The sequence below is a fragment of the Marivita geojedonensis genome, assembly GCF_002115805.1.
GTDB lineage: Bacteria > Pseudomonadota > Alphaproteobacteria > Rhodobacterales > Rhodobacteraceae > Marivita > Marivita geojedonensis.
This window is the reverse complement of sequence record NZ_JFKC01000016.1, coordinates 1-56,687: the sequence shown is the minus strand read 5'-3', so window position 1 is coordinate 56,687 and position 56,687 is coordinate 1. Positions and strand designations below refer to the sequence as shown.

The 56,687-nt window shown below is 59.8% G+C and carries 52 protein-coding genes and 3 tRNA genes (1 of these 55 running past the window's edge); 25 read left to right on the top strand and 30 right to left on the bottom strand.

The window, feature by feature from the left end; all coding sequences use genetic code 11:
- Positions 1-219, top strand: partial view of a hypothetical protein gene (locus tag MGEO_RS14665; protein ID WP_085639328.1) — the end only. The gene continues 747 nt to the left of window position 1, outside the view; 219 of the gene's 966 nt are visible here — the last part of the coding sequence; its start codon lies beyond the left edge, outside the window; it ends in the stop codon at positions 217-219.
- Positions 220-231: 12 nt separating this feature from the next.
- On the opposite strand, the gene MGEO_RS14660 is transcribed toward MGEO_RS14665, so the two are convergent.
- Positions 232-308, bottom strand: a tRNA-Ile gene (locus MGEO_RS14660).
- A gap of 114 nt (positions 309-422) precedes the next feature.
- Between MGEO_RS14660 and purM the strand changes: the two genes are divergently transcribed.
- The 3 genes from purM to rnd all read left to right on the top strand — a co-directional run bounded on the left by purM (position 423) and on the right by rnd (position 3,309).
- On the top strand, positions 423-1,469 hold the full coding sequence (purM, locus tag MGEO_RS14655) for a phosphoribosylformylglycinamidine cyclo-ligase (RefSeq protein WP_085639325.1): 1,047 nt from the start codon (positions 423-425) through the stop codon (positions 1,467-1,469).
- Complete coding sequence (gene purN, locus MGEO_RS14650; RefSeq protein ID WP_085639322.1) at positions 1,466-2,059, top strand: phosphoribosylglycinamide formyltransferase; 594 nt, start codon at positions 1,466-1,468, stop codon at positions 2,057-2,059. The genes purM and purN overlap by 4 nt, the downstream gene beginning before the upstream one ends.
- Before the next feature lie 92 nt (positions 2,060-2,151).
- The gene (gene rnd / locus MGEO_RS14645) at positions 2,152-3,309 is read left to right on the top strand and encodes a ribonuclease D (RefSeq protein WP_085639318.1); all 1,158 of its coding nucleotides are present in this window, start codon (positions 2,152-2,154) and stop codon (positions 3,307-3,309) included.
- Positions 3,310-3,312: 3 nt separating this feature from the next.
- On the opposite strand, the gene MGEO_RS14640 is transcribed toward rnd, so the two are convergent.
- On the bottom strand, positions 3,313-3,819 hold the full coding sequence (locus MGEO_RS14640; RefSeq protein ID WP_085639315.1) for a hypothetical protein: 507 nt from the start codon (positions 3,817-3,819) through the stop codon (positions 3,313-3,315).
- 135 nt (positions 3,820-3,954) lie between these two features.
- Here MGEO_RS14640 and MGEO_RS14635 point away from each other — a divergent pair, with 135 nt between their 5' ends.
- Complete coding sequence (locus MGEO_RS14635) at positions 3,955-4,368, top strand: SufE family protein (RefSeq protein ID WP_085639312.1); 414 nt, start codon at positions 3,955-3,957, stop codon at positions 4,366-4,368.
- Positions 4,369-4,497: 129 nt separating this feature from the next.
- On the opposite strand, the gene trpE is transcribed toward MGEO_RS14635, so the two are convergent.
- The 7 genes from trpE to fabI all read right to left on the bottom strand — a co-directional run bounded on the left by trpE (position 4,498) and on the right by fabI (position 11,773).
- Positions 4,498-6,012 (bottom strand): anthranilate synthase component I, encoded by a 1,515-nt coding sequence (gene trpE / locus MGEO_RS14630; RefSeq protein ID WP_085639309.1) that lies wholly within the window; start codon positions 6,010-6,012, stop codon positions 4,498-4,500.
- Between the two features lie 5 nt (positions 6,013-6,017).
- A complete protein-coding gene (locus tag MGEO_RS14625; protein WP_085639306.1) occupies positions 6,018-7,862 on the bottom strand; it encodes a peptidyl-prolyl cis-trans isomerase in 1,845 nt (614 codons plus the stop codon).
- Positions 7,863-7,904: 42 nt separating this feature from the next.
- Positions 7,905-9,101 carry an aminotransferase gene (locus tag MGEO_RS14620; protein WP_085639303.1) on the bottom strand — a complete coding sequence of 399 codons (1,197 nt, stop codon included), beginning with the start codon at positions 9,099-9,101 and terminating at the stop codon, positions 7,905-7,907.
- Between the two features lie 116 nt (positions 9,102-9,217).
- Complete coding sequence (gene gpt, locus MGEO_RS14615; protein WP_085639300.1) at positions 9,218-9,721, bottom strand: xanthine phosphoribosyltransferase; 504 nt, start codon at positions 9,719-9,721, stop codon at positions 9,218-9,220.
- Between the two features lie 21 nt (positions 9,722-9,742).
- The gene (locus MGEO_RS14610) at positions 9,743-10,354 is read right to left on the bottom strand and encodes a LysE family translocator (RefSeq protein ID WP_085639297.1); all 612 of its coding nucleotides are present in this window, start codon (positions 10,352-10,354) and stop codon (positions 9,743-9,745) included.
- Between the two features lie 3 nt (positions 10,355-10,357).
- Positions 10,358-10,960 (bottom strand): LysE family translocator, encoded by a 603-nt coding sequence (locus tag MGEO_RS14605; protein WP_085639294.1) that lies wholly within the window; start codon positions 10,958-10,960, stop codon positions 10,358-10,360.
- A 6-nt stretch (positions 10,961-10,966) separates the two neighbouring features.
- Complete coding sequence (fabI, locus tag MGEO_RS14600) at positions 10,967-11,773, bottom strand: enoyl-ACP reductase FabI (protein ID WP_085639291.1); 807 nt, start codon at positions 11,771-11,773, stop codon at positions 10,967-10,969.
- A gap of 166 nt (positions 11,774-11,939) precedes the next feature.
- Here fabI and pdxH point away from each other — a divergent pair, with 166 nt between their 5' ends.
- The 5 genes from pdxH (at position 11,940) to MGEO_RS14575 (ending at position 17,985) form a co-directional block, all read left to right on the top strand.
- Positions 11,940-12,545, top strand: a complete 606-nt coding sequence (gene pdxH / locus MGEO_RS14595) for a pyridoxamine 5'-phosphate oxidase (protein WP_085639288.1) — start codon at positions 11,940-11,942, stop codon at positions 12,543-12,545.
- Between the two features lie 103 nt (positions 12,546-12,648).
- A complete protein-coding gene (locus MGEO_RS14590; RefSeq protein WP_085639285.1) occupies positions 12,649-13,188 on the top strand; it encodes a cold-shock protein in 540 nt (179 codons plus the stop codon).
- A 62-nt stretch (positions 13,189-13,250) separates the two neighbouring features.
- The gene (locus tag MGEO_RS14585) at positions 13,251-13,643 is read left to right on the top strand and encodes a DUF192 domain-containing protein (protein ID WP_408607522.1); all 393 of its coding nucleotides are present in this window, start codon (positions 13,251-13,253) and stop codon (positions 13,641-13,643) included.
- Positions 13,644-13,702: 59 nt separating this feature from the next.
- Positions 13,703-13,779, top strand: a tRNA-Pro gene (locus MGEO_RS14580).
- A 543-nt stretch (positions 13,780-14,322) separates the two neighbouring features.
- Complete coding sequence (locus MGEO_RS14575; RefSeq protein WP_085639278.1) at positions 14,323-17,985, top strand: vitamin B12-dependent ribonucleotide reductase; 3,663 nt, start codon at positions 14,323-14,325, stop codon at positions 17,983-17,985.
- Positions 17,986-18,214: 229 nt separating this feature from the next.
- On the opposite strand, the gene MGEO_RS14570 is transcribed toward MGEO_RS14575, so the two are convergent.
- Positions 18,215-21,415 carry a 2Fe-2S iron-sulfur cluster-binding protein gene (locus MGEO_RS14570; RefSeq protein ID WP_085639275.1) on the bottom strand — a complete coding sequence of 1,067 codons (3,201 nt, stop codon included), beginning with the start codon at positions 21,413-21,415 and terminating at the stop codon, positions 18,215-18,217.
- A 56-nt stretch (positions 21,416-21,471) separates the two neighbouring features.
- Complete coding sequence (locus tag MGEO_RS14565) at positions 21,472-22,137, bottom strand: helix-turn-helix transcriptional regulator (protein ID WP_085639272.1); 666 nt, start codon at positions 22,135-22,137, stop codon at positions 21,472-21,474.
- Between the two features lie 174 nt (positions 22,138-22,311).
- Here MGEO_RS14565 and MGEO_RS14560 point away from each other — a divergent pair, with 174 nt between their 5' ends.
- The 4 genes from MGEO_RS14560 to MGEO_RS14545 are packed head-to-tail and all read left to right on the top strand — an operon-like array spanning position 22,312 to position 24,783.
- Complete coding sequence (locus tag MGEO_RS14560; protein WP_085639269.1) at positions 22,312-22,536, top strand: twin-arginine translocase TatA/TatE family subunit; 225 nt, start codon at positions 22,312-22,314, stop codon at positions 22,534-22,536.
- 6 nt (positions 22,537-22,542) lie between these two features.
- A complete protein-coding gene (tatB, locus tag MGEO_RS14555) occupies positions 22,543-22,995 on the top strand; it encodes a Sec-independent protein translocase protein TatB (protein WP_085639266.1) in 453 nt (150 codons plus the stop codon).
- A 1-nt stretch (position 22,996) separates the two neighbouring features.
- Positions 22,997-23,950 carry a twin-arginine translocase subunit TatC gene (gene tatC / locus MGEO_RS14550; RefSeq protein ID WP_085639264.1) on the top strand — a complete coding sequence of 318 codons (954 nt, stop codon included), beginning with the start codon at positions 22,997-22,999 and terminating at the stop codon, positions 23,948-23,950.
- 8 nt (positions 23,951-23,958) lie between these two features.
- Positions 23,959-24,783, top strand: coding sequence for an ATP-binding protein (locus tag MGEO_RS14545; RefSeq protein WP_408607523.1), 825 nt, complete (start codon positions 23,959-23,961; stop codon positions 24,781-24,783).
- 220 nt (positions 24,784-25,003) lie between these two features.
- Here the strand turns inward: MGEO_RS14545 and MGEO_RS14540 are convergent, their stop codons facing one another.
- Genes MGEO_RS14540 through MGEO_RS14525 form a run of 4 tightly spaced genes read right to left on the bottom strand, consistent with a single transcriptional unit; the run spans position 25,004 to position 28,003 of the window.
- Positions 25,004-26,086, bottom strand: coding sequence for a methyltetrahydrofolate cobalamin methyltransferase (locus MGEO_RS14540; RefSeq protein ID WP_085639258.1), 1,083 nt, complete (start codon positions 26,084-26,086; stop codon positions 25,004-25,006).
- Positions 26,083-26,742, bottom strand: a complete 660-nt coding sequence (locus tag MGEO_RS14535; protein ID WP_085639255.1) for an HAD family hydrolase — start codon at positions 26,740-26,742, stop codon at positions 26,083-26,085. The genes MGEO_RS14540 and MGEO_RS14535 overlap by 4 nt, the downstream gene beginning before the upstream one ends.
- A gap of 10 nt (positions 26,743-26,752) precedes the next feature.
- Positions 26,753-27,679, bottom strand: a complete 927-nt coding sequence (locus tag MGEO_RS14530; RefSeq protein ID WP_085639252.1) for a methylenetetrahydrofolate reductase — start codon at positions 27,677-27,679, stop codon at positions 26,753-26,755.
- A 27-nt stretch (positions 27,680-27,706) separates the two neighbouring features.
- Positions 27,707-28,003: a virulence factor gene (locus MGEO_RS14525; protein WP_085639249.1), complete on the bottom strand. Its 297-nt coding sequence runs from the start codon at positions 28,001-28,003 to the stop codon at positions 27,707-27,709.
- A gap of 264 nt (positions 28,004-28,267) precedes the next feature.
- Here MGEO_RS14525 and MGEO_RS14520 point away from each other — a divergent pair, with 264 nt between their 5' ends.
- The gene (locus MGEO_RS14520; protein ID WP_085639246.1) at positions 28,268-29,380 is read left to right on the top strand and encodes a Ppx/GppA phosphatase family protein; all 1,113 of its coding nucleotides are present in this window, start codon (positions 28,268-28,270) and stop codon (positions 29,378-29,380) included.
- On the opposite strand, the gene aroQ is transcribed toward MGEO_RS14520, so the two are convergent.
- The gene (gene aroQ, locus MGEO_RS14515) at positions 29,377-29,814 is read right to left on the bottom strand and encodes a type II 3-dehydroquinate dehydratase (RefSeq protein WP_085639243.1); all 438 of its coding nucleotides are present in this window, start codon (positions 29,812-29,814) and stop codon (positions 29,377-29,379) included. The genes MGEO_RS14520 and aroQ overlap by 4 nt on opposite strands.
- Positions 29,815-29,930: 116 nt before the next feature.
- On the opposite strand from aroQ, the gene MGEO_RS14510 reads away from it, so the two are divergent.
- On the top strand, positions 29,931-30,437 hold the full coding sequence (locus tag MGEO_RS14510) for a papain-like cysteine protease family protein (protein WP_158091025.1): 507 nt from the start codon (positions 29,931-29,933) through the stop codon (positions 30,435-30,437).
- 151 nt (positions 30,438-30,588) lie between these two features.
- Here MGEO_RS14510 and MGEO_RS14505 read toward each other — a convergent pair.
- Together MGEO_RS14505 and MGEO_RS14500 are read right to left on the bottom strand one after the other, a co-directional pair.
- Positions 30,589-30,663, bottom strand: a tRNA-Asn gene (locus MGEO_RS14505).
- A 70-nt stretch (positions 30,664-30,733) separates the two neighbouring features.
- Positions 30,734-31,642 carry an MBL fold metallo-hydrolase gene (locus MGEO_RS14500; RefSeq protein ID WP_085639409.1) on the bottom strand — a complete coding sequence of 303 codons (909 nt, stop codon included), beginning with the start codon at positions 31,640-31,642 and terminating at the stop codon, positions 30,734-30,736.
- Between the two features lie 92 nt (positions 31,643-31,734).
- Here MGEO_RS14500 and MGEO_RS14495 point away from each other — a divergent pair, with 92 nt between their 5' ends.
- The gene (locus MGEO_RS14495) at positions 31,735-33,033 is read left to right on the top strand and encodes an ATP-binding protein (protein WP_085639238.1); all 1,299 of its coding nucleotides are present in this window, start codon (positions 31,735-31,737) and stop codon (positions 33,031-33,033) included.
- A gap of 148 nt (positions 33,034-33,181) precedes the next feature.
- Positions 33,182-33,625 (top strand): acyl-CoA thioesterase, encoded by a 444-nt coding sequence (locus tag MGEO_RS14490; RefSeq protein WP_143746278.1) that lies wholly within the window; start codon positions 33,182-33,184, stop codon positions 33,623-33,625.
- Positions 33,626-33,628: 3 nt separating this feature from the next.
- On the opposite strand, the gene MGEO_RS14485 is transcribed toward MGEO_RS14490, so the two are convergent.
- From MGEO_RS14485 to MGEO_RS14450, 8 genes are all read right to left on the bottom strand, one after another.
- Positions 33,629-35,839, bottom strand: a complete 2,211-nt coding sequence (locus tag MGEO_RS14485; RefSeq protein WP_085639232.1) for a PAS domain-containing hybrid sensor histidine kinase/response regulator — start codon at positions 35,837-35,839, stop codon at positions 33,629-33,631.
- Between the two features lies 1 nt (position 35,840).
- Positions 35,841-37,028, bottom strand: coding sequence for an FIST N-terminal domain-containing protein (locus MGEO_RS14480; protein ID WP_085639229.1), 1,188 nt, complete (start codon positions 37,026-37,028; stop codon positions 35,841-35,843).
- Between the two features lie 42 nt (positions 37,029-37,070).
- The gene (locus MGEO_RS14475; protein WP_085639226.1) at positions 37,071-37,754 is read right to left on the bottom strand and encodes a response regulator; all 684 of its coding nucleotides are present in this window, start codon (positions 37,752-37,754) and stop codon (positions 37,071-37,073) included.
- Positions 37,755-37,873: 119 nt separating this feature from the next.
- Positions 37,874-39,163 (bottom strand): branched-chain amino acid ABC transporter permease, encoded by a 1,290-nt coding sequence (locus tag MGEO_RS14470; RefSeq protein ID WP_085639224.1) that lies wholly within the window; start codon positions 39,161-39,163, stop codon positions 37,874-37,876.
- Positions 39,160-40,170 (bottom strand): branched-chain amino acid ABC transporter permease, encoded by a 1,011-nt coding sequence (locus MGEO_RS14465; RefSeq protein WP_085639221.1) that lies wholly within the window; start codon positions 40,168-40,170, stop codon positions 39,160-39,162. Before MGEO_RS14465 ends, MGEO_RS14470 begins: the two co-directional genes overlap by 4 nt.
- A gap of 88 nt (positions 40,171-40,258) precedes the next feature.
- Entirely contained in the window at positions 40,259-41,089 is an 831-nt protein-coding gene (locus MGEO_RS14460; RefSeq protein ID WP_085639218.1) for an ABC transporter ATP-binding protein, read from the bottom strand.
- Positions 41,086-41,865, bottom strand: coding sequence for an ABC transporter ATP-binding protein (locus tag MGEO_RS14455; RefSeq protein ID WP_085639215.1), 780 nt, complete (start codon positions 41,863-41,865; stop codon positions 41,086-41,088). Before MGEO_RS14455 ends, MGEO_RS14460 begins: the two co-directional genes overlap by 4 nt.
- A 94-nt stretch (positions 41,866-41,959) precedes the next feature.
- Positions 41,960-43,156, bottom strand: a complete 1,197-nt coding sequence (locus MGEO_RS14450; RefSeq protein WP_085639212.1) for an ABC transporter substrate-binding protein — start codon at positions 43,154-43,156, stop codon at positions 41,960-41,962.
- A gap of 271 nt (positions 43,157-43,427) precedes the next feature.
- On the opposite strand from MGEO_RS14450, the gene MGEO_RS14445 reads away from it, so the two are divergent.
- Positions 43,428-44,552, top strand: coding sequence for a PQQ-dependent sugar dehydrogenase (locus tag MGEO_RS14445; protein ID WP_085639209.1), 1,125 nt, complete (start codon positions 43,428-43,430; stop codon positions 44,550-44,552).
- Between the two features lie 36 nt (positions 44,553-44,588).
- On the opposite strand, the gene MGEO_RS14440 is transcribed toward MGEO_RS14445, so the two are convergent.
- Both MGEO_RS14440 and MGEO_RS14435 read right to left on the bottom strand, forming a co-directional pair.
- Positions 44,589-45,146 (bottom strand): type III secretion system effector protein, encoded by a 558-nt coding sequence (locus tag MGEO_RS14440; protein WP_106299208.1) that lies wholly within the window; start codon positions 45,144-45,146, stop codon positions 44,589-44,591.
- A 136-nt stretch (positions 45,147-45,282) separates the two neighbouring features.
- A complete protein-coding gene (locus MGEO_RS14435) occupies positions 45,283-46,173 on the bottom strand; it encodes a cation diffusion facilitator family transporter (protein ID WP_085639203.1) in 891 nt (296 codons plus the stop codon).
- A 187-nt stretch (positions 46,174-46,360) separates the two neighbouring features.
- Between MGEO_RS14435 and MGEO_RS14430 the strand changes: the two genes are divergently transcribed.
- Entirely contained in the window at positions 46,361-46,780 is a 420-nt protein-coding gene (locus tag MGEO_RS14430) for a hypothetical protein (protein WP_085639200.1), read from the top strand.
- A 6-nt stretch (positions 46,781-46,786) separates the two neighbouring features.
- Here MGEO_RS14430 and MGEO_RS14425 read toward each other — a convergent pair whose 3' ends face one another.
- Complete coding sequence (locus tag MGEO_RS14425; protein ID WP_085639406.1) at positions 46,787-47,791, bottom strand: GlxA family transcriptional regulator; 1,005 nt, start codon at positions 47,789-47,791, stop codon at positions 46,787-46,789.
- A 168-nt stretch (positions 47,792-47,959) separates the two neighbouring features.
- On the opposite strand from MGEO_RS14425, the gene MGEO_RS14420 reads away from it, so the two are divergent.
- The gene (locus MGEO_RS14420; RefSeq protein WP_085639197.1) at positions 47,960-49,330 is read left to right on the top strand and encodes a class II 3-deoxy-7-phosphoheptulonate synthase; all 1,371 of its coding nucleotides are present in this window, start codon (positions 47,960-47,962) and stop codon (positions 49,328-49,330) included.
- 71 nt (positions 49,331-49,401) lie between these two features.
- Here the strand turns inward: MGEO_RS14420 and MGEO_RS14415 are convergent, their stop codons facing one another.
- Positions 49,402-49,977, bottom strand: a complete 576-nt coding sequence (locus MGEO_RS14415) for a PAS domain-containing protein (RefSeq protein ID WP_085639194.1) — start codon at positions 49,975-49,977, stop codon at positions 49,402-49,404.
- Between the two features lie 501 nt (positions 49,978-50,478).
- Here MGEO_RS14415 and MGEO_RS14410 point away from each other — a divergent pair.
- The 4 genes from MGEO_RS14410 to MGEO_RS14395 all read left to right on the top strand — a co-directional run bounded on the left by MGEO_RS14410 (position 50,479) and on the right by MGEO_RS14395 (position 56,345).
- Complete coding sequence (locus MGEO_RS14410; RefSeq protein ID WP_085639191.1) at positions 50,479-50,964, top strand: YbjQ family protein; 486 nt, start codon at positions 50,479-50,481, stop codon at positions 50,962-50,964.
- A gap of 508 nt (positions 50,965-51,472) precedes the next feature.
- Positions 51,473-51,973, top strand: a complete 501-nt coding sequence (locus tag MGEO_RS14405) for a hypothetical protein (RefSeq protein ID WP_146132414.1) — start codon at positions 51,473-51,475, stop codon at positions 51,971-51,973.
- A gap of 130 nt (positions 51,974-52,103) precedes the next feature.
- Positions 52,104-53,504, top strand: coding sequence for a hypothetical protein (locus MGEO_RS14400; RefSeq protein WP_085639185.1), 1,401 nt, complete (start codon positions 52,104-52,106; stop codon positions 53,502-53,504).
- A gap of 87 nt (positions 53,505-53,591) precedes the next feature.
- Positions 53,592-56,345 carry a DEAD/DEAH box helicase gene (locus tag MGEO_RS14395; protein ID WP_085639182.1) on the top strand — a complete coding sequence of 918 codons (2,754 nt, stop codon included), beginning with the start codon at positions 53,592-53,594 and terminating at the stop codon, positions 56,343-56,345.
- Positions 56,346-56,687 lie beyond the last annotated feature (342 nt).

Sequence of the window (56,687 nt, the reverse complement as noted above, 5' to 3'; positions counted from 1 at the left end):
GCCTTGGATCTCGCACGTGGTCGTCCGACCCTTGGTGCGGCTGTGTTTGGTTTGCGCAATCACAACGGGGCAGCAGGATGGACGATTTACTATCAAGCCTCGGTCGGCGTGCTGCCTGAGTTTTCCAAGAAAAAGGGACTGATCTTCAAAAAGACCGTAACCCGCGTCGGACAACGTGACGAGGCGGTTGTTGGTGGAGTCCGAAAGCTTTTTCCGTAATTTCAGCGGAAATGGTAGGCCCGGCAGGACTTGAACCCGCAACCAAAGCGTTATGAGCGCTCTGCTCTAACCAATTGAGCTACAGGCCCGCCATGTGTGTTTCAGTACCAGACAACCGGGGCGCGTCAAGAGGCGCGGCACAGGGATGATGGACTCGTGTTCCTGCCTGCGTTAAGGCACGCGCGACCTTCGGAGGGTGCAGCATGACAGACGGCAAGAACAGCATCACCTACGCGGATGCGGGTGTGGATATCGACGCGGGAAATGCGCTGGTGGAGCGGATCAAACCGGCTGCCAAGCGTACGGCGCGGCCCGGTGTGATGTCGGGGCTGGGCGGCTTTGGCGCGCTGTTCGATCTCAAGGGAGCAGGCTTTACCGATCCGGTGCTGGTGGCGGCGACCGATGGCGTGGGCACCAAACTACGGATTGCGATTGATACGGGCTATGTGGATGGCGTGGGCATCGATCTTGTGGCGATGTGTGTGAACGATCTGGTCTGTCAGGGCGCAGAGCCACTGTTTTTCCTCGATTATTTTGCGACAGGCAAGCTCGATACCGAGACGGCGGCGCGGGTGATCGAAGGCATCGCGGAAGGCTGCGCGCGGTCTGGCTGCGCCTTGATCGGCGGTGAAACGGCAGAGATGCCGGGCATGTACCCGGCGGGCGATTTTGACCTTGCAGGCTTTGCCGTGGGCGCGATGGAGCGGGGAACGGACCTGCCAGCGGGCGTGGCCGAAGGTGACGTGCTGCTGGGCCTTGCCTCGGATGGCGTACATTCCAACGGCTACAGTCTCGTGCGGAAGCTGGTCGAGGTGTCCGGCCTTGGCTGGGACGCGGATTGTCCTTGGGCCGAGGGATCACTGGGAGCGGCACTTCTGACGCCGACACGGCTTTACGTGACACAGGCGTTGGCGGCCGTGAAATCGGGCGGCGTTCATGCGCTGGCGCATATCACCGGCGGCGGCCTGACCGAGAACCTGCCGCGCGTGCTGCCCGAAGGCATGGGCGCAGAGATTGACCTTGCGGCGTGGGATCTTCCTCCGGTGTTCAAATGGTTGGCGGCCACCGGCGGAATGGCTGAGGCGGAGCTGCTCAAGACCTTCAACTGCGGTATCGGCATGATCGTTGTCGTGGCGGCAGACCGCGCCGACGCGCTGAGAGCGGTTCTGGAAGAGGCGGGTGAGACCGTGTCGCGGATCGGCTCCGTCACCGGCACACCGGGAGTGGCCTACAAGGGCAGCCTGCTTTGACGAAACGCGTGGCGATCCTGATTTCAGGCGGCGGCTCCAACATGGTGTCGCTGGTCGAAGACATGACCGGCGATCACCCCGCGCGGCCTGTGCTGGTGTTGTCCAATCGCGCCGATGCGGGTGGTCTGGACAAGGCCAAAGCACGCGGCATCCCTACGGCGGTCGTGGATCATCGGCCCTTTGGATCGGACCGCCCGGCCTTTGAGGACGCGCTGACACATGTTCTCGAACAGGCGCATCCGGACATCATCTGCCTCGCCGGGTTCATGCGTGTGCTGACCGAAGGGTTCGTGACCCGTTGGCAGGGCAGGATGCTGAACATCCATCCGTCTCTCCTGCCGAAATACAAAGGCCTGCACACCCATCAGCGCGCCATTGATGCCGGTGACACCGAGGCGGGCTGTTCCGTACACGAGGTCACGGCGGAACTGGACGGTGGCCGGGTTCTCGGGCAGGCGCGGGTTCCGATTGTGCCGGGTGATACCGCAGATGATCTGGCCGCGCGCGTTCTGGTACAGGAGCATGTGCTCTACCCGCTTGTGCTGCGCCGGTTTGCCGAAGGCCAGCGCGACAGGATTGATCTGCCCTGACGGCACAGACCCCGCCGCTATGCAAAGCGCGGCTTTTGGGCTATACGCAGGGTGGGGTGACACAAACACAAGAATAACGAACGACCCGAAATATGCACATTGTGACGACGACCACCGAGCTAGCCGCGTTCTGCGAACGTGCTGCACTGACACCCTATGTGACGGTCGACACGGAGTTCCTGCGGGAACGGACCTATTATTCCAAGCTTTGCCTGATCCAACTGGCGTATCGCGGGGACGGGGAAACGGATGCGGTTCTGGTGGATCCTCTGGCCGGAGATCTGTCGCTTGAGCCCTTGCTCGATCTGTTCCGCAACCAGAGCGTGGTGAAGGTCTTTCACGCGGCGCGCCAGGACCTCGAAATCTTCTATATCGACCATGGCGTCATTCCGCAGCCGCTGTTCGACAGCCAGGTGGCGGCCATGGTGGCAGGGTTCGGCGAACAGGTTGGCTACGAAACACTGGTCCGCAAGATCGCCAAGCAATCCCTCGACAAGTCCTCGCGCTTCACCGACTGGTCGCGGAGACCGCTGTCGGACAATCAGAAAGCCTATGCGCTGGCGGATGTGACCCATCTTCGCGTGATCTATGAGTTCCTGCGCAAGCGGTTGGCCGAGACCGGGCGCGCGGCGTGGGTTGAAGAGGAAATCGCAACGCTGCTTGCGCCCGAGACTTATGTGACACGGCCCGAGGATGCCTGGATGCGGGTCAAGACCCGCTCGAACGCGCCGCGTTTCCTTGCCATCGTCAAGGAGTTGGCGAAGTTTCGTGAGTCCTATGCGCAGGAGCGCAACGTGCCGCGAAGCCGGGTGTTCAAGGATGATGCGCTGGTGGAGCTGGCATCTACCAAACCCAAAGACATGGCGGATCTGGGCCGGTCGCGGCTGCTTCTGCGTGAGGCGCGCAAGGGAGAGATTGCCAACGGCATCCTGCAGGCTGTCCACAGGGCACAGAGCATGCCGAAAGAGCAGCTTCCGTCGCCGGATGCCGCGCGTCCGTCCCCGCAGGTGAATCCTGCGCTGGCCGATCTGTTGCGGGTTCTGCTCAAGGCGAAAACCGAAGCGTCGGGGGTGGCGTCCAAGCTGATCGCGTCCTCGGCGGAACTGGACGCTCTCGCGGCCGGTAAGCGGGATGTGCCTGCGCTGCACGGCTGGCGGCGCGAGGTCTTTGGCGAAGATGCATTGCGTCTTTGCGACGGGCGCGTCGGCCTTGCAGCGAAGGGCAAGCAGGTTCAGATCATCGAGCTTTGAGGGTCAGCGCCGGACGCTGCGGGCATTGTTCGCTCCGCGGACGGTGATGGTCCGGATGCCGCGCAGATCCTGATCGGTGATCCAGCGCCCGACAGTCACCTGTCTTGCCTGCGGATTGGTGCTGCGCGGACCGGGTTGCTGGAGCGCCTTGAGATCGAACACCAGAACACCATCGGTGCTGGCCGCCTCATCGCCGATCAAGCGGACATCGAACGGGCCGACACGGTCTGCCTGTCCGGTGGCCCGGATGATCGCCCCGCCGGGGCGGCGTTCCACCAGAAGCTCGGTGATTTCCGCAATCGGTTGCCCGGCGAATGCTTCGGGTTGGTTGTTGCGGAAAAACGAAATCCGTCGGCGCGGAATGAGCGGATTGACCTCTGCATTGGCGACATCCATCGCGGCCGGATCGGGCTGGCTGCGTCCGAACCAGTTGAGCGGATTGAAGCGCGACTCGTTTATCGCGGCGCAGCCTGTCAGCGCGATGGTTGCGAGGATCAGAAGCTTGCGCATGGTCGGTCCCTTCGGCTCTGGTTCTTTTGACGTAACCGATTGCTTCGCCGTTGAAAAGCGTCAAGCCCGGGCTGGACCTTTGCGCCGTCCCTGCCTAGGTGTGCGGGGAACAGTTCAGCAGCCCCGGAGACCGCCATGGCGAGCGCCGCTTTTGAAGAGATTGTCGAGGATTTCGAGTTTCTGGACGACTGGGAAGACCGCTATCGGATGGTGATCGAACTGGGCAAGGCGATGGAGCCATTGCCTGATGCGCTTAAGGTCCCGGCCACCAAGGTCGAGGGCTGTGCCAGCCAGGTCTGGCTGCACCCGCAGATCGAGGGTGGCGTTGTGCAGTTCGAAGGCGAGTCGGATGCGATGATCGTCAACGGGCTGATCGCGGTGCTGCGCAAGCTGTATAACGGGTTGCCGCCCGCCGAAGTCGCGGCCATCGACGCGCGGGCGGAACTGGGGCGGCTGGGGTTGAACGATCATTTGTCAGCACAGCGCTCAAATGGTCTGCGGGCAATGATCGAGCGTTTGCAAGGCTTTGCGCGGGCATCTTCAAGTTGATTTGAGCTCCTTTGGCGCACGGGTTAAAGCTTTGCGACCCTGCGGGTCGCAAAGCCGGTTGGGGGCGCTGCCCCCAAACCCCCGAGGTATTTGAAGCCCAAAGAAGCCGGAATGGCGGTGCGGATCCCGTCAGGAATTGCCGTTTCCTGTAAAGCGTGCGGCGTCTGCGGCGGCCCGGCGGATCGCATTCGATTTGTGCACGGTTTCCTGATACTCGGCTTCCGGATCGCTGTCGTAGACAACGCCGCCACCGGCCTGGATGTAGAGTTTCTTGTCTTTCACCAGCGCGGTGCGCAGCGCGATGCACATGTCCATGTCGCCGCCGGCGCTGAAATAGCCGACACCACCGCCATAGATGCCGCGTTTCTCTGGTTCCAGTTCGTCGATGATTTCCATCGCGCGCACCTTCGGGGCGCCGGATACGGTGCCTGCGGGCAGGCCGGCGAGCAGGGCCGAGAGCGCGTCGTGGTCATCGCTGAGTTCGCCCACCACGTTGGATACGATGTGCATCACATGGCTGTAGCGTTCGATAATGAATTTCTCGGTCGGGCGCACGGTGCCGATCTTGGCCACCCGGCCCACATCATTGCGGCCGAGATCGAGCAGCATCAGGTGTTCGGCACATTCCTTGGCGTCGGCCAGCAGATCGGCTTCGAGCGCGTCGTCCTCGGCCGGGGTTGCGCCCCGGGGGCGGGTGCCGGCGATCGGGCGGATGGTGACTTCGCTGCCGAAGACCCGAACGAGGATTTCCGGGCTGGCACCGATCACCTGAAAGCCCCCGAAATTGAAGTAGAACATGAAGGGCGACGGGTTGGTGCGGCGCAGCGAGCGGTAGAGCGCAAAGGGTGGAAGCGGGAAGTCCTGCGTCCAGCGCTGTGCCGGCACCACCTGAAAGATGTCGCCCGCGCGGATGTATTCCTTGGCCTTTTCGACAGCCTGTTTGTAGCCCTCGTGGGTGAAGTTCGACACCGGGGCGGGGATGTCGGCGGCGTCGCCCATTTCGCGCGCCTGTTGCGGCAGGGCACGTTCGAGGTCGCGCACCGCATCCATCACCCGTTCGGCCGCCTGCGCATAGGCGGCGCGGGCGGTCAGTCCGTCATTGACCCAGGCGGGGGACACCACTGTCACTTCGCCTTTGACGCCGTCGAGCACGGCCACCACGGAGGGACGCATCATCACCGCGTCTGGCAGGCCAAGCGGGTCCGGGTTGATGTTGGGCAGGTGTTCGACCAGCCGGATCATGTCGTAGCCGAGATATCCGAAGAGCCCGGCTGCGGCCTGCGGCAGGTCGTCGGGCAGGTTGATCTTAGACTCCGCGATCAGCGCGCGGAGTGTCGTCAGAGGATCGCCTTCCAGTTCCTCGAACGACTCCGGGTCATAGCGTGCGGCGCGGTTGATCCTGCTTCGCGTGCCGTGGCACTGCCAGATCACATCGGGTTTCATGCCGATGATTGAATAGCGCCCACGGACTTCGCCACCGGTCACGCTTTCGAGGACAAAGGCATCCTTCGCGGCCCCTGTGAGTTTCAGCATCAGCGACACCGGTGTGTCGAGATCTGCGGCAAGGCGGGCGTAGACAACCTGGTTCTGACCCGCCTCGTAGGCGCGGGCAAAGCTGTCGAAATCGGGGGTCAGAGTGGCCATGGGTCTTACTGGATCGCAGCATGAACGGCATTGATTGCCGGTTGATTGACTTGGACGCCGGCACGGCGCTGAACGTCACCTGCAAAGGCGCGGAAAAGATCTTCGGCGATGCTGTTTGACGCCTGATTGCGCAGCGCCTGCGCCAGCAGTTCGATGTCGGCATCGCTGCGGTCCACCGGATTGACTTCATCGAGGCGGATCAGGATGACTTCGCCAACCCCGGTGATGGCGCGGGTGTCGGCCGGTGCCATTTCGAAAACCGCGCTCAGCAAGCCTGGATCCAGATCAGCGATCTGCGCGTTGCGCCCAAGATCCGTTTCCGATTGCGGGGCGAGGCCAAGATCTTCGAAAGTGCTGCCATTGGCAAGCGCGGCTGTAAGCTCCTCGGCCTGGACCATCAATTGCGCAGTCTGCTCGCGCGTGTCCCATCCCTGACGGACCTGATCAATCACGTCTTCGATCGGCTGCGGGGCCGGCGGTTGGATGCGGTTCAGGCGCATTGCGAAGATGCCCCCATCGCCAAGTTGCAGAACCGCCGGAAAATCGCCTTCGGACAGGGCCGATGCGGCCTCGCGGAAGGCATCATAGGCCGCGATCTCTCCATCCGAACCGGGGAACCAGTCGATCTGGCCGAGTTCCGCCTCGGTGGTGTCTGCGATCTCTTCGAGCGTGGCACCTGCGGCGAGTTCATCGTCGATGGACTGCGCCAATGTATCGATCACGCGGCGGGCGCGATCGAGCGCGAGTTCTCCCCGCAGGTCCGGGCGGGCATCCTCGAACGAGGTGGACTGCGCGTCGAGAACCGCATTCACGCGGTAGAGGGCCGGGCCAAGCGACGACGGCAGAGGGCCGACGACAGCGCCCGTCTCGGCGGCAAAAACGCCGTCGGCCGCATCGCCAAGAGCCTCGCGGGTCACATCGCCCATGTCGATATCCGACATGGAGAGCCCGCGATCCTCGACCAGATCCTCAAACGAGAAGTCCTCGTTCAGACGGGCCAGCGCGTCTGTGGCGGCGTCTTCATTGCTGAAAACCAGCCGTTCGACCAAACGGCGTTCGGGCAGGTTGAATTCATCGATCCGTTCATCATAGGCCGCGCGCAGAGCGTCTTCGTCCACCTCGACCGTGTCAACGATCATCTCGGGCGCGATCCATGCATAGGTGATGTCGCGCAGCTCGGGTAGGGTGTAGTTGTCCAGGTTGTCCTCGTAATACGCCTCGAGGTCAGCCTCGGACGGCTCCGGCAGGCCGGTCTGCAGCGCCGACCCGGTCAGACGCGCCCAGGTGAAATCGCGGGTTTCGCCGGCGTAGGCGAGCAGCGTGTCGATATAGGTGTCTGGCAGGGTATTGCCTGCGATCAGCGCGCTTTGCAGGACGGTGCGCGCCGTGTCGTCACGCAACTGTTCCTCGAATTCCGTTTCCGAGAGTCCCTGATTGCGCAGGGCAAAGCTGTAGGCCTCGCGGTTGAAGCTGCCATCCGGCCCCTGGAATGACGGCACCTGCAGAAGTTGCTCTGCCACGACATCGTCACCAACCGACAACCCGATCTGAGAAGCTTCATTGTCGAGACCACGGGCGGTGATGAGCTGCGCCAGCACCTGTCGGTCGAGACCCAGCATCTGCGCCTCTGACATTGGCACCGCGCGGCCCGCCTGAGCCGAGAACGCATTGATTTCGGTCCGGAGCGCGCGCAGGTAGGCGTCGGTCGACACTTCCTTTTCGCCCACGGTGGCCACACTCCGCGCAGAGCCACTGAGGCTGGTTGCGCCAAACCCCGCGAGGCCGACGATGAGAAGCCCCATCAGGATCCAGATGAAGGTCTTCGACAGCTTGCCTTTGCCCATGGCCATGCGGGTGTGCCCCCTGCTTGCGAGTGATTTCGTGCGACGTGTCTACGCGGCGGGGCCGGGGGTCGCAAGGGGCCAGTCGAGGCTGGCGAGACGGGTGAAAAGCGCCTCGATCCCGGCGCGGTCGACATTGGCGAAAGCGACGCGGAACTGGCGGGCGCCGGAGGGGTCGGTGGCCGGCATGAACATGGTTCCTGGCAGGGCGAGAACACCGATTTCCTGAACCAGTTTCGGCGCGAGCGTGGCGCTCGAGTCTGCGAACGGGTGTTGAAGATAGGCAAAATACGCACCGCACCCCATCAGCCGCCAGCCTTTGGCTTCGATCAGCGGCATATGATCGTGGATCGCAGCGCGCCTGTCGAGGATCTCTTCGCGTTCCCCGGCGAGCCAGTCGCCCAGGTTCTGCAACCCCCAAAGCGCGGCGCGCTGGCCCAATTGCGACGGGCAGATGGCAACGGTGTCGAGGAACTTCTCGATCTCGGCAAGCAGGTTCGGATGCCCAATAACCGCGCCGACACGGTGGCCCGTCAGACGGTAGGCCTTGGAGAAGGAGTAGAGCTGGATCAGCGTGTCGTCCCAGTTGGGATCGGCCAGAAGCGGATGCGGCGGGTTCGGGCGGCTGTCGAAGTCACGATAGGTCTCGTCCACGATCAGTTTGATGCCTGTGTCGCGGGCAAGTTCAAAGAAATCCGCCAGCGTCTCGTCGGGATATTCGACGCCGCCGGGATTGTTCGGAGTGACAAGCGCAATGGCGCGGGTTTTGGGTGTGATGAGCGAACGGGCCGCGGCGGCGTCTGGGATCAGATCGGCACCGGTGGGCAGGGGAACTGCCACGACCCCCGACATGTCGAGCCACATTTTATGGTTGAAATACCAGGGGGTTGGCAGGATAACTTCATCCCCTTCCGTGCACAGTGCGGCAATTGTGGCGGCAAATGCCTGATTGCACCCGGAGGTTATTGCTACCTGATCCGGTGTTAAGGTGCCTTGGTAATGCTCTGACCATTGGGACGCCAGTTCCTGTCTCAGTGCCGGCAGGCCGAGGACAGGGCCATAGAGATGGGTTTCCGGCAGCTCCAGCGCTTCGGCCATGGCGGCGCGCAAGGGCGCCGGCGGCGGGTCGACCGGCGCGGCCTGGCTCACATTGATGAGGGGCTGGTTGTCCGGGAAGCTGACACCTTCGAGCCAGCGGCGGGCCTCCATCACCGGAGGGGCAAATGTGGTCTGGGTGCGTGAGGTCATGCGGGTCTTTCCACAGTGTGCGCCTGCGGCGCGCTTTTTCGTCATGGTTTGGGGGCGCTGCCCCCGTCCGCCAGTGGCGGACTCCCCCGAGGTACTTGGAGCCCAAAGAAGCCGGGTCAGTCCTTTCCGCGATAGGGTTCCACGTATTGCAGCGCCATGTCCCAGGGGAAGAAGATCCAGGTGTCCTGGCTCACCTCGGTGATGAAGGTGTTCACCTGCGGACGGCCCATCGGTTTGGCGTAGACGGTGGCGATATGCGCTTTGGGCATGTGCTTGCGCACCACTTCAAGGGTTTTGCCCGTATCCACCAGATCATCGATGATCAGAACGCCGGTGCCGTCCCCGACAACATCCATGTCGGGCGATTTGATCACCTTGGGTTCGGACTGGGTCTGATGGTTGTAGCTTTTGACGCTGATCGTATCGACCATGCGGATGTCGAGTTCGCGGGCGACGATCATTGCCGGAGCCATGCCGCCACGGGTGATGGCGACAACTGCACGCCAGCCGCCCTCGTCCGGGCCTTCGCCCTGAAGCCGCCACGCCAGAGCGCGGGCATCGCGGTGCAGTTGGTCCCAGCTGACGTGGAATCCTTTTTCGTGGGGCAGACGGTCGGTCATGGCGGGTCTCCTTCGGACGGGTCAGAACATCGCGATACGCAGGCCGAACAGGGCAATCAGCCCGCCGAACATCCGGTCGATCGCTGTTTTCAGGCGGGTGTAGAGCGTTCGCGCGTGGGGCAGGGAAAAGAACCGGGCAACAAGAATGTACCACAGCGTTTCATTTGTGAAGATGATCGCCAGCAGCAGCGCACGGATGGCCAGCGGTGTTTCCGACGGAACAAGACCGACAAACACGGCGCCGAAAAACACCGCCGTCTTGGGGTTTGCGGCGAATGTCACGAAGCCGAACCAGACTGCGGATCCTGCGCTGCGTGGATGCAGGTCTGCGGCTTCCGGCAGAGGTTCTCGGGCATGGCGCCACATCTGGATCGCGATGAAGATCAGGAAGGCGCCGCCGATCACTTTCAGCGCTGTGAAGAGCTGCGGCATGAGTTCGAAAACCAGCGCCAATCCCGCCATGGCTGCCGCTGCCCAGAGCGCGGCGCCAAGACCGAAGCTGAAGGCAAGAGCTGTGGCGGTTCCAAACCCTTCGGACACGGCGGTTCGGGCGGCGACAACGAAAGACGGTCCGGGACTCATCGCGGCGGCGAGGTGGATCAGGGCGATGCTAAGGATGGCTGCTGCGCTCACGGGTCAGCGTCCGAAGAGAAGGCGCAGCCCGAGTGCGCCGAGGATTACCGCCGCAGTCCGGTCGATGATCGGTTTCAATCGCAGATAGCCGTTGCGGGCAGGGGCGCTGGACAGGCATGCGGCAAACACTGTGTAGACGACAAGTTCCACAACGAAGTGATTTGCAACGATCAGCGCCTTTGCCCCGGGGCTCAGGTCCGGCGGAAAGATCACGACAAGAACCGCCCCGGCAAAGAGCACGGATTTCGGATTTGCGAGGTTGACCAGCACGCCGCCCAGAAATGCGCGCGCACCGGGGTGGGCGCTGTCGGACACCGGCGCGCGGGCGCTGCGCCAGAGCTGGACCGCAATCCAGAAGAGGTACAGCCCGCCGGCTGTCTTGAGCGCCAGATAGGCCCAGGGCACAAGCGCGAAAACGGCGTTGAGACCCAACAGTGCTGCACCTGTCCAAAGCGCGGCCATGAGGCCCAGCCCTGCGCCGGTGGCAACGCCCGCTGCGAACCCGCCCGCCACCGACTGGCGCAGCGCATAAAGCAGCGCCGGGCCGGGCGCTGCCATTGCGGCCAGCAGCGTCAGGTTGAACGCGATGAGCTGTGCCGTCGTCATCCGGCGTTATTCCTTGCTCATGTCCGGGGCATCGACGGCCTTCATGCCGACCACATGGTAACCTGCATCGACATGATGCGTTTCGCCGGTCACGCCGGAGCCGAGATCCGACAGCAGGTAGAGCGCGGATTTGCCCACATCGTCGATGGTCACATTGCGGCGCAGCGGAGAATTGTATTCGTTCCACTTCATGATGTAGCGGAAGTCACCGATCCCCGAGGCCGCAAGTGTCTTGATCGGACCGGCAGAGATCGCATTGACGCGGATGCCGTCTTTGCCGAGGTCCTCTGCGAGGTAACGCACCGACGATTCCAGTGCCGCCTTGGCGACACCCATCACGTTGTAATGGGGCATGATCCGCTCTGCGCCGTAATAGGTCATCGTCAGGGCCGATCCGCCATTGTTCATCATCTTTTCGGCTCGTTGCATCACGGAGGTAAAGGAATAGACCGAGATGTCCATGGTCATGAGAAAATTGTCACGGCTCGTATCGACATACCGGCCCCGCAATTCGTTCTTGTCGGAGAAGCCGATGGCGTGGACGACGAAATCCAGGCTGTCCCAACGCTGCTTCAATCCGTCGAAGAGAGAATCAATGGAGGCCTCGTCACTGACGTCGCAGGGCAGGACAATGTCCGAACCAAGCTGCGCGGCCAGCGGATCGACGCGTTTTTTCAATGCATCGCCCTGATAGGAAAATGCCAGCTCTGCTCCGGCCTCACTCAGGGCCCGGGCAATGCCCCATGCAATGGATTTGTCATTGGCGAGGCCCATGATAAGCCCGCGCTTTCCGGCCATAATTTCGCTTTGCATGGTACCGAGCCCCTTCTTGATCGCTGTCCACTTCGTTTAGGCGATGGACGCAGGCCCGGCAAGGCTGGCAATCATCGGCGAATGACTTCGTTCGAATAATGACACGACGTTACGGTGGACATTCCCTATAATAATTGGCACGGCGGGTGCTTCGCAGGAGACTTCAATGAGCGATCGCACTGGAATTTTCGCGGGCGACAATCCATTCGAGATTGCCCGGACATGGCTGAAAGACGCGGAAGGGGCCGAGATCAACGACCCGAACGCCATCGCACTGTCGACAGTGGACAGCGATGGCATGCCCAATGTGCGCATGGTGCTGCTGAAAGAGATCGAGGATGACGCCTTTGTCTTTTACACCAACTATGACAGCCAGAAGGGCCAGGAAATCCAGTCGGCAGGCAAAGCGGCCTTCGTGATGCACTGGAAGTCGCTCCGCCGTCAGATCCGCGTGCGCGGGACGGTCACCCGCGAGGACGGTGAGAAAGCCGATGCCTACTACGAATCCCGGTCGCTCAAGAGCCGACTGGGCGCGTGGGCGTCGAAGCAGTCGAAACCGCTCGGCTCGCGTACCGAACTGATGGCAGAAGTCGCCAAACTGACGGCAAAGCTGGGAACGCATCCGCCAAGACCGCCATTCTGGGGCGGATTCCGGATCCATCCGACCGAGATCGAGTTCTGGGCGGATGGGGCCTTTAGGTTACATGATCGCTTCAAGTGGTCACGGGATGGTAGCAAAAAAGTATGGAATATCAACAGATTGAATCCCTGACACTCACGTTACGTGAATTGTGGGGTGCAATTTCGTCTTGTTTTTCATATGCTTTGACCTTGCAAACGCCGTTTTGGACGCCAAAGTCAGAGGCGGGAATTTGATGTTGGAAGATAACGTGGAACAGTCGCAGAAACCTGATGCGCTCGTCTCAGGGCATGTGAAGTGGTTTGATCCGTCAAAGGGGTTCGGCTTTCTGGTAGCCGATGCCGGCGGACCGGACATCCTGCTTCATGCCAATGTGCTACGGAACTACGGGCAGGGCTCGGTCGCGGACGGCGCACGGATCAAGGTTGTGGTTCAAAGCACCAGTCGGGGGCTGCAGGCCGTCGAGGTTCTGGAGATCACGCCGCCGGATCTTTCGGACGTGCCGCCGCTGGAAGATTTCAGTGGTGTGTCGCAGGATGAGATCGCCGCAGCGCCCCTGGAACCTGCACGGGTCAAATGGTTCGACAAAGCTAAAGGGTTCGGCTTTGCCAATGTGTTTGGCCGTCCGGAAGACGTGTTTATCCATGTCGAGGTCTTGCGCCGCTCAGGTCTTTCCGATTTGTTTCCCGGAGAAGCGCTGGCGCTCCGCTCGATCGAGAGCACCCGCGGGCGCATGGCGGTCGAGGTGCATGCATGGGAAAGTGGGTTGTCCTAAGCTTTTTGTGGGCAGCGGTCGCTTCGGCGGCAGCTGCAGACGAGGCTTGCAGGGACGACGCCGTGTTTCTCAGGGGCGATTGGGGCAGCGCGCGTTTCTCGGTTGAGATTGCCGACACGCCGGAGCTCCGCAGCCGCGGCCTGATGTTCGTCGAAGACATGCCGACAATGGCGGGTATGCTGTTTGTCTATGAACGCGAGCAGCCCGTGTCCTTCTGGATGAAGAATACGCTGATTCCCCTCGACATGATTTTTGCGGACGGGGAAGGCGTGGTGCAGCATGTGCATGAAAACGCGATTCCGGGGGACCTGACAGGAATCCCCGGTGGCTCGGATATTCAGTTCGTTCTGGAAATCAACGGCGGCATGGCCGACCGCCTTGGCATCGATGCCGGATCCGAGATGCGCCATCCGTCGATCCCGCAGGATGTCGCCAGTTGGGCCTGTGTGAATTAGGTCTGTCTGACAAAAAGCGCTTTTCAATCCGGACCGCGACCGCTAAACGACGCCTCAGTCGGGGCGTAGCGCAGCCTGGTAGCGCGACGGTTTTGGGTACCGTAGGTCGCAAGTTCGAATCTTGCCGTCCCGACCATTTCTCAAGAAATCTGCCGGACCGGGAATTCACTGTTCTCCCAGTTGTTTGGGTGAATGGCCCGCACAGACATTGCGCGTGTGATCTGTGCCACAGAGTGCAGCGTTCATCGGATTCGCACCGGCCGATCACGTGGCGCGGTGAAGAGCGAATTGGGGCTTTACGTGTGGCCTGAAAACCTGTGGATAACTTTCTGTCAGCGTTAAGCTTTTCAAAGCTGCACTTATCCACAGACCTATACACGGGTCATCCACACTTGAATCACCACCACTTGTGTCAGCGATGCCGGTCAACCCAAAATCTATGACAAAATCGGCAAAAAACGTGTTGACGACTCCGCGATAAATCCGCCAGTTTGTGCGGGTCGGTTGGGGCAACCACAACATGTAGTGTTACGACTGACAACAGGGACGGGAACACCGGAAGTCATGCTTTGAGGCGCAATTCCTGCGCGCGCTGCCGCGCGCGGGACCGGAAAACTCGTGCCAGTCGCGGCCCTGACAGGGGGCCATTGGGGTAGACACAAAAAACGAGACCGGTGCGATGAAAATCGAAAGAAAATTTACCAAAGCTGGGCAGGACGCATATGCGGGGATCGAGTTCGTCTCGACCACCTCTGAAATTCGGAACCCGGATGGGACCGTTGTATTCAAACTTGATAACGTCGAGGTTCCGGCAAGCTGGAGCCAGGTGGCAAGCGATGTCATCGCTCAGAAATACTTCCGGAAAGCAGGCGTTCCGGTCGAGCTGAAGAAGGTCAAGGAAAAGGACGTGCCCAGCTTCCTGTGGCGCGGCGCACCGGTCAGCGACGACACACCACGCACCGGCGAAACATCCTCCAAGCAGGTCTTCGATCGCCTTGCGGGCGCCTGGACCTATTGGGGCTGGAAAGGTGGCTACTTCACAACCGAAGAAGACGCGCAGGCCTATTACGACGAGATGCGCTTCATGCTGGCCACGCAGAAGGCCGCGCCGAACAGCCCTCAGTGGTTCAACACCGGTCTGCACTGGGCCTACGGCATCGACGGTCCGAGCCAGGGTCACTTCTATGTCGACTACAAGACAGGTGAACTGACCAAGTCCTCCTCAGCTTACGAGCACCCGCAGCCCCACGCGTGCTTCATCCAGTCCGTAGCGGACGATCTGGTGGGTGATGGCGGCATCATGGACCTTTGGGTCCGCGAAGCGCGCCTGTTCAAATATGGCTCGGGCACCGGCACCAACTTCAGCTCGCTGCGCGCAGCAGACGAGCCGCTTTCAGGTGGTGGCAAGTCGTCGGGCCTCATGGGCTTCCTCAAGATCGGTGACCGCGCCGCTGGCGCGATCAAGTCGGGCGGCACCACACGTCGCGCCGCGAAGATGGTGATCTGCGATGCCGACCACCCGGACATCGAGGAATTCATCAACTGGAAGGTCAAGGAAGAGCAGAAGGTCGCCAGCATCGTGGCCGGCTCCAAGATGCACGAGAAGATGCTCAACGGCATCTTCAAGGCAATCGGAAGCTGGGACGGTCTTGAGGACGACGCCTACGATCCCAAGAAAAACAATGCCTTGAAGGATGCAATTCGCGCAGCCAAAGGCGTGATGATCCCCGAGACCTACATCAAGCGCGTGCTGGATTACGCACGGCAGGGCTACGCATCGATTGAATTCCCGACCTATGACACCGATTGGGACTCCGAGGCCTACGCATCCGTGTCGGGCCAGAACTCGAACAACTCCATCCGCGTCACCAATGCCTTCCTCAAGGCGGTCAAGGATGACGCCGATTGGGAACTGATCCGTCGCACCGATGGCAGCGTCGCCAAGACGATCAAGGCGCGCGACCTGTGGGAAGACGTGGGCCATGCGGCCTGGGCCTGTGCCGATCCGGGCATCCAGTTCCACGACACCGTCAACGAATGGCACACATGCCCGGCAGACGGCGAAATCCGCGGCTCCAACCCGTGTTCGGAATACATGTTCCTCGACGACACCGCGTGCAACCTCGCGTCGATGAACCTGCTGACCTTCCTGAAGGACGGTGAGTTCCAGTCCGAAGACTACATGCACGCCGTGCGCCTCTGGACGCTGACACTCGAAATCTCGGTGATGATGGCGCAGTTCCCGTCCCGCGAAATCGCGCAGCGGTCCTATGACTTCCGTACGCTGGGTCTGGGCTATGCCAATATCGGCGGCCTGCTGATGAACCTCGGCTACAGCTATGACTCGGATGAAGGCCGGGCACTCTGCGGTGCGCTGACGGCGATCATGACCGGCGTGTCCTACGCCACATCCGCCGAAATCGCTGGCGAGTTGGGCCCGTTCCCGGGCTACAAGAAGAATGCCGACCACATGCTGCGAGTCATCCGCAACCACCGCAACGCGGCCTATGGCGCAACCGAAGGCTATGATGGTCTGTCGGTCAAGCCGGTCGCTCTGGATCATGCCAACTGCCCGGACAGCCGTCTGGTCGATCTGGCGATGGCAAGCTGGGACGAGGCGCTGCGCCTTGGCGAAAAGCACGGCTACCGCAACGCGCAAGCCACAGTGATCGCGCCCACCGGCACAATCGGTCTGGTCATGGATTGCGACACCACAGGTATCGAGCCGGACTTCGCCCTCGTGAAGTTCAAAAAGCTCGCCGGTGGCGGTTACTTCAAGATCATCAACCAGTCGGTTCCGGCGGCTCTCGAAAAGTTGGGCTACGGCTCTGCGCAGATCGAAGAGATCGTGTCCTACGCGGTGGGCCACGGCACCATCGGCAATGCGCCGGGCATCAACCACACCTCTCTTGCCGGTCACGGCTTTGGTCCCGCACAGCTGGAAAAGGTGGACAAGGCGCTGGCCTCGGCCTTCGACATCCGCTTCGTATTCAACCAGTGGACGCTGGGTGAGGAGTTCTGCCGCGAAGTGCTGGGCATCCCGGCCGACAAGCTGAACGACCCGACCTTCGATCTGCTGCGCCACCTTGGTTACACCAAGTCGGAAATCGACGCCGCCAACGACCATGTCTGCGGAACGATGACACTGGAAGGTGCGCCGCACCTGAAGGAAGAACACCTGCCGGTCTTCGACTGCGCCAACCCCTGCGGCAAGAAGGGTAAGCGCTTCCTGTCGGTGGACAGCCACATCACCATGATGGCGGCGGCACAGAGCTTCATCTCGGGCGCGATCTCCAAGACGATCAACATGCCGAATGACGCCACCATCGAGGACTGCCAGAAAGCCTATGAGCTGAGCTGGTCGCTGGGCACCAAAGCCAACGCGCTCTACCGCGATGGATCGAAGCTGTCCCAGCCGCTGGCGGCGGCGCTGGTCGAGGACGATGCGGACGCGGCGGAAACGCTCGAATCCGGATCGATCCCGGAAAAGGCGCAGGTTCTGGCCGAAAAGATCGTCGAGAAGGTGGTCATCAAGGAAATCCAGAAGTCGCACCGTGAAAAAATGCCGGAGCGCCGCAAGGGCTACACCCAGAAAGCGGTTGTTGGCGGTCACAAGGTCTACCTGCGCACCGGCGAATACGAAGACGGGTCCCTAGGCGAGATCTTCATCGACATGCACAAGGAAGGGGCGGGCTTCCGCGCCATGATGAACAACTTCGCCATCGCGGTGTCGGTTGGTCTTCAGTACGGTGTGCCGCTGGAAGAGTTCGTCGATGCCTTCACCTTCACCAAGTTCGAACCGGCGGGCATGGTGCAGGGCAATGACAGCATCAAGAACGCGACCTCGATCCTCGACTACATCTTCCGCGAACTGGCCGTGTCCTATCTCGACCGCACCGATCTGGCACATGTGAAGCCAGAAGGCGCCACCTTCGACGATCTGGGCCGGGGCGAAGAAGAGGGCGTGTCCAACGTCAAGGAACTCTCTGATACGGCGGCATCGAAATCGCTTGAAGTGCTCAAGCAGATTTCCTCGACCGGATACCTGCGCAAGCGACTTCCGCAGGAACTGATCGTGCTGCAGGGCGGACAGGCCGGAGCCGTGGCCTTTGGCGGCGGCGACCCGGTGACCGCGCTCAACACGCTTGTGCCGGAAACCGCCGGGTTGGCGGTTGCGACCCAGACCACCAGCACGTCGACAACCGCAATGACGGCGGTGACACGGGCCAAAATGCAGGGCTACGAAGGCGAAGCCTGCGGCGATTGCGGCAACTACACGCTGGTGCGCAACGGCACCTGCATGAAGTGCAACACCTGCGGTGCAACATCGGGCTGCAGCTGAGCCGTAACCAGTCACGAGGCGGGTGCGCCCGCCTCTGACGCGCGTCAGGCCGCAGGCAAGATTATTCCGAGCGGTGTACAAATTGGGAGCTTGACGAGCGAAACTCAAAGGGGGCCTCTGCGGCCCCCTTTTTTTGTTCCTGTGCCTCGGCGGCGGTAGCCGGTAGTCGGTCACGGAACCAACGGCACCAGGATCGCTCAATCGAAATCTTGCAAAGATTTCCAATCCCTTACAATTCGATCGTGATCTCGCCATCCGGCTCGGCCGCGCGCGACTGGCACAGGATGATCGTGTCCTGCCGCTGGGCTTTGGACAGCACGAAATCGCGGTGTTCCACGGCACCGCTCAGCACCCGCGCCTTGCACACCCCGCAGATCCCGTCCGAACATTTCACGTCCACCGCGACACCATTGGCGTTCAAAACATCCGTTGCCGTCTGATCGGCCGGCACATGGAAGCTCCGCCCATCGCTGAGTTTGAGCGTAAACGGGTGGTTCTCATACTCTGGAAGTTCCGGCACGGCGAAGTATTCCAGATGTCGTGCCTCGTCCGGAAATCCTTTCCGTTCAGAGGTTTCCATGACGGCGTTCATGTAAAGATCAGGCCCGCAGGTGTAGATGTGCTGACCGTCCGCATAGTTCGGGATCAGCGCATCCAGATCGGCGCGCGTGCCTTCGTCGCTGACATGGACATGCACTTTGTCGGCCCAGGGTACGTTGGTCAGATCGTCCAAATACCCCGCCTCGGCGCGGGTTTTCAGCGAATAATGCAGCGCGAACGGACGCCCCAGCGCGTGCAACCGGTGCGCCATGGCGATCATCGGCGTGACACCAATGCCACCGCCCATGAGCCACGTGAACGTCGCATCCTCGACCAACGGGAAATGGTTGATGGGCTTCGACACAAACACCCGCCGCCCTTCTGCAAAGATGCGATGTAAGAGCGCCGATCCTCCGCGCCCCTGATCCTCGCGTAGAACACCAATCTGGTAGACGGATCGATCCGCCGGATCGCCGGACATGGAGTATTGCCGCAGAAACTCCGGAGCGACCACCAGATCGAGATGCGCGCCCGCGCTCCATTCCGGCAAATCCTGCCCGTCGACATGGCGAAACTCGTATTTCGTCACCGTTGGCGACATCTTCTCAACCTTGCTCACCACCACCGGGACCACCGGGCTTTCCGTGGCGTCCTTGGGTCGGTGCAGATGCGTTGTGTCGCCCTTGGCCAGCCGCGCTTTATGCTCGTCCGCGCTGACCATCTTCGTATAGGCCTCGATCCCGGCTTCGCGGTCCATCGGGTCCGGATAGGGGTAGGGATGCGGGGCCAGTGGCGCCGGGTAGACGGCCAGCGTCTGGTCCTCGTATTTCAGGTCGAGGTCTTTCTGCAGGTCGCGCGTATTGACCGGGTGTTTTGTGGGCGTGTAGCTGCCGTTGTCCTGCAACTCCAGATCCCACCACCATTTTTTCACCGGGTTCAGTCCCCCACGCCCGGCCGCATCATCCAGCTTGGCCAGTAGCGGTGCGGTTTGTGGCAGGTTCATCGCTGCCCAGCGGAACGGCTTTTCGCCAAACAGCCCTTCGAGGTTCCACGGACAGGTCTTCATGCAGCGCCCGCACATTGCACCGCCTTCGCTGGTGATCCGGTAGGTGGCGCATTTCTGGCTGTCGGATTTCCAGATTTCGTAGCCGTTGAACATCAGCTTCGGCCCGGCGGTGATTGCGCCAGAGGGGCATTCGCGCGCGCATTTGTTGCAGCTTTCGCAAAAGGTTTGCAGGCCGAAGTCGATGGGTTTGTCATGCGACAGCGGCATATCCGTTGTGACGACGCCGGATTTGAGGCGCGGTCCCAGGAACGGGTTGAGGATCACCTCACCAATGCGGCTGACCTCGCCCAGACCGGACAGCAGGAGAAGCGGCGGTTGCAGAACTTCGCCGTCTAGCACCGTATGCGCCTTGGCTGAATAGCCCAGATTGCGGATCTGCTTGGCAAGAACCCCGCCCAACAGCGAGAACCGCAGATAGGCGCGCATGGATTGCGCGACGCTGATCCAGTCGTCGCCCGAGGCGCCGTCCATGGTTTCGTAGCCCTGGTCGATGATGATGCTGATCGCCTGATCATGCGGCGGGTCGATCGGCTCCCCCCGCGCGTCGTGGCTGTACCACGTCCAGTCCGGGCAGCGGCTGATACCCAATGCATCGACGCCCAGCCAATAGGCCGTGGCTTTGATCGCGTCGGCATTACTTTGCAGATTTGCAGGGCGCGGGCCGTTTTCGGGTGGTCCGTCTTGCAATAATACAAAGGCTCCAAGCATCCGCCTTTGCGCCGAAGAGGGTGCCGCCTTGCGGGCGTAGTAGCCACCCTTCGCACAATCCTGCACTTTTTTTCCCATATCGCCAAACTGCGCACGGGCGAACATGTCGGTACGCCTTGGCACGCGGGGCACGTTGGCTTCGTCGATATAGGTGGTGGGTGTATCGACCCGTTTGAGCGTCTCGAACGGGTGCGGGCCGTCGACATAGCGGCGCCTCTCAAATGGGTTCGTATTGAGGCCGGAGCGGGCCGAGGCGGTGCCGAGTTTCCACGCGAGGCCATGGGTCAGGGATTTCGGTTGCGCGTCGGCCAGCGGCGCGTCATGGGCCAGTTCGAAATTCGTGGTGACAACGGCTACGCCGAACCGGTCACCCAGCCACGGATTGACCAACTGTCCCGATGACCCGTACGCCAGCCCGGCTGCCACCGTACAGATGTTCAGGTCCACGTCGGTGCTTGTCGCCGTGTGCGCTTTGGCGTCCCAGCCGAGCAGTCGGATGTAATTCGCAATCACAACGGCGGTTTCGGTTGTGCGCAGGCAGGCGCGGTGGGCTTGCGCATCTGTGATCCATTCGGTCCCGGTTTCACCGGGCTTTGGGTCACGGGGGATTTCATACAGAAACACCAGCGCGGTGTGGTGCCTGTCGATGGTGCTGGGCGGTGCTTCCATCGATTCCTTCAGATCGGCCATGATCATGTCGATGCCGGACGCCAGCGTTTTGGTCTGCCGGGTCTTCAGGTCATTGGCCAGTCGGTCGATATCCGGGTTGAGGCGCGGTTCCGGGAGTCGTGCCTCTGGCAGAAAAGGGCCGATGCCGACCATCGTGGCGTCCGAGAAATATCCGAACGCTTTCAGGTGGTTAGCGCGCTCTGTTGCATCGTCCGGGCAGATTGAGCGGGCTTTGTTAACAAACCCGTCGCGGATTGCGTCCATCATCGCTTGGTATTCGCCCATCGCGTTGACGATGGAGGTCGGGTTTTCGGGTCGGTGAAAGCTGAGACCGGGATGGCGCGGGATCGTGGCGGGGTCCGGCATTGGCCCGCGGGATGCACGCTCAAGCGGGAACGGGCCAAGGTGCACCGGCCGATTTCTATCGGAAAAGAACCGCAAACCCATGATGTCCTCCCATGCGCGTTCTGCCGCGCAGTTATGTGGAGTGCATCATTCCCGGCTCAGGACTGCAAGGCATGAAAATCCTTCAGTGTTTTTCCGACCTCGTCGACAAAGAGACCGGGCAAAGGTGTGAGGTCCGTCACCCGGTCCATCCGGAAGGTGGCGAAGGATTCATCGGTTTCATCCCAGACCACGCAGGTCCAGATGCGGCCCCAGTAATCCAGATGCAACGGGCGCACCGTGTGGGTCTGGTCGTCACCATCGAGCCGCAGACGTAGTTTCTGGCGGGCGCGGATCGCCTTGCGAAATGCCGGCATGTGGCGAAAGCCCTGCGCGGCTTCGGCAAAGGGGTAGGTGGCAAATCCGAACTTGCCGACAGGGGTTCCCGCGTCTTCGGGCAGCACCGCATCGATCTTGTCGGCCAGTGCGCGGGCGGCTCCCGCCAGATCTTCGGTCTCGGACGCGCCGACCGCCGCCAGTCCGACATGCAGCGCCTCCAGTTCGGATTGGGTCAGGTTAAGCGGCGGCAGGGTGATCATCGCCTGTGCGGTATAGCCTGACCCGCGCGCGCCCTCGACCGGCACACCGGATGCGGCCAGTGTGTCCATGTCCCGGTAGATCGTGCGCACGGAGACGCCCAGGTCCTGTGCCATCGCCTCGGCCGTGTGCAGGCGACCGTCCTTCAGACGCTGCATCAGGGCATAGAGTCGGTCGCTGCGTTTCATGTGATTCTCCGTGCTGCGCTGCGTGAATACTGACAAAAACCTGTCAACTGACAAGCTCTTGACAAAAACGGCCCGAATTGGCGTGTTTTCGTGCTTTCGCAGCGCCGCGCGAGCCATTACATAACCGCAGTGGAATTCAACGCAGGCACCTGCCTGCCGGTAAGGAGAGACTTCATGGGTATCGGAAATATCGGTCTGCCGGGCCTTCTGCTCATCGCCGTCGTGGTGCTGGTGCTGTTTGGCCGTGGCAAGATCTCGTCGCTGATGGGCGAAGTTGGCAAAGGCATCACCGCGTTCAAGAAGGGCGTGGACGAGGGCAAGCAGGAGCTTGAGGATCAGAAAGCTGAAGCTGCCAAGGACGTGACGCCCGAGGACGAGAAAGACAAGGACAAGGTCTAAACGATTATGTTCGATCTTGGCTTTGCCGAGCTGTTGGTGATCGGGGTTGTGGCGTTGATCGTCGTCGGCCCCAAGGATTTGCCGGTGCTCTTCCGGAAGGTGGGCAACTTCATGGGCAAAGCCCGTGGCATGGCGCGCGACTTCAGCCGCGCGATGAATGAGGCTGCTGATGAATCCGGGATCAAGGACGTCCAGAAAACGTTCAAAGCAGCCACCAATCCGGTTGGCAGCGCCATGGATGGCGTCAAGGATGCGGCAAAGTCGATGACCAGTATCGACCCCGAGAGCAACACGGGAAAGCTGTCGGCCGAGCGTGAGGCCGCCAAGAAAAAGATCGAAGCCAGTGCCGCCCGCGCCGCTGCCGACCGCAAGAAACGCGAGGCCGACGAGGCACTGAAAAAGGCCGAGGAGATGGAAGCGGCGCTGAAAGCCGACTCCAGCCCGGAGAAGGACGCCTGACATGAGTGCCCGCGACGACGAGATCGAGGACAGCAGCGCGCCGTTGATCGAGCATCTGGCCGAGCTGCGCACCCGACTGATCCGGTCGGTGATTGCGCTGTTCATCGGCATCTGTGTGCTCTTCGTTCCAATCCAGGGCGATTTCCTGGCCGAGCATGTTCTGCGTTTCCTGTTGGTTCCGATCGAGGAGACGCTGCGCGCTCTGGGGGACCCGGCACCGACGCTTCAATACACGAGCCCGCAGGAATACCTGTTTGTGCTGTTCCGCATCGGTCTGGTGTTCGGCTTTGCTCTGGCCTTCCCGGTGATCGCGCATCAGATGTGGCGGTTCATCGCGCCCGGGCTTTATAAATCCGAAAAATCGGCCTTCCTGCCGTTTATTATTGCCTCGCCGGTGATGTTCATGGCGGGCGCGGCCTTTGCGCATTTTGTGGTGACGCCGCTTGCGATGGCGTTCTTTCTTGGTTTCACCGATGCGCCGTCGCTCTTTGCCAATTTGCTGTCCGACTCTGTTGACGTGGACCCGACCGCAGTCGTGCCCGCGACCAATGAAGGCTTGAAGATCACCTTTTTCGGTAAGGTGAACGAGAGCCTTCAGACCTCGCTCGTGTTCATCATGGCCTTTGGTCTGTGCTTCCAGTTGCCGGTTCTGCTGACGCTGATGGGTAAGGCGGGGCTGGTTTCGGCCGATGGTCTGGGCAGCGTGCGAAAATACGCGATGGTCGGAATTCTGGTTCTTGCGGCATTGGTAACTCCGCCGGATGTGGTGACGCAGTTGATCCTGTTTACGGTCGTCTACGGGCTGTACGAAGTGTCGATCCTGCTCGTCCGTCGCGTTGAGAAGAAGCGCGAGAAAGAGCTGAAGGCGCAAGGCCTCTGGTTCGAGGACGATCCGGCCGAGGGCATGGATGACGACCCGCTGATGCGTGAATTCGACGAGGACGCAAAGAAGTGACCGACCCGATGGAGCGGATCGCCGCTGCGCTGGAGCGCCTTGCTCCGGCGCCGCAGCCAGCCCCGGATTATGACGTGGTGGATGCCTTTGTCTGGCACGTTGACCCCGATCACCTGCAACCTGTGCCCAAAGTCAGCCGCGTTCCTGTGGACCTGCTGGTGGGGGTGGACCGCAGCCGCGATACGCTCTTGGCCAATACGCGGCAGTTTGCAAAGGGTCTGCCCGCGAACAACGCGCTTCTTTGGGGCGCGCGTGGTATGGGCAAGTCGAGCCTTGTGAAGGCAGTTCATGCTGCCGTGCTGGCTGAAGGTTTGCCAGTGAAGCTGGTCGAGTTGCAGCGCGAGGATCTGCCGAGCGTTGCGCGGCTCTTGAACCTGCTCAGGGTTGCCGATCACCGCTTCCTGCTGTTCTGCGATGACCTGAGCTTCAGCCATGACGATCAGCATTACAAATCCCTGAAGGCCGTTCTGGATGGCGGGGTTGAGGGGCGTCCGGACAATGTGGTGTTCTACGCCACGTCGAACCGTCGTCACCTGATGCCGCGAGACATGATCGAGAACGAACGGTCCTCGGCGATCAATCCGTCCGAAGCGGTGGAGGAGAAGGTGTCTCTGTCGGACCGGTTCGGTCTGTGGCTGGGCTTCCATCCCTGCAATCAGGACGACTATTTGGCGATGATCCGCGGTTATTGCGATGCCTATGGAGTCGAGATCGACGACGCCACCCTGCGGGCCGAGGCGATTGAATGGCAGGCCACACGCGGCGCACGGTCGGGCCGGGTCGCGTGGCAGTATTTCACCGATTTGGCGGGCCGGCGCGGCGTCGCAATCTAGGACCTGTGCGGTGCTAAATTCGCCGCTGCGCTCGGCGGCTCACGCTCCAGAATTTTATGGGTGGGACCAAGAATCTTCGTACGAAGATTCTGAATCGCGGATGTTAAGATTCCGGGAATTGGAACTCGCGCCGATTTGACAATACCTGTCTTCTCAGCAGTCCAAAATTACTTGGATCAAAGAGCCGGGCCCATTCAGGCACGGCTCTTTTCGCAAATCCTCAAGCCCGGCGGCGGCGGCCTCCGGTACGGCCCTCACGTCCACGGCCTTCCTGACCGGCTTTCGGCGGCTGACGGTTGAACGCGATCCAGGCGCCACCGCCTTCGTCATTGTTGGTAAGGAAGTTGGCGGCGCGGATTGCTTCCATCTCTTTGCCAGGTCGCGGCTTGGTCGAACCGAGGCCGAAGATTGTGCAGAAGGTTTCGTCGTCCATGTCTTCGGGGAGCATGATGCCCGCAGCGGCCACTTCAGCGCGCTTTTCGGCGATCTTGGTCGGACCAACGGGCAGGGCGACCGGGTTCATGATGGCTGAGGTCATGCCCGCACCCATGGCCATCGGCAGGAAGGCGTTGTTGATGCCGTGACGGTTCGGCAGGCCGAAGCTGATGTTCGATGCACCGCAAGTGGTGTTCACGCCAAGCTCTTCGCGCAGACGACGGACAAGGGTGAACACCTGCAGGCCAGCGGTACCCATGGCGCCAATAGGCATGACCAGCGGATCGACAACAATGTCATGCGCCGGGATGCCGAAATCGGCAGCACGTTCGACGATCTTTTTCGCCACGGCAAAGCGCACATCGGGGTCTTCACTGATCCCGGTGTCGTCGTTCGAGATCGCCACAACCGGCACGTTGTATTTCTTGACCAGCGGCAGCACCAGTTCCAGACGTTCTTCCTCACCCGTGACCGAGTTCAGGAGAGGACGGCCTTCGGCAGCAGCAAGACCGTTTTCCAGCGCGCCGGGCACAGAGGAGTCGATGCAGAGCGGGCAATCGGTGACGGCCTGGACGCGTTCGACCAGTTCTTTCATCAGCGTCGGCTCGACAAAGTTGTTGTCGGCATAGCGCGGGTCTTCGGCCATCTTATTCGAGAACACGGCGCCGGAGTTGATGTCGAGGATGTTTGCGCCAGCGGCGACCTGCGCCAATGCGTCGGCTTCGACCCGGCTGAAATCGCCGCGTTCGAGTTCTTCGTTCAGGATCTTACGGCCCGTGGGGTTGATCCGCTCACCGATCACGCAGAACGGCTGGTCGAACCCGATGATGGCGGTTTTGGTCTTCGACTCGACAATCGTGCGGGTCATGCGGCTACTCCTTCAATGCGGGCCAGAACCTCTGGCAGCGCGGGGTCTGTGAAATCTTCTATGGTCATCTGCGCACCCACGGCACGCAATTGTTCGTCGCTGAGCGCCGAGCGGACACCGATGCTGTAGGCACCGGAAGCGGCAGCGGCGCGCATGCCCGAGGGGCTGTCTTCGAACGCGATGCAGGTCTCGGGCGTCTCGCCCAGCAAATCCATCGCGGTCAGGTAGGGCAGCGGGTGCGGCTTGCCGTGGGCACATTCCTCGCCGATCACGATCACTTCGAACCGCTCGCGCAACCCGATGGCACCCAGCATCGCTTCGGCGTTCAGACGCATGGCGTTGGTCACAACGGCCAGCTGCCAGCCTTGCGCCTGCGCGTGGTCGAGAAAGCTCTCGAGTCCCGGTGTGGCCGGATACGGCTTCGGCAGACGATCCCGGAACTGCGCTTCTTTCCATTCGCTCAACCCCTGCGGATCGGGTTCATCCGGCAGGTAATCGGCAAACACATCCACGTTCAGCCGGCCATGCACCTGCTCCATGTAGAAGCCGTCCGGAACGGGCAGGCCGCGCGCGGTCCACAGTTCGGTGAAGACGGCCTCGTGGATGGGGTCCGAATGCAGCATGGTGCCGTCCAGATCAAAAAGCAGGGCTGGCATGTCGCAGGCGTCAGGAGGCTGCGGCCGGAGCCGTCGAAGCGCCACCGTTGTCTATCGCCCAGGTGGCGTTTGTCTTGATCCCGCCCAGCGGGAAGAAGTGAACCTGTTCGATGTTGAAATCGGGGTTCTTGGCTTTGTGCGCGGCGAGTTTTGTCAGCACCTCGGTCGGCTCGTAGGGCAGGAGCAGCTTGGACACGTCCATCGCGCGCTTCTGCAGAACCTTGAGCGACGGGCCGACACCGCAGGCAATGGCGAACTTGATCAGGGTCTGCAGCTTCGCCGGACCGGCGATACCGATATGGACGGGCAGGGTGATGCCCTCGGCGGACAGGTGATCAACCCATTTGATGATCGGATCGGCGTCGAACGCAAACTGCGTTGCCAGCGCCATCCTGGCATCGGTCCGTTCCGAGAACGCCTGTTTCCAGCGCAGCGCATCTTCGACGTTCTTCATACCCCCGTTGGGGTCAATGTCTTTGTTGCCTTCCGGGTGACCGGCGACGTGCAGTCTCTTGAAGCCAGCCTTGTCGAACAGACCGGTTTCCATCAGCTGCATCGAGCAATGGAAATCGCCATGGGGCTGGGCCACGCCGCCAGCCAGCAGCAGCGCCTGATCGACACCTGCTTCGCCCTGATAGCGCGCGATCCAATCGGCCAGCGTGGCCTCGTCCTTGATGATGCGTGCAGGGAAATGCGGCATCACCGGATAGCCTTCTGTCGCCAGGCGCTTTGCGGTGGCCACCATGTCCTCGATCGGCGTGCCTTCGATATGTGCGATGTAGACGCGTGTCCCGGGGGCCAGAAGCGTGCGGAAATCCTCAACCTTTTCGGCAGTGCGCGGCATCACCTCGATGGAATAGCCTTTCAGGAAGGCTTCCATTTCCGGTGTGCTGCCGGTTTCGACGGTCTCGCGCTTGCGAAAATTCAACAGTGCCATGATGGCCTCCCTCAGGGTCATGGGGGCTTATGCCCAACCTTCGTTGTCGATCAGCGCCTTGAGGCGCTCCTTGTCGTATTCCGCATCAATGCGGGCCGCTTCGGCAGCGCAGACCTCCTGCGCATCTCCGTCGATGACATAGGGCTCTGCCTTGCGCCACTCTGCAAGATAGCTGTCGGTGTCGGCAGCGCCAACTTTCATTGCCGCACGGTCGATGGCCTGCTCGAAACGCTCGGGCAACTGGGCTTTCGCACCCCGCCGCCCCTTGCCCACGATCACCTGCGCCGGGATATCCCGCCAGTAGACAATTGTGACATCCGCCATGCCATGATTCCCTTGACCAACTTTCGTCTTCGTAATTGAGGCCGAAACCGACATAAGGGCGAATTTCGACTTGTCCGCTTCCGTCTGCGACCCGGCGTCACAATAGGGCAGGCGCGGACGAAAGGCGATGCGCAGCAGGGGTCAAAATTCTCAGGCTTTCGATGAGGCGGCTTCATAACGCATGACACCCTCATACGAAACTTGCGGTAACGCTAAAGGCGTCATAGGGTTGGGGTAACTTACATATTCGGAAGGCGCGAAGTTATGGCGCCAAAGCGTCCCAAAGGTGCGGGCGCATTCCCGAAACCGGTAGAGAGCCCCGCGCCGTCACGGCCCGATCCATCAGAGCTTTATGCCGCGCTGGATCTGGGAACAAACAGTTGTCGGATGTTGATTGCCCAGCCCAAGGGCAATCAATTCCACGTTGTCGACAGCTTCTCGAAATCCGTCCAGCTTGGGGCGGGCCTCGAGAAATCCGGTCGGTTGAGCCGCGCGTCCATGAACCGGACGATTTCGGCGTTGCGCGTCTGTCAGCAGAAAATCCGTCGCCACGATGTGCGCCGTATGCGGCTTGTTGCGACCGAGGCATGCCGCCGCGCACATAACGCGCGCGATTTCATCCGTCAGGTGAAACGGGAAACCGGTCTGACTCTTGAGATCATCCAACCAGAGGAAGAAGCACGGCTGGCCGTCATTTCCTGCGCGCCCCTGGTGAGCACCAAGACCGAGCAACTGCTGGTCGTGGACATCGGCGGTGGCTCGACCGAACTGGTCTGGATCGACCTGAGTCAGGTTCCCGCCTTTGAGCGCCCGCGCGCCATCATGCGGCTGCATGCCGGGTTCCACACCAAGGACAGCCCGTTTCCCGCTGCACGCGTCGTCGACTGGATCAGCGTACCCTTGGGTGTCGCAACCCTCCGCGATCAGTTCTCGGACGTGGAAAGCGATTCTGCGCGCTATGCGCTGATGAGTTGGTATTTCGAGGAAAACCTCGCGGAATTCGCGCCCTATAAGGATGAACAGGCGCGAGAAGGGTTCCAAATCGTGGGCACCAGCGGCACCGTGACAACCGTTGCCGCCAGCCATCTTGGCCTGAAACGCTACGACCGGACCAAGGTGGACGGGCTGCGCATGACCTCGGACCAGATCGAAAAGGTGATTTCCGGATATCTCCGTCTTGGGCCGGAAGGCCGCCGTTCAGACCCACGCATCGGGCAGGACCGGCAGGCGCTGATCATGTCTGGCGCAGCGATTCTGCAGGCGCTTTTGCGGTGCTGGCCGACCGACAGGCTTTCTGTGGCAGACCGTGGTCTGCGTGAGGGGCTCCTCTATGCCCAGATGTCGGCTGACGGCGTGCTCGAAGACGGGCCGTTCTAGCCCAGAACGCTGATCACCCGGCGCAGCGCCAGTTCATAGCCTTCTACGCCGAATCCGGCGAGCACACCATCGGCACGTGCCGAGACATAGGAATGGTGCCGGAACGCCTCGCGCTTGTGCACGTTCGAGATGTGGACTTCGAAGACAAACCCCTCGAAAGCCTGCAGCGCGTCGAAAATCGCCACCGAGGTATGTGTGAATGCACCGGGGTTGATGATGATCGCCTTCGCGGCATCGCGGGCCTCGTGGATCCAGTCGATGATCTGACCTTCGTGGTTGGACTGCATCGACCGCAGCGTGATCCCGACCGGGTTCGCCAACGCCTCGCAGCGTGCCGTCACGTCGTCAAGCGTGTCCGCGCCATAGATCGCCGGTTCCCGCTTGCCCAGCAGGTTCAGGTTTGGGCCGTTGATGAGAAAGACGGTCTTTGACATGGGACGCTCCGAAAATACTGCGAAACAAGTGCCAGCTTGGGGGCGGATGTGCAAGCTGGATGACCGGGCGCTCACCCGAATGCTCGGTTGCAACAGTCTTGATATCGGCCCGGGTCGTGAAGCATGATCGCACCCGTGTATTTTTTGGATTGGTTATTCTTATGGCAGAATTGAAAATTGATGTTCCCTTGGTTCCGCAGGTACAGGGGTTCAGTTGCTGGTACGCAAGCGCGTGTATGCTGGCCTATTACTTTGAAGCAGGGCCAAGGTTTGGTTTGCCGCACATGTATGCCGCAAATCGGGTCATCGAATTCGAAGCAGACCTGGCCGAGTTCGCGCGCAACGAGGGGCTTGAGAAACTCGAGTCCGCCAATCACGAATTCACGCCCACAACCCTGATCAAGAACCTCAGCTATTGGGGACCGATCTTCGCCGGCAGCAACTGGAAAGGTTACGGACACGCTGTCGTCATCACCGGATGCAGCTCGGAAGGCGAAGGCGGCGGCACCGTCTACTATAACGATCCCGAGCCAGTAGGCGTAGGAGCCAAGAACGAAACGGTTTCGCTTGAGAACTTCAACTACTACCGCATCCGGGGCTGCTTGCTGGTGCGCAAGAAATGATGGGAGCGGATCCTTGCCCGATCAACTCGTGAAGAGGCCGGGACAGGCATAATCCAAGACAGGTGACAATCGACGGTAAGTTCGACTCAGCGAAAAATGGATTGGATACGTGAACAATCACGCAGCGGCCAAAGAGCGCTTTTCGGATTTTTGGCTCCGGCGGTAGGGATCGAACCTACGACCAATTGATTAACAGTCAACTGCTCTACCGCTGAGCTACGCCGGAACACGAGGCGGGGTTTAGCAACAGTGATCAGGCGCGTCCAGAGGGTTTGAAGAAAAAAATCGCATGTTTCTTACGTCAATTGAAATGCTGCATCGGCGGTGAGGTCACCAACCGGCGTGACGCGGTTTTTTCCATATAGATCAATCATATGCGCAAGCACATTGCGCGTTGCGGCGGGTAGAAGAGCCGCTGGCGTGTCGATGTAGACGCGCGCCGCAAGCTCTGCGGCTGTGGCGGCGCCTGAATCCAGTGCCCCAAGCAAGGCTGCTTCGCGGGACATGCGGTGCGACAGCAACCAGTCGATGCGCTCCTGTGGATACATGATCGGCGCACCATGTCCGGACTGCAGAACGCGCCAGGGCGTCTCGCGCAGTTTTCGGCACGAGGCCATGAAATCCGTCAGATCGCCGTCGGGGGGCGAAACCAGCGAACTCGCCCATCCCATGATCAGATCACCGCAGAACAGCGTGTCATCCAGAGCGAAACTCAGGTGGTTTCCAAAATGTCCGGGCGTGTGCAGGGCCTGAAACCGCCAGTCCATCCCTGTGAGGGTCTCTCCGTCGGCAAGGCAGATATCCGGTTGGAACTGCGCATCCACGCCTTCGCCACCGCCGACCAGCCCGGTATCCGCAAGCTGCTGCATGACAGCGCTCCGTCCCCCCGTGGCGTCAGAGAACCCATAGACCGGCGCGCCAGTCTCCCTCGCGAGCGTGCGGGCGAGGGGTGAATGGTCCAGATGCGCATGGGTGACGAGGATCGCTGTCACCCGTGCAGACCCGACAGCAGCAAGAATCGCGGCCAGATGCGCGGGCGAGTCGGGGCCGGGATCGATAACCGCAATCTCGGTCTGACCCACGAGATAGGTGTTTGTTCCCCGATAGGTCATGGGCGATGGATTCGGCGCAAGCAACCGCCGCACTCCGGACGACAGTTCTTCTGCGACGCCAACATCAGGCCGGAAATCGGGTTGTGGATCGATCATGACCAGACAGCATCAGCCCCGCAGGTGAAATGCAATCCCCGATATGGCGGGACGTTTTGTTTTCGGGGATGCTGGAGTAGCGTGACGGCATGACTTTCAATTGGCTCAAACGCTATATGCCACGAGGGCTGTACGGACGTGCAGCGCTGATCCTCATTCTGCCCGTTGTGACACTGCAGCTTGTGGTGTCCGTGGTGTTCATTCAACGCCATTTCGAGGGTGTCACAGAACAGATGAGCCGCGAGATCGCGCGCGAGATCAACACGGCACTGGATCCGGACTGGGTGATTGACCCCACGATCGCGGCGGCTCTCAATCTCGATTTCCCGTCAGTGGCTGACAACCCGATGCCAGACACCGATCTGCGCCGCTGGTATGATTTTTCCGGCATCGTGGTGATCCGCACCTTGAACGAGCATGTGCTTGGCGTGGAACGTATCCATCTGGTCGACGACCGAACCGTTTTTGTGTGGGTCCAGAGGGGCGACGCCCCGTTGAGACTCGTTGAATTCAACCGCGAACGGGCCTCGGCCTCGAACCCGCATCAGCTTCTGGTCAATATGGTCGTGTTCGGCGCCCTGATGACGCTGATCGCCTACCTGTACCTGCGCAACCAATTGCGCCCGATCACCCGACTTGCGGGCGCGGCAGAAGCGTTTGGGCGAGGGCGGCATGTGGACTATTCGCCGTCCGGCGCCATTGAGGTGCGTGCGGCAGGACATGCATTTCTGGACATGCGTGCCCGGATCGAACGGCAGATCGAACAGCGCACCATGATGCTGTCCGGGATCAGTCACGATCTGCGCACGCCGCTGACCCGGCTCCGGCTCGGTGTGTCGATGCTGGACGATGCCGAACGCGAACCGCTGGAGCGTGATATTGACGACATGCAAAAGTTGATCGACGCGTTTCTCGACTTCGCGCGTGGCAACGCGGACAGCAGCAAACCGGAGCCAACCGAGATTCCGGACTTCGTGCAGATGGTGGTCGATGACTGCATCCGGTCTGGCACATCTGTTTCTCTGGTTTCCTCGGTGGGGCAGGGCCAGGTCATGCTGCGGAGAACCGCTGTGCGACGGGCCATCGAAAACCTGATCGGCAATGCCGAACGATACGGCAACCGGTGCGAGGTTTCGGTGTTGCTGACCGACAAAACGCTGCGCATCCGGATCGAGGATGACGGCCCCGGCATTTCCTCCGACCAGCGGGATGCGGCCCTGAAACCCTTCGTTCGGCTTGATCCCGCGCGCAATCAGGACAAGGGGTCGGGTGTCGGTCTCGGCCTTGCGATCGCGGCGGATATCGCGCGGGCTCATGGGGGCGTGCTCCGTCTCGGAGAAAGCGAGACACTCGGCGGGTTGCGGGCAGATATCGTGATTGCACGCTAAAACGCGCAGAGCTCCCTACGACTTTCGTCGTATGTCTGGGTATGGCACAAAAGTTCGAAAAATGTTGAAAAATTCATCTTTTCTATAGGATACATGACGTGTTCGGTGGCAGCCGGCACATGGTAAATTGTTTTGGGATGCATCCGGAATGCCGACATATACATATGTTCACGATGTAATGCTGCGGGATTGCGAACCCTCGGGGATCGTCTTTCTGCCGCGATACTTCGATATGGTGCATACCGTCATTGAAAACTGGCTGGATGAGGCGCTTGACTGGCCCATGAGCCAGATCCAGGGCAGTGATGGTTTGTCCGTTCCTTTCGTGAACATCAGCGCAGATTTCCCGGCCCCAAGCCGTTTGGGGGACCGCCTGACATGGCGGCTGGCGGTGCGTGAGATGCGCCGCAGCAGCATGTGGCTGGAACTTACGGGCACGACGGGTGCGGAAACGCGGGTCGAAGTCACCGGCACGCTGGTCTTGTCCGAGGCCGTGGCCCTTCGGACACGGCGCTGGCCGGATGCAATCACCGAACGGGTCAAGGATTACCTCGTCGCGCCTGACGGCAAGGCCAGGAAGATAGCCGAATAGTCCTTAACCCACAGCTTCCTGCGCCGCACCGTGCAGGAACTCAACAAGCTTGGCGCGGTCCAGAGGCTTGAGCAGCAACTCGATATTCAGCCGCTTGGTCTCCTGACGCAGTTGAACCGACCGTTCTGCCGACACGATCGCGCAGGGCAGGCGGCCCAGACGGCGGGTCAGTTCTTCGTAGAGCTCGGTACCGGTTGCCCCCTCGCCAAGCTGGTAATCAAGAAGCAGAGCGTCAGGTGTAATCTGGAGATCTTCCATCAGATCCAAAGCGCTTTCTGCATCTTCGCTCTCGATCACGCTGACTCCCCAGCTTTCGATCAGGATCGACATTGCACGGCGCAGTTGCGGGTCGTTCTCGACCAGCAGAACGATCAATCCGCTGTTGGTCAGTCCGATGGCAGAAGAATTGCGCGATTTCGACGGCATATGGGGTTCGGCCCGCCGGGCTATCGGCACATTGATCATGAAACACGATCCGCGCCCCGGTTCCGACCAGAGACCAACAGGGTGCCCAAGCCGTGCGCAGGCACGTTCCACGATGGCAAGCCCAAGGCCAAGCCCGTCATTGTTGCTCGCCTTTGTATCCAGACGTCGGAACTCTTCGAAGATCGAGTTCTGGTCTTCCTCGGCAATACCCGGCCCCGTATCCCAGACTTCGATACGGGCGCTTTCTCCGTTGCGGCGTGCCCCGACAACCACGCGCCCCGCATCCGTATAGCGGATGGCGTTGGTCAGAAGGTTCTGCACGATGCGCCGGAGATAGGCCGGATCGGATTCCACCACATGCGAACTGTCCAGTATCCGCAGCGTCAGCCCTTTCTGTGCCGCCAGAATTTCCATCTCATCGCGCAGGGGGTCAAAGATTTCCCGCAGCGCCACGGGTCTGATGTCGAAGCTCAGACCATCCGACTCGAGCTTTGAGATGTTGAGCAGGGCGTCGATGATCTGCTCCGCCGCACCCAGCGCCGTTTCCGCCTTCGACAGCACCGCCTGTTCGTTCGGTGTGGTGATCTTGTCCGACAGGGACGCCATGAACAGCTTGGCCGCGGACAGAGGCTGCAGAAGGTCGTGACTTGCCGCCGCGACAAAACGCGACTTGGATGCGTTGGCCCGTTCAGCGGCGCTCAGCGCGTCTTCCAGTTCCAGCGTCCGCTCCATCACGCGCTGTTCAAGGATTTCGTTCAACTCGTACAGCTTCTGCGCGGCCTCACGCTCTGCCGTCACATCGGTGCAAGAGATCACGAACCCCCGGTCCGGCATCGCGCGGCCGAAAATGTGAAGGATCACATTGTCGCCCCGCTGCACTTCAAAGGAAACCGGTTGGCGCAACCCGTCCGACACCGCCCACCGCCGGAACGACGCCCGATCGATGCCGCGGGTGAACTGAAACGCATCATCCAGATCGTCGAGCAAGCCAATGAACGACGCGCCGATGCGCAACCGTCGCGCCGGGATCGACAGCAGGCTGCCCAGCTTCTGGTTCCATCCCACCAGCCGTGCGTTTTCGTCGAAAATGCAAACGCCCTGGTTCAAATGGTCCAGTGTCGCCCGGATCATGCGGGCCTGCTTGTCGCGCAGCTTGGCCTGTTCCTGCCGTTCGATCCGCATGATGTCGGTGATGTCGGTCTGCAGAACAACAGTGCCGCCATTGGCTGTTCGGTGTTCCGAAACCTGAAGCCAGCGATCCTGGGTCAGCTGCACATTGAACATGACGCGCCGGTCTTTGTGGCGCTTGCGGCGCATCTTGGCCCAGGTGTTCCGGTCTTCATGGTCTGGCAGGTAAAGATAGGCAGACCGGCTGACCCGATCCACATAGCTGTCAAACGCCAGCCCCGGCTTCAGCTCATGCGCCGTGTCCCTGAAATCGCGGCAGAAGCGCGAATTGCACATGACGAGGTAATCGTCGGGATCGAAGAGCGCAAATCCCTCCGAGATGGTTTCGATGGCATCCGCAAGGTTGCGCCGCGCTGCTTCGGTTTCCTCGTTCGCGCGGGCCAGTTGGGCATTCGCGTCGTGAAGCAGGTCCAGCGTCCGTTCCAACTCCAGCGTCCGCTCCCGAACCCTTTTTTCCAGAAGCGCCGCGCGCTCGAACTGGGCATAGGCCGCACCGGACTGCGAGGTGCCATACTCGACCCTCCGCATCAGGCTGTCTGCGATCTTCAGAAGCTTCTCGTTCTGCCGCTCAAGGCTGTCGGTCGGATTGATCAAAGACATGTCAGGTTTCTTCGCCAGCATTGAGAGCGGGATAGATCGCGACACCCGTCAGGGTCTGATTGACGTGCAGGCCGCCGATCTGCTCACCATAGGTCGAAAATCCGATCACGTTATGGTCCTGCAACACGTCCGATACCGCCCGGGATTTCTGAAGCCGACCGGCCTCGATCCGCCGCAGAATGCAGTCGCAGCCAAGGATGAATTCGGGTTTGCTCTGTTTCGCCAGCTCGCCAAGACCCCGGTCGAGATGCGCGACGATGTCGTCATGTGTGGCCAGCGTCAGAACCATGCCTTCGTTGATGGCGGAAAAGAACACCAGATCATGGTTTTCTTTCACCTGCTGGATGGCGCGCACATGATGCACGTCGCCCAGACGCACGACCACCGGATGTTCGGCAAAGGTGAACTGGTCCAGCTGGCTGGGGTCGAGGCCAAGCAGGCGCGCGTATTCCAGCGCGGCGGGTTCTGCGTTGATCTCGTGAACGATCCGCTGATCCGGTGAGGCTGATGTGACCACCATGCGCTGCTCGGTCGGGATAAGGTGATCCAGGCTGAAGACCCTTACGGGCCGGTCGCAGCGGGCCAGCACCACAACTGCAGCGTTCTTCATGATCTTGCCGTTGCGGGCCAGCCACGTCTGACCGAAACGCGTTCCATCCCCCGAGGACCCGCCGAACAGAGGCGTCGGCCCCAGACCGGCAGACAGAAAAGCGGTCAATTGCTCTTCCCGAAGGCTGAGCCCGTCAACCATGAGAAACGCGAACTCCGACGGCCAGTCTGGTCTTTTCTGAGCAAGAGTCAGACGCGCCTCGATCAGTGTACCGGCGACGCTCTGTTCGTCGATATCGTCCAGCCCCTCGATGGCATAGGTCAGGATCTTGAAATGACCGCTGCGGAAGGCGACAGCGATGATCTGCTGCTCTTCGTATCCGGACCGCCCGATTTCGCCCGCCGTGGTACAGGCAAGCACATCCGCGTCGCCGAAACGGCGCGAGGTCTGCGCGACCAGTCCATCGAAATCCGCCTCCGGCGACACGAACAGGCAGACAAGCTCGAATGGTCCCGGTCCAAGCTGGTCAACAATCTGGTCGGCGGAGTCGGGGTCACAACAACGCACTTGTGCAATTGCAATGACCTCCGTGGCGGTCGCGGCATGGTCCGTCTCAGGAAAAACCGTGCTTCCTTCCACTTTCTGGTTCCCCAGTGTCGGCTGGCGGAAATGATAGGAGCATCACGCGTCGCTTGGCAAGACTCGGTTGAAGCGGGCTTCCTGTGCAATCAGCACGGCCTGCGTCCGACTGTGTACGCCCAGCTTGCGCATGATCGCGGTGACATGCGCCTTGACCGTGGTTTCGGCAATCGACAGGTCATAGGCGATCTGTTTGTTCAGTTTGCCTTCGCAGATCAGGTTCAGAATGCGCGCCTGCTGGTTTGTCAGGGATGCAAGCCGCGCCAGCGCTTCTTCCGGCGCGTCTCGGGTACTGTCCTGTCCCTGCGGGTCGATATACCCGTCCGGAACGAAGGACTGCCCCTCGCGAACCGCATCGAACGCCTTTCGGAACACCGCGCGCTGGGAATGTTTGGGCACAAACCCATTCGCCCCGGCCTTGAGCGCATGGGCGATCATGCGGTTGTCCGCCATGGACGACACGATCAGAATGGTCGATTTCGGAGACGCCGTCCGCAGCCGCACAAGCCCGTCGAGACCGTTCACATCCGGGAGGTTCAGATCCAGCAGGATCATATCGAATTCACGCCCGCCATTGACCTTGTCGAGTGAGGCTTCAAGCGTGCCGGCGGTCTCGATCTCTTCGAAATCCGCGATCGAGCGCAACGTCAGCATCAGGGCATCGCAAAACAGGGGATGGTCGTCCACCACCAATGCGGTCAGCGCTGATGTCGGTATGTCTCGCATGGGTCTGCTCACTTCTTTCGTCTTTGCGGCAGACGCGGCGGTGTTCTGCCTGTCTTTCCAGACTAGGCGGTTCCGGCCGCGCCGTCACTTGGCGAAAGGTCTCATACGCCGGGGCAATTCTACTTCTCGGGAAGAAGTCCCCGCGGGTTCAGACGCAGAACAAGAAGCAGGATCACTCCCATGGTCAACAGGCGCATATGCTGCACGCTGTCCAGCAGGTGCTCCTTCAGCGCCGAGCCATCGGCCATGCCTGCGGTGATTGCCGTCATCACGATCTGGCCCATCGGTTCGACCTGCACCCAGAGGAACCAGATCAGGAACCCGCCAAGCACCGCGCCAAGGTTGTTGCCCGACCCACCGACAATCACCATCACCCAGATCAGGAAGGTATAGCGAAGCGGTTGATAGCTTCCCGGTGTCAACTGACCATCGAGCGTGGTCATCATCGCGCCCGCAATGCCACAGATGGCCGAGCCGAGGATGAAGACCTGCAGATGTCGTGCGGTGACATCCTTGCCCATGGCACGCGCCGCGGTTTCATTGTCGCGGATCGCGCGCATCATCCGGCCCCACGGGCTTTTCAGAGCAAGCTGTGCCAGCACCAGAAGAACGATCAGAACGATGGCAAAAAGCACACCGTATTCCAGCTTCACGTACAGCGTCGATGCCGTCGTCGCATCGAGCCCGAAACCGCTGGCACGCTCGACAAAAGCGGGGTCGTTCTGCAGATCCACCTCGTAGGGAACCGGACGGGGCAGGCCGATCACGTTTTTAACGCCGCGCGCCATCCAGTCCTCGTTCTTGAGGATCGCAATGATGATTTCCGCAATGCCCAGCGTTGCGATGGCAAGATAATCCGACCGAAGGCCCAGAGCCGTCTTTCCGATGATCCAGGCCGCGCCGGCTGCCAGCAACCCGCCCACGGGCCACGCCAACAGGACCGGCAGACCCAGCCCGCCAAGATAGCCAGCAAGCGCGGGATCCACGGCTTCGACCGCCTCCACAGCAGGATCGAGCACCATCCGGTAGATCGCCAATCCAACCAGCAGAACCGCTGCCGTCGCCCATCCCCGCAGGCGGCCTGCGGCACGGGTCCATGTCAGCACGGCAGCCGCAACCGTCGCCGCGCCAAGCACCAGTCCAAGCAGGATACCCCCGCCACCGGCAGCCCAGGCGGCGCTCACCGGCGGCATGGAAACCAGCACAACCGCCAGTCCACCAAGCGCAACGAACCCCATGACGCCCACGTTGAACAATCCGGCAAGGCCCCATTGCAGGTTGACCCCCAGCGCCATGATCGCGCTGATCAGGCCCATGTTCAGAATGAGAAGCGCCGAGTTCCAGCTTTGCAGGAAACCGGTGCCCAGAATGAGACAGGCCACAGCCGCAAAAAGCAAAACGGTCTTCATAGCGCCTTCCCCCGGAAAAGGCCGGTTGGCCGGAACAGCAGAACGATCACAAGGATCACGAAGCTGACCGCGAACTTGTATTCCGTGCTCAGGATCTGCATCAGACCGTCAGGCTCCAGCCCCGCGGGCATCATATACCCCAGCACCTTCTTCCAGGCATAGGTGACACCGACCTCGGAAAACGCGATCACGAAACCGCCCGCGATGGCACCCAACGGATTGCCCAGACCGCCGACGATGGCGGCCGCAAAGATCGGCAGCAGCAGTTGGAAATAGGTGAACGCCTTGAACGACTTGTCGAGGCCATACAGAACCCCGGCCACGGTCGCCAAAGACGCCACGATCAGCCAGGTCACCAGCACCACGCGCTCCGGGTTGATGCCCGACAGCAGCGCGAGATCCTCGTTGTCGGAAAACGCCCGCATCGACTTGCCGGTGCGCGTCTTGTTCAGGAACCAGAACAGCGCGGCCACCACAGCAATCGCCGTGACCACGGTGATCACCTGCGTCGTGCGCAGCGCCAGACCTTCCTCCAGCCCCGTCATGTCGCGGAACGTGCGCGCCGAGATCACGAAACGCTCGCCATCGGCAAAGCGGTAATCATCCGGCCCGATGATGATGCGCGTCAGGCCATTGTAGATGAACATCACCCCCATCGACACGATCACGAGGATCACCGGCTTGGCTTTCTGCGCCCGGTAGAATTTGTAGACGTATTTGTCCGTCAGCAGCACCAGCGCCGTCGCCCCTGCGATACCAAACGGAATGGCCAGCAGTGCGGTGGGGAAGGGGCCAAGCGTCACCCCGACACTCTGCAATCCCCACGTCACGAGCACAGCAAACATGGTGCCAATGGCCATCGTGTCGCCATGGGCAAAGTTGGAAAACCGCAGGATACCGTAGATGAGCGTGACCCCCAGCGCGCCAAGCGCAAGCTGGCTGCCATAGGCAATCGCCGGGATCAGCACGAAATTGGCGAGCGCCACAAAACCATTCAGCAGGTCCATGTCGGGAACCCTCCGCTCAGGATGGGGCGCATCCCCATCTTCTTCTTTTCAAAAATATGCAAATTCCACATCTCCACCGGCGCTCCCGTCATCCGCCAAGGAAGGACCGGCGCACATCCGGGTCCGCAAGAAGATCTTTTCCGGTGCCGGAATACCCGTTCGACCCCTGCACAAGCACATAGCCCTTGTCCGCGATCTCCAGCGCCTGCCGGGCGTTCTGCTCCACCATGAGGATCGAAATGCCCGTCCGCGCCACTTCGATGATCCGGTCAAAGAGTTCGTCCATGACGATAGGCGACACACCCGCTGTCGGTTCGTCCAGCATGAGCACCTTGGGCTGAGTCATCAGCGCGCGACCTACGGCCACCTGCTGACGCTGACCACCGGACAGCTCACCTGCAGGCTGGTTTCGCTTTTCCCGCAGGATCGGGAACAGCTCGTAAACCTGCTCCATTGTACTGCGGAAATCGTCCTCGCGGATGAACGCACCCATCTCGAGATTTTCCTCGACCGTCATCGACGTGAAGATGTTCGATGTCTGTGGGACAAAGCCCATTCCGTTGCGCACCCGCGCCTGCGGCGTCAGCGCGGTGATGTCCTGACCGTCCAGAAGCACGCGGCCCTGCCGAAGGTCGAGCATCCCGAAAACGGCTTTCATGGCAGTGGATTTGCCGGCGCCATTGGGTCCGACAATCACCGCGATCTCACCGCGTTCAACGGCAATGGTGCAGTCATGCAGGATATCCGGTCCCGCCTTGCCATAACCGCCGGTCATGTTCTCGCCAATCAGGAACGGCCCGTCTTTGCCCGGCATGGGATGTTCCTGCGTGCCCGACGCCGTCAGGGTGCCCTGACCATGCGGATTGGTGATCGACGCGTCCTTATTCCCGCGGGCGTCCTGATACGGGTTGTCGCTCATCCGACCGCTTCCTTGTTCTTCAGCCCGGTGCCCAGATAGGCCTCGATCACGCGTTCATCGGCCTTGATCTCGTCGATCGTGCCTTTCGAGAGTACCTTGCCCTCGGCCATCACGATCACCGGATCACAGAGCCGCCCGATGAAATCCATGTCATGTTCGATCATGCAGAACGTGTAGCCACGTTCCTTGTTGAGCCGGATGATCGCGTCACCGATAGTATTGAGCAGGGTGCGATTCACCCCTGCGCCCACCTCGTCCAGAAAGACGATGCGCGCATCGACCATCATGGTGCGGCCCAGCTCCAGCAGCTTCTTCTGACCCCCCGACACCTGACCCGCCTTGTGGTCAGCCAGATGTTCGATGGTCAGGAATTCCAGCACCTCGTCCGCCTTGGCCCGCAGCGCTCGCTCCTCGTCCGCGATGCGCTTGCGCCCGAACCATGTGTTCCAGAGTGTCTCGCCGGTCTGTTCTCCGGGCACCATCATCAGGTTCTCGCGGCAGGACATGGATGCGAATTCATGCGCAATCTGGAAAGTCCGCAGCAGACCTTTGTGAAACAGAACATGCGGCGGCAGTCCGGTGATGTCCTCGCCCGCCATCAAGACCTGTCCAGAGGTCGGTGGAAGAACGCCCGCTACAACATTGAAAAGTGTGGTTTTTCCGGCGCCATTGGGGCCTACGAGCCCGGTGATGGAGCCAGTCTCGATTTCGAGTGTGGCACCATCAACCGCACGGAACCCGCCGAAATGGCGGTGTAGGTTTTTCACCTCGATCATCGTCTATCCCTGTGGCGGTTGGTTTTGTTCCGCCTTTTATAGTGAAACGGCGCGGGATGACTCCCGCGCCGCCTGTTGGTCAAATGCTTGACGATCAGCGGTAGCCGACAACCTTGAGCGCGCCACCCTCCACGGTGAACTCCGCGTAGGAGCCGGACGCTTCACCCGGCTCGACCAGCTCGACGCCTGTTGCGCCCTGATAGTCGACGTCACCGCCGCCCGCGATGATCTCGAGCGCCTTGCCCAGTTCACCCGGCAGGATCGGCTCGCCCGGAGCGTTGGCGACGTGGAAGACGTGCGAGGCGTAGTCACCCGGCTCTTTCGAACCGGCGGCTGCCATGGCCAGCAGCATCAGCGCCGCCGCGTCATAGGATTCACCGGCGTAGACGGAAGTGCCGTCGATGCCCGCTGCTGTTGCCATTTCGGCGAACATGGCCGCACCGGCGTTGTCGGAGCCGGGGGCGGTGCCGATCATGCCTTCGATGTCGCTACCGAAGCGCTCGGCCAGCGAGTCACCGATCATACCGTCACCCATGGCAAACATGTCGAACGCACCTGTGTCCAGCGCGCCCTGAATGATGCCTGCACCACCCTGATCGACATAGCCCAGAACGACCAGCGCATCGCCACCTGCAGACGCCAGCGCGCCGACTTCGGCAGAGTAATCCGCCTTGCCGTCTTCATGCGGCGCCGACAGGGTCACAGAACCGCCTGCGGCTTCGTAAGCCGCCTGAAACGCGTCGGCAAAGCCTTTGCCGTAGTCGTTGTTGGTATAGGTCACAGCCGCGCTGTTGATCCCTTTTTCAACGAGGATGTTGGCCAGAACTTCACCCTGACGCGCATCGGACGGCGCGGTACGGAAGAACAGGCCGTTGTCTTCAGCCGCCGACAGGGCAGGGGACGTGGCAGACGGGGAAATCATCACCATGCCGTTCGGCACCGCGACGTTCGCCAGAACCGCGCCGGTCACGCCCGAGCAGTCCGCGCCCATGATGCCCATTACGCCGTCGCTGGTGATCAGACGCTCTGCAGCCGCAGTCGCTGCGGCGCTGTCAACGCAGGTCGAGTCTGCGCGGACCGGGGTCACGGTGGCACCGCCCAGAAGCTGCCCGCTTTCAGACACTTCTGCCATCGCAATCTCGGCACCTGCTGCCATCGCCGGAGTCAGGGATTCAATCGGGCCGGTAAAGCCCAGAATGATGCCCATCTTGATCTCGTTCGAATGGCTGCCGGCAAATGCCGCGCCCGCAAGCAGCGCACCCGCCGCCGTGGCTGTGAGAAACTTTTTCATGTATACACTCCCATGTTGGAACATCGTTATGTTCTGGCGCAGACGATATTCAGATGGCGGGGAAAAGAAAAGACCCGTCGCAATGCGGCCCGCGCCAGCACATTGCGGAAAATCAATGCCTTACGGGAAAGCCTTGAGCGGCTGAGAAACTTTTTGCGTTGGCAGGGCACCGCTCACATCTGCGTTGGCGCGCTTGCCGTAACGGCAGCTGCACCCATATCCGAAGAACAACCGGGCTCCACAGCAACAGTCTCAAAGCAAAGGTGTGACCATGCCAATCCTGCGTTCGCTCTCTCTGTCTCTGATCCTCGCCGCAGCGCCTCTGGGCGCGATGGCACAGGTTGCATCCGAGACCCTGCAGACCAGCGCCGGGCCGGTTCAGGTCTCGGCCGTGGTCACCGGTCTTGATACGCCTTGGGCGTTCGGTTTTTTACCAGATGGTAAAATCGTTCTCACCGAACGCGACGGGTCCGTGCTGCTTGTCACGCCGGGCGCGGCCGCCGTGACGCTGCGCAACCCGCCGGAGGTCTATCTGGACGGTCAGGGCGGTTTGCTCGACGTGCTCGTGCCGCGGGATTTCGCGCAAAGCCGCACGCTGTTCTTCACTCATGCGAAACAGCAGGGGCGCGGAAGCGGAACGGCGGTCACCAAAGCCGTCCTGAGTGAGGACGGAACAGCGCTGAGCAGGCACGAAACGATTTTCGAAATCGCGCCCGGATCAAGCGGCGGGCGCCACTTCGGATCGCGCCTGGTCGAAGCGCCTGATGGCACGCTTTTCCTGACCGTCGGAGACCGGGGAGACCGCCCCTCGGCGCAGGACCGCAGCTTGCACAATGGTTCGGTTCTGCGGATCACCAAGGATGGTGAAGTACCTGCGGACAACCCTTTTGTGAACACAGCAGGCGTCCAGTCCGAAATCTGGTCCTACGGGCATCGCAACCCTCAGGGCGCGGCGATCGATGCCTCGGGTCAGCTGTGGGTCAACGAACACGGCGCGCGCGGTGGTGACGAAGTGAACCGCATCCGCAAGGGCGCGAATTACGGCTGGCCGGTCATTGCGTATGGCCGCCACTATTCCGGCATGTCGATCGGCGAGGGAACCGAAAAGCCCGGAATGGAACAGCCTGAAACCTATTGGGATCCGTCCATCGCACCTTCGGGAATGGCCTTTTATGATGGCAGCCAGATGTCCGACTGGGCCGGTGACATGTTCGTTGGGTCACTCAAATTCGACTACATCTCCCGGCTGGAAGGGTCGCCGCTGCGCGAGGTCGAACAGATCAGTGGAGACAGCACCCTGCGTGTCCGGGACGTACGGCAGGGACCGGACGGCGCGCTGTGGTTTCTGAGCGTCGGAAATGGCGCGCTCTACCGCCTGGCAGGCATTGGGTCATAAACGACCCGTCCGGATAACCCGAATAGCTGATGCTGGTCAGGCGGTGTGACCGTAATACCAGCGTATTCCTTCGTTGTGGCCAAGCTGCCGAAGCTCGGTGATGACAACGGTCTCGATGCCACCGACCACGTTGTCTTCCTGCGGTGAACCCACGGTTTTCATGGCTTGCCGGTATCCGTCGCGGTCGCCGAAGAACTGATACGCGTGGCCAAGCTCGTGAATGAGCGCGATGGCTGGAGACAGTGTTCCGTATTCCCGGATCTGCCGGGACTTGCGCCAGAAAAGCCCATAGCGCTCCTTCTTGTTGCGGACCCAGGCGGCGTTTGGTCGTTCACGAGGGCTGTCGAACACGTCAAGCGACATGTCCGGGTTCCATTCGACGATACCGCCATCGATACCGTCATCCGCTTTGGGGTGGCGGTATTTCGGCTCAATGTCGGAGCCGATCTTGATCATGACCCGTTCCGGCAGGTCACTGAGTTCTTCCAGTATGGACCGCGCCATATCAGAGCCACGCAGATACGCGACCGCATCGCGGAAATGCGTCCGCGCCTCTCCCGCACTCATACCCTGTCCCGATACTGCAAACGCCATCGTGTGCCCTCCCCGAGCTGCCAGCCATGCGATTGTCGCCAGCTGGGTGATGTCTCGGGCATGGTAGCGCAATTCAGGGCAAATCCGAAAATTTATCCGAACAGGGATGGATTCTTGAAGAACGGTCCGTAAATGTTCAATCTAAAACAACAATTCCGGTGTGCTTCTGTTTGTGTTCGGGCTCGACGTGGATCGTCACGCGGCTGTCGGGAACGGCTTTGCCGATTGCCGCCTCGATCCGGTCGCAGATTTCATGCGCGTCGAACACGGTCATGTCGCCGGGAACCACCAGATGAAATTCGACAAAGGTCGCCTGACCGGCGTGCCGGGTGCGCAGGTCATGCGCCTCGACGGCACCCTCGGCCGCGTCCGAGATCGCATCCCGGATCCGCGACAGCGAGTCTTCGGACACCGCTTCATCCATCAGTCCGCTCAACGAAGCCTTCACGACGCGGGACCCGGACCACAGGATATTCACTGCCACCAACGCCGCCATGATCGGATCGAAGAGCCACCATCCGCTGACCATGGCAAGCAGCACGCCACCCGCCACACCGACCGACGTGACCACATCGGTCCACAGATGTTTGCCATCGGCCACAAGGGCAGGGGACCGCAACTTGCGCCCCTGACGGATAAGGATATAGGCCCAGAACGCGTTTATGGCCGTTGCCCCTGCGTTGATCAGCACCCCCTCGAGCGGCGCATCAAGCGCGCGGGGGTTCAGAAAACCCTCATAGGCTTCCCGCAGGATGAACAGCGCTGCAATGATGATCATGACGCCTTCGAGAACGGCGCTGAAGAACTCGGCCTTGTGATGACCGAAGGGATGATTTGAATCCGCAGGCCGTTGCGCAACCTGGATGGCCACCAGAGCCGCCAACGCGGTTGTCAGGTTGACGGTGCTCTCAAGCGCATCCGACAGAAGCGCCACAGAGCCCGTGAGCCACCACGCCAGAACCTTGAGCCCAAGGACCACACCGCCAATCAGTAGGCTTCCAACAGCAAGTTTGATCGCGGCGGACATGACGTTCCCCTTGAATTGCGCCCGCTTTACAAGGGCAGGGCGGATCGCTCAACCCACTGATTTTGCAGTTGATAATGACTTGCAATCCCGGTGCCGGAACACCTGCCCACAAGATCGCGGTGTCAGCGATTGCTTAGATGGATGGGCGGAGTCACACTCACATGGTGAACCTTCGAAGGAACATCCCATGAAACCTTTTGTTTTCAGCTGCATGGCAGCGATTTCTCTGGTCCTTGCGCAGGGGGCGGCAGCCCAGGACGGCGTGTTCCGTGACTATGATGAACTGCGCAGCACTCTGGACCAGTACATGACATCGCGTGACATCAAATCCGTGATGCTGAGGTTCGGCGGCGCAGACGAGATGACGATTCAGCAACTGGACGATCTGCAGGGTCGCGTTCGGCAGATCTTCCCGCAGGACTTCACCGAGGTCGCGCTGGTGCGCCGCAACGAGATGGAAAACGGCTGGGCACAGGAGTTGATCTCATACCGGAGCGGGATCAGCTACATCTTTGCGTATCTGGTACTGCATCAGTTGGACGATGCGATCGTCAGCGTGAATTTTCAGTTCAACACCGACTTCAACGACTTGAACGCCCAGTTCTGAACGGGGTTACACCGAAAGGCGCGACGCGTGCGCTCCGCGTTCGCGGTAGGGCGTGGTTTCGTAATGCGCCCTGTAGCATTTCGAGAAATGCGACGGTGAGGCAAAGCCGCAGGCCAGCGCCACATTGATCACGCTCATATCCGTCTGCATGAGCAGGTTGCGCGCCTTCTGAAGGCGCAGTTCCATGTAATACCGCTTCGGACTGCGGTTGAGATAACGGCGGAACAGGCGCTCCAGCTGCCTCGTGGACATGCCAACCTGTTGCGCCAACACCGAGGGGCTGATCGGCTCTTCGATATTCTGCTCCATCATCTGGATGACTTTGGACAGTTTCGGATGACGCACGCCGATGCGGGTTGGCACGGAGAGCCGCTGCGTGTCCTGATCGGTGCGGATCGAGTTGTAGATCAGCTGATCCGCGACAGCGCCCGCCAGTTCCTCGCCGTGATCGTCCGCGATGATCTTGAGCATGAGATCCACTGATGCGGTGCCGCCGGCGGTGGTGATCCGACTGCCATCAACCACGAAGATCGACTTCGTCAGTGTCACTTCCGGGAACTCTTCGGAAAAGCTGTCCTGGTTTTCCCAGTGGATCGTTGCCCGCTTGCCGTCCAGCAATCCTGCTGTCGCAAGCGTGTAGGCAGCGGTGCACAACCCGCCGATCGACAGGCCACGCCGGGCTTCGCGGCGCAGCCAGTTGATCACGCGCTTGGTTGTCGCTTTCTGCACGTCGATCCCGCCGCACACGATCACGACATCATCGCGGTTCAGCTCGATAAGGTCGGAATCAAGCTGGAATGACACACCTGCCGAACAGGTTATCGCCTCTCCACCTTCTCCGATGATCGTCCAGTCATAGAGCTTGCGGTTGGCCATCCGGTTCGCAATGCGCAGCGATTCAACCGCTGCCGCAAAACACAGCATGGTGAATTCCGGCAGCAGAACAAACACAAACCGGCGGGGTCTGTTTGGCACGTGATCGAGTTCAACGGTCTGGCGTGTCGGTAGCATATTCAAGTGACCTTCGGCTGTGCTCTTCGGCACGTTGCAGGTCACAAGGTCAGAAGTGACGCCCGGGGTCAAGGCATCGGGGGCGATTCCTTACTGGTCAGACCGGAGCGGTTTCTGTATAGCGGGCCCGCTAACGCTAACTTACTTGGATTGACCGGAGTAGAGACGATGACCGAGTGGCAAAAATCAGGCTGGCGCGCGAAACCGCGGGTGCAGATGCCTGAGTATACGGATCAGGCAAAGCTGGAGGCTGTCGAGGCCCAGCTGTCGAAGTATCCGCCGCTGGTCTTTGCGGGCGAAGCGCGAAAGTTGAAAAAAGCGCTGGGTGCGGCATCGCGCGGCGAGGCGTTCCTGCTTCAGGGCGGCGATTGCGCCGAAGCCTTCGATCAGTTCAGCGCGAACTCCATTCGCGACACCTTCAAGGTGATGTTACAGATGGCGATGGTCCTGACCTTCGGCGCCAAGGTGCCCGTGGTCAAGGTGGGCCGGATGGCCGGTCAGTTCGCCAAGCCGCGGTCCGCGCCGACCGAAGTTGTGGATGGTGTGGAGCTGCCCAGCTACCGCGGCGACATCATCAACGAACTGGCCTTCACACCCGAAGCACGGATTCCCGATCCGGCGAAGATGCTGCAGGCCTATACGCAGGCGGCCGCAACGCTGAACCTGCTGCGCGCGTTCTCGACCGGTGGTTATGCCGATGTGCATCAGGTGCACCAGTGGACGCTTGGCTTCACCGACCGCGAGGAATCGGAAAAGTACCGCGACATGGCGAACCGGATCAGCGACACGCTGGATTTCATGAAGGCCGCCGGTCTTGATTCCGACCGCGAACCGTCGCTGCAGACGGTGGATTTCTACACCAGCCATGAATCGCTGCTGCTCGAGTATGAAGAAGCGCTGACGCGTCAGGATTCGACCTCCGGCAAGTGGTTGGCCGGCTCCGGTCACATGATCTGGATCGGCGACCGCACCCGTCAGCCGGATGGCGCGCATGTGGAATTCGCACGCGGCGTTCTGAACCCGGTGGGGCTCAAGTGCGGGCCGACCACAACAGCCGAAGATCTCAAGGTCCTGATGGCAAAACTGAACCCCGAGAACGAAGCGGGCAAGCTGACGCTGATCGCGCGGTTCGGTGCGGGCAAGGTGGCCGAGCATCTGCCGCGTTTGATCAAGACCGTGGCCGAAGAAGGGGCCAACGTAACTTGGGTCTGTGATCCGATGCACGGCAACACGATCAAGTCGTCCACCGGGTACAAGACCCGTCCGTTCGATGCGGTTCTGCGCGAGGTCAAGGAATTCTTCGCGGTTCACAATGCCGAGGGCACCGTTCCCGGTGGTGTGCATTTCGAGATGACCGGTCAAGATGTGACCGAATGCACCGGAGGTGTCCGGGCGGTGAGCGAGGAAGATCTGAGCGACCGCTACCACACAGCCTGCGATCCGCGTCTCAACGCATCGCAATCTCTGGAACTGGCCTTCCTCGTGGCTGAGGAACTGACCTCGCGGCGCGAGGCACAGTCGGCAGCAAAAGCGGGCTGATCCCCGCAAAAACGATTTGAAAAGGCGCGCCGGATCGGTGCGCCCCTTCCTGTTTCCAGGTCACCCACTCTTCAAGGTCGCCCATTGTCGACCACGAGGCGCAACCTGGGGCGTGGTGTTTCACACCTCAATCGTTTCGGCCTCTCGCTGGCAACAATCGCCACGTCATCAAACCGGACCGGTGCCGCGGGTCCGGCACCGGACACGACAAGGCAGCCCAGCAGGTGCATCACCCGTGCCTCTTCGTTGCACAGCGGATAGAGAGTCATGCGCGCGGTGATCGATCTTTGGGAGGCGCAAAGCTCGATCTCAAGGCTTTGACCCGTCTCAAAACAGTCGCGCAGTCCGGCATCGAACCGCGACCGGGCCGAGGGTGTGAGGATCATTGACAGCAGAACCCCCGCCACGTCCTCACCGAACACCTGCGCCACGGCACCCCCGGCGACACGCAGCCGCGCGTGGCACGCGCCGATACGATCTGCCAGGAATGCGTATTCCAAGGCATCCTGAATGGCGGCCGGATCAATCTGTGACCTGCGCGGGAGGTGTCCGCCGCACGCCAGCCCGGTCCAATAGCTCTCGATAGTCCGTAACGCCTGCGTTCCATGCAGCCGCAGACGCATGTCGGTCAGTGGATTGCCGATCATCCTTCATGTCCCACCCGTTATTCCCGCGCGAACGCTAGCACGGGCGGGCCGCAATTTGGCCCAGAGTCTTAACAAATGGTTCGTACACGATCACTATTTTTCAATATGTTAGGCAATTACATAGGGTCCACAGGGGTGTTTTCTATAGGGTCCATTTGACAGCGAGTCACCCGTGCCTCACCTTCGTCACTCCCATGACCCGCCTTGCTTCGATCACGAACAACCACCTAGCCCTCACCTGTGGCGTTTGCGGACACACGAGTCTCATCCCTGTGACTTTGCTCATTGAACGTCTTGGAAGAGAGGCCAGTGTACACCACGCGGTAAGCAAGTGTCGCTGTAGCCAGTGCAAAGCCCTTGGGGAGGCTGAGTTCAGGATCGTGTACGTGGGTGGCTCTGGTGACGCGCTGCTTGGTGGGGAACAGGGAAACAAACATCCGAAGCCCACTGGTAGGATGTCTATTGAGATGAAAGAGTGACTAGCGAAATGGGAGGTAGGGCATGGCTAGTTGTTCGGTATGCGGAAAGGAACTTGGTCTATTCGGTGGAAACCGAGGGATGTGCCAAGAGTGCTTTCTTGAAAGTGTCGGCACCAGTTCGCCTGATCAAGTCAAGCAGAGGAAACTTGAACATGCACAGCTTAACGCAGCAATCGAAGCCATAATGCTAACCACGGAGGCTTATCCGCAGGGCATTAGTATCACCAAACGTATCGAAGTTGTAACCGCTGAATGTGCTTTTGGTATGCACATATTCAAGGATCTGTTTGCCAGTGTTCGTGACATCGTAGGTGGGAGATCTGAGGCTGTACAAAATACCCTAAGAGACGCCCGCCGCACTACTTTGTATGAACTCAAAAAGGAGGCTTATGAGGTTGGTGCCAATGCGGTTGTTGGCGTTGATCTGGACTACGTGGAATTGAGTGCCGTGGGGACCATGGTAATACTGGTTGCTTCGGGAACCGCTGTGACGATTGAAGAGGCTTGATCATCCCGATGGAAGAAACCTAAGCCAGACGGAACCGTTGAATTAACATGACTTATCACACGGAGCGTGCGACGGTGCCGAGTGGGCAAGTTTCTTGCGTTACTCCCGTTTCGCAGGTGTGGTTACCTCTTCACCTGAGGCCTGCCCACACAATTCCCATCAGAATGGCCGTAGGCTTGCCTCAGAGGCCGAATTAGGGGCGTTCAAGGGTCAATACGACAAGGACACCTAAGGCGCCTAGAATAGTCCTATGAGGCTTGGAGAGCGTAACTGAGCGGCCTTTGGGGTTGTGGAACTGTGTAAGGGGAAATGTAGCTATGGATCCCCTTTCGCATCGTAACAGTGGATGACAAGGCTCCTTTTGGTTCACCTGAGAACGTTTCACAGGCATGACGTCTGCACCACATGAGACGATCCCGGCCCCGGCGATCACGGAATAACGTATAGGTTGTGTTGCAATTATGCACTAGCCCTTGACGTGTGGCGGTGGCCATCCCATCTGTTCCACATGGAGACACACGAGCATCCCTGCGCACTCACGACTGTGCCATCTGACCCGTCCCTTGAGTATCTGGGGTGTCAGATCAATGGTCACGATGAAGCTGGTCGAAAGCACGAAGGCAGGGCTGAGGATCAGTACAGGTCTGCTGGGTTGCTTCTGTTGCAGGCTAAGGAGCAGATCAAAGGGAAGATGACGTTTCCTGAGTTTCTCGAACGCTATTGCACCATCAAGAAGTCCAGAGCCTACGAGTTGATCGCTATCGCTGAGGGCAAGGCCACGTCCAAGGGGATTAACGACAAAAAGCGGGAAGCCAACAAAAGGCACCGTGAGAAGCAGGCTGCGAGTGGATCCACTGAAGACCCACGTTGTCCATACGATATGGACGGTGGACGCCAAAAGCTGCTCTGGCAGATCAATGGTATCCTCAAAGATCAAGACGAGCCGACACTGGAGCATGTGCTGGCCTACGTCGAGACACTGGACGATGTGCTGGAGGAAGCTGCGTAGGATGCCTCGTAGAGCAGCCAGAAAGCGCCGAATAGGGGGGCTTGGGGTTCTTCAAGGGGTAAACCGCCCGAGAGACCTCAACGCCCCTTAAAACGCCATTTTTTCCCAGTGAATTTCGAAAGGAAGTCGCATGAACCAGCATGCCGATATCAAGATACCTATGTCTCACCGATACCATCCCACGAGGGAACCCCGGAACGAGATAGCTACCATCCTATGTGATCTGTTTCTTGAGGAGTTTTCGTTCCCAAGGAGTGGCAAAAGAGGCAAGTCCTACACCATCGCTGTCGCATCCCTCTTGTATGCCTGTCAGACCTCTCACGGGCGTGTAGGAGTTGCCCGGAAAGCTGCTGCTTGGTCTCAGTATCCCTTGGTAGGAAAGGATATCGGTCCCAGGGTCATTGATGCCTTTGCCCAGCGCGGGTTCATCACACTTGTGCCCGACACAGGTACCGTTGGCTTCTATCAGGATGACATGGATCAGTGGAAAGCGAACCCCACGCTATCGGTCTATGACGTCAACACAGCAGCCTTCCCCAAGGACTTGGCTGATGCACGGTTCATGGAAGCCACATGTGAGTTGGTGCAGGTGAATGTTATCGAAAGCCGTCAACAGCGTGCCTACAGGGAGGCACATGGGTATCGAAAGAAGCGACTTACGAAGAAGGTGGCAAGGGAACGATTTGGTGATGATTTCCGGGCTGCGCAGGTTCGAGTGGAACAACAAAACCAGTATTGGTCAGATCACCCACTCGTGTTTCCCAATGGGGATGCCGCCTGCTGTGCTACCCGGATATTCCATGACGAAAGCTTAATCTCGGGGGGACGCTTGTATGGCATGTGGACCAACATGAGTGGCCCGGAGCGGAGGCAGGCAACAATCGATGGGGAACCTGTTGTTGAGATCGACATCAGGGGATCACAGCCAACCCTTTTGAACTCCCTTCTGGGGTACAAACTCAATGGGCTTTCCCCAAGTGGCACATGGTTTGATGTCTACACCCAGATCACAGGCCTAACATTCTACTACGAGGATATGGATAAAGCCCGTGAAGTGGCCAAAGGGGTCTGCATGGATCTTATTGGCTCAGGCAACCCACAGAAACGTTCTCCATCGCGAGACCTCAAGAAGAACACAGGGGTTACCCAAGAGGACTTTGAGCACTTTCGTGACGCCATGCTTAAGGCCATCCCGGGATTAAACGACATGGAGCCTAGGTTTGATGATAGGGGGGATGTTTCGGGGTACATCAATGGAGCTGGGTACCTACCGTTCCATGAGTCTGAAATGATCCTACAAACACTTGAGGCTCTCAGGGATCAAAACGTTCCCGCATACCCTGTGCATGATAGCCTAATCGTTAAAGAGTCTGATGTTGTTGTAGCTGCGCAAACCTTGAGGGGAACGATTTGTAACTACTGTGAGCAACAGTCGGGCCTCAGGGTCATGGTTCCTATCACGGTAAAGGATACAGGGGGTCTTAGGATTGATCTTCTACATGAGGATGATCGTAAGGGGTATTATCCATAATGAGACAATACATTTGGAGGCCCCTGGGTCCATATAGCGAACGATTTGAGAACATCTTGCCTCTGCAATCATGTAACCTGACAACCAATGGCTGACTTCGATACTTTCATCCAATCACTGAGACAGGAGCCTAACTACGGCAAAGCCTTCGAGGTTTTCGTGAAGTGGTTCCTGAAGAAAGACCCCGAGTGGTCAACTCAGGTGGACGAGGTTTGGTTGTGGGACGAATGGCCTGACAAATGGGGTCCAGACTGTGGCATAGACCTCGTGTTCAGGCACCGCAACGGCGACATCTGGGCTGTCCAAGCCAAGTGCTACGATCCGGCTAGTTCGATCTCTAAGAAGAGCATGGACAGCTTCCTCAGTGAGAGTGGTAGGTCGGTTATAGACAAGCGGCTCTTGATTGCATCCACAGATCGCATCAGCCCAAACGCCAAAAGAGTCTGCAATTCAGAAGACCAAGACAAATCCGTGACGCTACATCTGCTCAAGGACTTGCAAGCTGCAGCCGTTGATTACCCTCAGACCTATGCCGATCTTCCCAAAGCAGGGCCAAAACCAAAGCCAAAACCACGGGATCACCAGCTAGAAGCCATCGATGCGGTCGCAAAGGGGTTTAACACAAACGACCGTGGTCAGATGATCATGGCGTGTGGCACGGGTAAGACGTTTACAACCCTGTGGGTGAAGGAAAGGCTCAACGCAAAATCCACTCTGGTTCTTGTTCCCTCGTTGAACCTGCTGTCTCAAACCATGAGAGAATGGACTTGGGCATCCAAAGAAGACATCGAAGTTCTGAACGTTTGCTCTGACAAGTCAGTTGGTCGTCAATCGGAGGACATGCGTACGTCAGACGCCCCGTTCCCCGTAACATCTGATGTATCTGAGATTGCGGCATTCCTATCCAGACCAGACCCCAAGGTGGTCTTCTGCACCTATCAATCATCTGACCTCATCGCACAAGCGCAAGGAGATACAAGCGTTCCCTCGTTCGATCTAACTATCGCGGATGAAGCCCATAGGTGTGCAGGAAAGGCCGATGCTGGTTTTGCCTCGGTATTGGACGGCGAGAAGATCAGGTCCAACAAACGGCTGTTCACAACTGCAACGCCTCGTATCTTTGGAAAGTCTGTTCGGGATGCCGCAAAGGCCCGTGATGTCGAAATCCTGAGTATGGATGATCCAGAGGTATTCGGACCTGAGTTACACAGGCTGACCTTTGGTGAGGCGATAGAACGTGATCTGCTGACAAACTACCAAGTTGTGGTCGTAGGTGTTGATGAACCGATGGTGGCCGAGTGGATCGACCAAGGAGAACTGCTCCAGTTCAGACCTGACATACACACAGATGCTAGATCGCTGGCGGCAAAGATTGCGCTGATCAAAGCTATCCGTGACTATGACCTCCAGAGGGTGATTTCCTTCCACAGTCGAGTGAATGCGGCCAAGCAGTTCTCGCAAGAGGTCTCGGACATTATTGAGTTAGTGCCAGAAGTGGATCGACCCAGTGGTTCCATGTGGTCAGACTATGTCTCTGGGGCGATGCCAACCGGGGAACGCACAAGGAAGATCGGTAAGCTAAAGACCCTCGAAGACGATCAGCGGGGCATCCTTACCAACGCCCGATGCTTGTCTGAAGGGGTTGATGTACCTGCATTGGATGGGGTTGCCTTTATCGACCCAAGAGGCAGTCAGGTGGACATTATTCAAGCCGTCGGACGTGCCATCCGAAGGAGCGAAGGCAAGAAGGTTGGGACGATTGTCCTTCCAGTGTTCATCGAGTCCGGGGACAACGCAGAAGACCAGATCGAGCAAAGTGTATTCAAGCCGGTTTGGGACGTTCTGAAGGCATTGAGATCACACGATGAGGTTCTTGCGGACGAACTCGACAACTACCGGACTGAGATGGGTCGCAAAGGGGCGGAAAAGGTCGAGATCAAGCCTGAGAAGATCGTGTTTGACCTGCCTAAGTCCGTGAATGCGTCTTTCTCAGAGGCAATCAAGGTTCAACTGGTGGAGGAGACTACTGCGTCTTGGGAGTTCTGGTTTGGCCTCTTAAGCGGTTACTCGCGAACACAAGGACACTGCAATATTCCAGCGAGATATGTCGACGCCAGTGGCAACAGGTTAGGGCAGTTTGTTAACATTCAGAGGACGAGAAGAGAGGCGTTGCTTCCAGAACGGATCGAGAAGCTGGAAGCGCTAGATGGATGGACATGGGCTCCATTCGAAGACCAGTGGCAAATGGGTTTTGCAAACTTGTGTCAGCACGTAACGCAATTCGGAACAGCAAATGTTGAAAAAGCCTTTGTTTCTCGAGACGGTTTCAAGCTTGGTCAGTGGGTTCACACAAACCGTCAAAATGAGAGGAAAGGGCGTCTCACTGCAGAGAAGAAACGAAAACTGGAAAAATTGCCCGGCTGGGTGTGGAACACCAGAAGATCCAAGTGGCAGGAGTCTTTTGAGTTGACCCGTGAGTATGTTGCCCAGGGAAACTCGGTTTACGGAATCAAAGGTTCACATCCATTCAAAGGTTTGGATGTCAACAAATGGATACAAAAGCAGAGAGCCAACCGAAATAAACTAGACGATCAGCAAATCCAGCTTCTGGAAAGCCTTAATGGCTGGGCGTGGAACAGTCGTGATGCCGCTTGGGAGCGAGGCTATGCAGAGTTGTTGGCCTACATCAATGAAGTCGGGAATGGTTCGCCAAAACAAAAATACATTTCTGCAACTGGATTCAGGTTAGGCAGTTGGGTCAACAACCAAAGGAGCAAAAAGAACTCGCTAACCAACGATAGGAAGAATCGCTTGGAAGCTTTGGTCGGTTGGCGATGGTGATCGCTGGGCGAATAACTTTGGTTTCACCAAGAGGACCACAAACTCCGCCCATCAAAACCGTTCTTGGGCTTTCTGGAGGGTCCCATGTCTTTGTCTGAGGTAGGCAATCAAATCCAACAAGGTTGAAATCACCCTATAGATGTGTTGCGCTTAGATCAGATCGCCTTTGCCAAGGAGCCATTAAACATGGAGTCCATTAAGCCTATGAAGTTGCAATTGGTCACTGCTACAGCCTTCGTCTCGGCCGTTGTGTTCAACGGGTACTCTGCTTCTGCTCAGGAGATGTCTGCCAGAGCCCTACTTGGTTGTTTAGAGGTTCAATCGGACGATGAACGTTTAGGG

Coding starts and splice junctions, on each gene's coding strand:
- MGEO_RS14565 (WP_085639272.1), bottom strand. CDS start 22,137: ATGAAACGCAGCGACCGACTCTATGCCCTGATGCAGCGTCTGAAGGAC.
- MGEO_RS14400 (WP_085639185.1), top strand. CDS start 52,104: ATGAACCAGCATGCCGATATCAAGATACCTATGTCTCACCGATACCAT.
- MGEO_RS14575 (WP_085639278.1), top strand. CDS start 14,323: ATGAAAATCGAAAGAAAATTTACCAAAGCTGGGCAGGACGCATATGCG.
- aroQ (WP_085639243.1), bottom strand. CDS start 29,814: ATGTCAAAGACCGTCTTTCTCATCAACGGCCCAAACCTGAACCTGCTG.
- rnd (WP_085639318.1), top strand. CDS start 2,152: ATGCACATTGTGACGACGACCACCGAGCTAGCCGCGTTCTGCGAACGT.
- MGEO_RS14640 (WP_085639315.1), bottom strand. CDS start 3,819: ATGCGCAAGCTTCTGATCCTCGCAACCATCGCGCTGACAGGCTGCGCC.
- fabI (WP_085639291.1), bottom strand. CDS start 11,773: ATGCAAAGCGAAATTATGGCCGGAAAGCGCGGGCTTATCATGGGCCTC.
- MGEO_RS14540 (WP_085639258.1), bottom strand. CDS start 26,086: ATGACCCGCACGATTGTCGAGTCGAAGACCAAAACCGCCATCATCGGG.
- MGEO_RS14415 (WP_085639194.1), bottom strand. CDS start 49,977: ATGATCGGCAATCCACTGACCGACATGCGTCTGCGGCTGCATGGAACG.
- tatC (WP_085639264.1), top strand. CDS start 22,997: ATGAGTGCCCGCGACGACGAGATCGAGGACAGCAGCGCGCCGTTGATC.
- MGEO_RS14455 (WP_085639215.1), bottom strand. CDS start 41,865: ATGATCGAGGTGAAAAACCTACACCGCCATTTCGGCGGGTTCCGTGCG.
- MGEO_RS14605 (WP_085639294.1), bottom strand. CDS start 10,960: ATGACGACGGCACAGCTCATCGCGTTCAACCTGACGCTGCTGGCCGCA.
- MGEO_RS14425 (WP_085639406.1), bottom strand. CDS start 47,791: ATGCTACCGACACGCCAGACCGTTGAACTCGATCACGTGCCAAACAGA.
- MGEO_RS14545 (WP_408607523.1), top strand. CDS start 23,959: ATGGAGCGGATCGCCGCTGCGCTGGAGCGCCTTGCTCCGGCGCCGCAG.
- MGEO_RS14450 (WP_085639212.1), bottom strand. CDS start 43,156: ATGAAAAAGTTTCTCACAGCCACGGCGGCGGGTGCGCTGCTTGCGGGC.
- MGEO_RS14445 (WP_085639209.1), top strand. CDS start 43,428: ATGCCAATCCTGCGTTCGCTCTCTCTGTCTCTGATCCTCGCCGCAGCG.
- MGEO_RS14530 (WP_085639252.1), bottom strand. CDS start 27,679: ATGGCACTGTTGAATTTTCGCAAGCGCGAGACCGTCGAAACCGGCAGC.
- MGEO_RS14560 (WP_085639269.1), top strand. CDS start 22,312: ATGGGTATCGGAAATATCGGTCTGCCGGGCCTTCTGCTCATCGCCGTC.
- MGEO_RS14625 (WP_085639306.1), bottom strand. CDS start 7,862: ATGGCCATGGGCAAAGGCAAGCTGTCGAAGACCTTCATCTGGATCCTG.
- purM (WP_085639325.1), top strand. CDS start 423: ATGACAGACGGCAAGAACAGCATCACCTACGCGGATGCGGGTGTGGAT.
- MGEO_RS14460 (WP_085639218.1), bottom strand. CDS start 41,089: ATGAGCGACAACCCGTATCAGGACGCCCGCGGGAATAAGGACGCGTCG.
- MGEO_RS14590 (WP_085639285.1), top strand. CDS start 12,649: ATGTTGGAAGATAACGTGGAACAGTCGCAGAAACCTGATGCGCTCGTC.
- gpt (WP_085639300.1), bottom strand. CDS start 9,721: ATGACCGACCGTCTGCCCCACGAAAAAGGATTCCACGTCAGCTGGGAC.
- MGEO_RS14495 (WP_085639238.1), top strand. CDS start 31,735: ATGACTTTCAATTGGCTCAAACGCTATATGCCACGAGGGCTGTACGGA.
- MGEO_RS14420 (WP_085639197.1), top strand. CDS start 47,960: ATGACCGAGTGGCAAAAATCAGGCTGGCGCGCGAAACCGCGGGTGCAG.
- MGEO_RS14395 (WP_085639182.1), top strand. CDS start 53,592: ATGGCTGACTTCGATACTTTCATCCAATCACTGAGACAGGAGCCTAAC.
- MGEO_RS14490 (WP_143746278.1), top strand. CDS start 33,182: ATGCCGACATATACATATGTTCACGATGTAATGCTGCGGGATTGCGAA.
- MGEO_RS14405 (WP_146132414.1), top strand. CDS start 51,473: ATGGAGACACACGAGCATCCCTGCGCACTCACGACTGTGCCATCTGAC.
- MGEO_RS14435 (WP_085639203.1), bottom strand. CDS start 46,173: ATGTCCGCCGCGATCAAACTTGCTGTTGGAAGCCTACTGATTGGCGGT.
- MGEO_RS14620 (WP_085639303.1), bottom strand. CDS start 9,101: ATGACCTCACGCACCCAGACCACATTTGCCCCTCCGGTGATGGAGGCC.
- MGEO_RS14410 (WP_085639191.1), top strand. CDS start 50,479: ATGGCTAGTTGTTCGGTATGCGGAAAGGAACTTGGTCTATTCGGTGGA.
- trpE (WP_085639309.1), bottom strand. CDS start 6,012: ATGGCCACTCTGACCCCCGATTTCGACAGCTTTGCCCGCGCCTACGAG.
- MGEO_RS14570 (WP_085639275.1), bottom strand. CDS start 21,415: ATGGGTTTGCGGTTCTTTTCCGATAGAAATCGGCCGGTGCACCTTGGC.
- MGEO_RS14485 (WP_085639232.1), bottom strand. CDS start 35,839: ATGTCTTTGATCAATCCGACCGACAGCCTTGAGCGGCAGAACGAGAAG.
- MGEO_RS14470 (WP_085639224.1), bottom strand. CDS start 39,163: ATGAAGACCGTTTTGCTTTTTGCGGCTGTGGCCTGTCTCATTCTGGGC.
- MGEO_RS14635 (WP_085639312.1), top strand. CDS start 3,955: ATGGCGAGCGCCGCTTTTGAAGAGATTGTCGAGGATTTCGAGTTTCTG.
- tatB (WP_085639266.1), top strand. CDS start 22,543: ATGTTCGATCTTGGCTTTGCCGAGCTGTTGGTGATCGGGGTTGTGGCG.
- MGEO_RS14520 (WP_085639246.1), top strand. CDS start 28,268: ATGGCGCCAAAGCGTCCCAAAGGTGCGGGCGCATTCCCGAAACCGGTA.
- MGEO_RS14465 (WP_085639221.1), bottom strand. CDS start 40,170: ATGGACCTGCTGAATGGTTTTGTGGCGCTCGCCAATTTCGTGCTGATC.
- MGEO_RS14430 (WP_085639200.1), top strand. CDS start 46,361: ATGAAACCTTTTGTTTTCAGCTGCATGGCAGCGATTTCTCTGGTCCTT.
- MGEO_RS14525 (WP_085639249.1), bottom strand. CDS start 28,003: ATGGCGGATGTCACAATTGTCTACTGGCGGGATATCCCGGCGCAGGTG.
- pdxH (WP_085639288.1), top strand. CDS start 11,940: ATGAGCGATCGCACTGGAATTTTCGCGGGCGACAATCCATTCGAGATT.
- MGEO_RS14535 (WP_085639255.1), bottom strand. CDS start 26,742: ATGCCAGCCCTGCTTTTTGATCTGGACGGCACCATGCTGCATTCGGAC.
- MGEO_RS14475 (WP_085639226.1), bottom strand. CDS start 37,754: ATGCGAGACATACCGACATCAGCGCTGACCGCATTGGTGGTGGACGAC.
- MGEO_RS14440 (WP_106299208.1), bottom strand. CDS start 45,146: ATGGCGTTTGCAGTATCGGGACAGGGTATGAGTGCGGGAGAGGCGCGG.